We start from the raw sequence: 57671 nt of genomic DNA, 5'->3' as shown, positions 1-57671 counted from the left end.
TATTTAGATTCTTCAGCTTTTGGTTTTTCGCGTAAACGAATACCAAGGTCACGAAGTTGAGTTGACTCAACTGGCGCAGGCGCTTGAGTTAAAGGACATTCCGCAGTCTTAGTTTTCGGGAATGCAATCACGTCACGGATAGAAGATGCACCAGTCATCAACATCACTAAACGGTCAAGACCGAATGCTAAACCACCGTGAGGAGGCGCACCGAATTTCAAGGCGTTAAGCAAGAAGCTGAATTTCTCTTCTGCTTCTTCTTCAGAAATACCAAGCGCTTCAAAGATCGCTTTTTGCATTTCTAGGTTGAAGATACGTAATGAACCACCACCGATTTCAGTACCGTTCAATACCATATCGTAAGCAACAGAAAGTGCAGCACCTGGGTTGTTCTTCACTTCTTCAACGCTTGATTTTGGCAGCGTGAATGGGTGGTGAACAGACGTCCATTTACCGTCATCAGTTTCTTCGAACATTGGGAAGTCAACAACCCAAAGTGGCGCCCACTCGCAAGTTGCAAGTTTCATGTCGTGACCGACTTTAATACGTAAAGCACCCATCGCATCGTTTACGATTTTCGCTTTGTCCGCACCAAAGAATACGATATCGCCATTTTCAGCGCCAACACGTTTCAATAGATCAAGCACGATTGGCTCGATGAATTTAACGATTGGAGATTGAAGACCTTCAATACCTTTTTCAAGTTCGTTGACTTTGATGTAAGCCAAGCCTTTCGCGCCATAAATGCCAACGAATTTAGTGTATTCGTCAATTTGGCTACGTGGAAGCGCGCCAGCACCTGGTACGCGAAGCGCAACAATACGGCCTTTAGGATCTTTTGCAGGACCAGCGAATACTTTGAACTCAACGTCTTGCATCATGTCTGCAACGTCAACCAATTTCAAAGGAATACGCATATCAGGCTTGTCAGATGCATAGTCACGCATTGCATCTGCATACGTCATACGTGGGAATTTGTCGAATTCAACGTTTAGAAGTTCTTTGAACATCTTAACCGTTAAACGTTCCATTAAATCCATGATGTCATCGTCACTCATGAACGATGTTTCAACGTCGATTTGTGTGAATTCAGGCTGACGGTCAGCACGTAAGTCTTCATCACGGAAACATTTAGCAATTTGGTAGTAACGATCGATACCGCCAACCATTAACAACTGTTTGAATAGTTGTGGAGATTGTGGAAGTGCGTAGAAGCTACCGTTAGAAACACGACTTGGTACTAAATAGTCACGCGCACCTTCAGGAGTCGCACGAGTCAAAATCGGTGTTTCAACGTCTAGGAAACCATTTTCTTCGAAGTAGTTACGAATTAGGTTAGTCAATTTAGAACGGAAACGAAGACGATCTAACATTTCTGGACGACGGATATCCAAGAAACGATATTTCAAACGTACTTCTTCAGAAATATTTGTGTTGTCGTCATTCAATGGGAATGGCGGAGTTTCTGAACCAGCAAGCACTTCGATTTCTTTACCAAGAACTTCGATTTGACCGCTAGTCATATTCGCGTTTTCAGTACCTGCGTAACGACGACGTACACGGCCTGTAATTTTTAATACGAATTCTGAACGTGATTTATCAGCAGTCGCGAAAGCTTCAGGAGTATCAGGGTCAATCACTACTTGAACAAGGCCATCACGGTCGCGCATGTCAAGGAAGATTACACCACCGTGGTCACGGCGACGGTGAACCCAACCGCATAATGTAACGGTTTGGTCGATTTGGGCTTCAGTAAGTGAGCCGCAGTAATGAGTTCGCATCATAGCGTTAGAAATCCAACTATATGGGTTAAGGTCAGCGAATGCGTAAACAGCGCACCGCTTTTATTCGAATAGGGGATTATGCCTCTTTTTGGCTGTTTTGTCACAAGGACTTATTGCTAAAACTGCCAAATTTACAGCAAATTTTCGGTCAATGATGGGCTTAAGCCGATGACGTAGAAAAAATGTTAGTGCTCTTGCTTAAGATCAGAAATATCAGACTACCAAGGCTAAACGTGGCCAAAAATGCACGAAAAAAATAATTAATGGCTTTGCCGACATAGGCATACAGGTCATGCACAAAGGCATCTGAGTAAATACTGTCAGCAAAATAAAAATAACTTGCGATTCCCGCAGCTAGAGACAGGGCCGCTAAACCATATACATAGACTTTGATGGTTGTGGGGACGTTTACAGTACTTCGATAGTGAAGATGATGACGATAAATCATCCATGCCAAAACGGGGAGTGCCAAGCCAGATAATCCAATTTGCAACACGCGATGTAGGGGATATGAATGACCAAAAAATTGAATCGGTAGACTCAATAGATCCTTAAATGCAAAGGTACGAAAGTCAACATGGGTCAAGCCATCCCAAACAATATGCGTCGAAGTTCCAATGATGAGTGCGAGGATGAGGCTTAGGATAAACCCACAGCATTGATTGAAATTCTGTAGATGCAGCGGCTTATTTAAACCAAAAAAAGCAAATAACATCGGGCGATAAAGCACATACCACAGCACACAAAACAGCAGACCTAGGATTAAGTTTGGAACAATTAACCCCGACCATTGATGTGAACCTGCATAGTCAGCATTAGTAAATAAACGGAATAAATCCGGCACCATGCTACCAATTGCGAGTGCTGCAATAGACAGGCGGTTTCCGCTTAACTTGGAAATAGGCGGTGCGAGTACAGCATGGGATATGGTAAAAGGCATTGAACTAAAATAAATAAATGAATAAATACAATGTGGTATCAGTGAGTGTATATGATTTGGGTAGATTAGAATGTTTTTTATTGCAAAACAAATGAAATGTTATATTATAACATTATTCAAAAATAGCCTGATTTGAGTCTCTCCAACATGTCTTTTCATAAAAATTTAATAACTGTTTCGATTTTTGCAGTGATTGCACCCAACCTTTATGCCGATGACCCAGAACAACAGGTACAAAAGCTCGAAACCATTAATGTTCAGGTCCATCCCTTAAACCAAAGTGCGGCAGATTTTGCTGTTGCCGATAATGTCATTCAACATAAAGCCCTTGCACAAGGTGGCGTCACAATTGGTGATGCGCTAGCGGGACAGCCGGGTGTATATTCAAATCAGTTTGGTGCAGGTTCAAGTCGTCCTGTGCTGCGTGGTCAAGATGGCCCTCGTGTCAAAGTCTTAGAACATGCCTCAGAGACTGCAGATGTTTCGACCTTATCTCCTGACCATGCGGTTACGGTTGATCCGATTTTAGCAAAACAAATTGAAGTGATCCGTGGGCCATCAACGCTGTTATACGCGGCAGGCACAGTTGGCGGTTTGGTCAATGTGACGGATCAGAAAATTCCAACGGCGATTCCTGATAAAGGTTATGAAGGGCAAGTTGGGGTTCGTTATAACTCAGGCAGTGATGAAAAATTGGCGAGTGCCGGTGTGACGGCTGCTTTAGGTGAGCAATTTGCCATCCGTGTAGAAGGCTCGAAACGCAAAGCCAATGACTATATTGCACCCAATTATTTCCATGATCATGATGGTGAATTAGAAAAAGAACGCCGCGTTGGCAACACTTTTGCAGAAGGGCAAAATGTCAGTGTGGGCGCGTCATGGATTCATGATCGTGGTTTTGCTGGACTGTCTTATAGCAACCGTCAAGACCAATATGGCTTGCCGGGGCATAGTCATGAATATGAAAGCTGTCATCCACATGATGACCATTTACACTGTGATGGTCATGACAACCATGGGCATACCGATGAGCATGATCATTCAGCGCATGATGAACATGATCACGATCATGATGCCGCAGGCCCATGGGTTGATTTAAAGTCAGAACGTTATGATTTCCGTACCGAACTTGCGAATCCGTTTGCGGGCTTCCAAAAAATCCGTGCACATGCAAGTTATACCGATTATCAACATGATGAAATTGAAGGCGATACAGCGGCAACAACCTTTAAAAGTAAAGGTTACGATGGTCGTTTAGAGTTGGTGCATAACCCGATTGCGGATTGGGAAGGTGTGATAGGAGCACAATACAATCAGCAAAAGCTCAATATTAGTGGTGAAGAGTCACTGATGAATCCAAATAAAACCCAAAAATGGAGTGTGTTTGGTTTAGAGCATAAACAATTTGGTGATTTTCATGTCGAGCTGGGCGCCCGTGTAGATCAGCAGAAAATTCAAATCGATTCTGCACAAAAAGACTATGATGATTATGGCATCTCTTATTCAGGTGCTGTGAATTGGGCGTTTGCACCCAATTATAAATTGTCCTGGGTGGGTTCTCATCAAGAGCGGTTGCCATTGGCGCAAGAGCTGTATGCAGATGGCAAGCATTTTGCGACCAATACCTATGAACGTGGGAATGAAAATCTAGATGTTGAAAAATCCAATAATCTAGAATTAGGTTTCCATTATGAAAAAGATCAGTTGGATTATCACGTTCATGTGTACCACAACTGGTATGACAACTACATTTATGCCGCAACCAAAGATAATTTTGAAAACTTCCGCTTAGTTGATTACACCCAAGACAAAGCTAAGTTTTATGGCGCGGAAGCTCAAGTAGGCTATGCCATCAATGATATGTATAAACTCAGTGTCTTTGGTGATTATGTTCGCGGCAAAATTGATGGTGAAAATGCGCCACGTGTGCCTGCAGGGCGTTTAGGAACCAAGGTCGATGTTGACTTTGCCGATGGTTGGTCAGGTCTTGCAGAATATTCACATGTATTCAAACAAGACAAAATCACTGCATTTGAGCGTGAAACAGATGGCTACAATATGGTGAATTTGGGTGTGGCCTATAGTGGTCAATTGAAAGATCAAAATGATTATCGAGTCTATTTCAAAGCCAATAATTTATTGGATGAAGATGTTTACTCTCACACGTCATTCCTTGCCAATATTCCTCAAGTCGGTCGTAATTTTACGGTTGGTCTTGAATTTGGTTTCTAATTGAATTTGCACAGACTTTTCTAAGTAAGTCTAGGTAAAGTCACAGAAATCCTCTTGAAAAATCAATGAATAAAACCTAGTCTGAGCGCATTAGACTAGGTTTTTTCTTATGCGCATCATTCAACGAATACATCACAAGCTTAATTGGTCACGTCGTCGCTATGTGGGTGTGGTCATTGGTTTATTGGTTTTAGGTTATTTGGCATCGGCAACCTATCACACGCTAAAACCACTCCCTGAAGGGCTGAACTACACGGGAAAACTTCGCCATGCTGAAGTGAACTTTTTAGTAGATGAAACCTATATCGATGCGCAAGGAAAGCAGCAACAGGAACATCGCATTTTTAAAGAAATGCTGAAAATGATCGAAGAAGCACAGTCGACCATTGTGTTGGATATGTTTCTCTTTAATCCGCAAGTTGGCGACTCTCAATTAAAACATGAACAATTAACACAGGAGCTGACCGATGCGCTGATTTTGAAGCGTCGACTATCTCCTCAAGTGGAAATTTTTGTGATTACTGACCCTGTCAATTCGGTCTATGGCGGCATTCAACCCGAGCATTATCGTCAATTACGGCAAGGGGGGATTGAGTTGATGGAAACCAATTTGGCGCCGCTTCGTGCGTCCAATCCTGCATGGTCAGGTTTTTGGTATATCTGTTGTCAAGATATTGGCAATAATCCTGAAAAAGGCTGGTTACCGAACCCATTGGGAACCGAAAAGGTGACGATCCGCAGTTATATGGATCTTTTCAACTTTAAAGCCAATCATCGTAAAACCTTGGTGGTAGATACCGTTGAAGGTTGGAAAGGTTTGGTCACCTCTATGAATCCGCATGATGGTAGCTCACGACATTCTAATGTGGCCTTAACCGTCAAAGGCATGACCGCGATTGATCTGTTAAAAACCGAGCAAGCAGTCGGCATGATGTCGAATGGCAATATACCTTTTGTGGTGATTAAAGATGTTGAAGCTGCGAAAACTGAGCCTCAAGTACAGGTGCTGACTGAAAAAGCCATTTATGATGGCGTATTAGATATGATTAATACGGCACAAAAAGCGGGTACAGAAATTGATATTGCGATGTTCTACTTGTCAGAACGTAGAATTATCAAAGCACTCATAGCTGCGCATGAACGTGGCGTGAAAGTTCGTGTATTACTCGATCCGAATAAAGATGCTTTTGGTCGAACCAAAAATGGTATTCCAAACCGTCCTGTTGCTTCAGAACTACATAATGCCGGTATTGATGTACGTTGGTGTAATACCCAAGGTGAGCAGTGCCATAGCAAGATGATTTTAAAACGTACTGCTTATCAAGCCGATATGATTTTAGGTTCTGCCAATTTCACGGCGCGTAACTTGAAAAATTATAATTTAGAAACTGATTTACGCGTGATCGGTCTGAAAAATGCTCAAGTTTTTAAAGATGCATCACAGTACTTTAATACCGCTTGGTCAAATCTGGATGGTAAACAAATGAGTGTCGATTATAGTAAATATGCGGATGAATCGACCTTGAAATATGTGTTGTATCGCTTTATGGAATGGAGCGGAATATCTACTTTTTAGAATTGTCTTAATCTCCCAAATCCCTCTTTTGAAAAGAGGGACTTTCCTCCCTTTTTTAAAGGGAGGTTAGGAGGAATTTAATCAGTTTTAATTCTTCGGTACAGGATTTGGCGGAACGATTTGATCTAAATCTTTATCTGACATTTGATCCAATTCTTTAATATCTGTTTTGATTTTCCATTTATCGGCATCATCTACTGGTTGTGGCAAACGAGCTTCTAACCAGTCACAGATGACATCTGGTGGAAAATCGGCGTGGTTACATTGAATCACCCAAGACAAGAATTGTTTTGCTTCGCCATTCATATATGGTGGCGGAGAAACCGGTAAAAATTGAGTCGGTAAGCGTTCATTTTTAGAAATATAGTTCAATACATGGCCCAATTCTTGAACAGTTTGCCATGCTAAAGGGTGATCTACATTAATTTGAAATTTAAACCACCAAGCAGTTTTACCATCGGTGCCGTAGGAGTCGATTAAGGCTTCTTGGATACTTGGTACTTTCGAAAAAAATTGATGAAGTCGGTCAAAACTTAATTCAGACACAGCATTTGATCCACTACGAAATAAAATCAATCTTAGCATAATCCAATGAAAAACAGGCTAGCTTGAAGGTGCGATCAGCTTGGTCGGAAAATTAACAAATTCTTGCATTTGATGGATTTTTATTCATTTTTTCTCCTAAAATGGGTTTTATACTTAATCTATATACCGTGAAGGAGAGCTTGAGTGAAAGCAACATTATTCTATGCAATGGCAGGTGTGATGCTGATAATGACTTCAGCCAGTACTTTTGCGGAAAACAAATGGTCAAACTATCAAGGTGTGGATACCACTAAGCGTCCACCTACTATGAATCGGCCTGGTTATCCCCAACATGGTCAAAGCTATCCACAGCATGCTCCCAATTACCCGCAGCATTACCCGAACTATCCTCATCGCCCTCAATATCCCAATTATCCAAACCGTCCATATCCATCACAGGTGCAAAATGGCATAAGTATTCAATATCAAGCACCGACTACGATTATCCAAAATTCACAAAGTTATAGCTGGGTAAATGGTGATCCTGCCAGCGCGAGTATTTCCAGTTCAACCTATACTTTTATCAGTGATTGGCAGCGTTTAGGTTTACCAGCACCACCCAATGGAATGTACTGGATTTTTGAAAATGGTCGCTATGTATTGGTGCCTAATCGATAAGGTTTATAACCTCTCTCTTGCGTAGTAGTGCTACTCGTCTCCTAAAAGGAGAAGGAACGAATTAGTGTTTAAGCCAATTCATCATCTTGCGGACGTGGGGTTTTTCCTTCAGGTAATGGCTTCTCGGAATGCTTATCTCGAATAACCGAAGGGTAAGTCCAAGAGGCAAAGCGCACAATCAAAATGGCCACAGCTAAAATTAGAATCGAACCTGTAGTAATGACCAAGCCCATATCTGCTTTATGGTCGTGTTGAATGTCCGAAATCAGTAAACGGGTCAGGGCAGTAATAGCAATATAAATCAGGAAGCGAACAGGCATGTGGTTGGTTTTAAAATAAATACCAACCATGGCACCGAGTTCGAGGTAAATAAACAATAATAAAATATCGTCAATCGTGGCGAATTGTTTAACTGTAATAATTTCAAAAATGGTATGACCCGCAGACCATAAGATCATACAGCCGATGACAAACAGCGCAAGATAATGAAAACCTTCCACAGCAAGGTTGCCAAATCGGTCGAGGAGGGCTTCGATTTTTTCTACTTTAGGATCACGGTGTGTCATATATATTCCTCCTGTGTAAATTGCGTGAATATTCAATCAAGAACAAGTCATTAAATACCAAGCAAATTTCATGCACATGAAGCGCATATGACAAAAATATTTTTTAGGTTTAATAAAGTTTTTAATGTTAAGTTTGAGCTTAAATTTTGTCCTATAAGAATGAAGCGACGATGTATCAACCAACGCATTTTAAACAGAATGAACTCCTTGATCTGATTGATCTTATGCGTAAGCATGCTTTGGCGACAGTAATACTGACGGCACCCAATGGTGAGTTGGAAGTGAATCATTTACCACTAGAATATGACACTGAGTCAGGCGAATTGGGTATATTGCGCGGTCATATTGCCAAGACCAATCCAATGTTTGAATTGCTAAATCAGTCAGCGCACGCCTATGTGATTTTTCATGCCGATGATGCATATATTTCGCCTAGCTGGTATGAAGGAAAACAGGAGCATCATCGCGTTGTACCGACATGGAATTACCGTGTGGTGCATGTCAAAGGCACAATTCGTAAAGTTGACGATGAAAAATATTTACGAGGGGTTCTGGCTCGGTTGACTCGACAACATGAAGCTAGCCAACCCGTGCCGTGGAAAATGGGCGATGCGCCTAATGATTTTATTGCTGAACAGTTAGAGAAAATTGTGGCGATTGAAGTCGATATCCAGTCGATGATCGGGAAATTTAAAGTCAGTCAAAACCGAAGTGCTGTAGATGCGATGAATGTGGCAAAAGCTTTGGAAAATGCGAATTCTGAAATGGCTAGGTCAGTCAGGAAATATTATCACTACAATGAATAAAAAAATGCCCGATAAATCGGGCATTTTTGATTTTGTGCGACTAATTAAGCTTGGTTGGTAAAGTAATCTTCAGAGAAGTTCATGATCACTTCAGAACCTGCTTTCACTTTAGCAATGCGTAAAGCCAATTCAGGCAAAATACGCTGCGTGAAGTAAAGAGTTAGTGCAAGTTTGTTTTGGTAGAACTCGCCATCTTTGTCTTTTGCTGCATCTGCAATGCGGGCAAACATATAGGCAAAGCTGAGTAGGCCTACAGCATGTAAGTAATCAACTGCTGCTGAGTTCGGGAATTCAATGTTTTCACGAGCAGCTTCAAGTACATATTGAGTCACAGCTTCAACTTCAGCTGCTGCATCTAATGTTGCATCTTTGATGTAGTTCAAGCTGGCATCTAAATTATTGGCAAAATCACGGATTTCTTGGATATATTCAGCAATGAATTCACCATTGCACTTAATGGTTTTTCGACCAATTAAGTCTTGCGATTGAACACCGTTGGTCCCTTCGTAAATCTGTGCAATACGGAGGTCACGGATACATTGTTCCATACCCCATTCACGAATAAAGCCATGACCACCGAAGACCATTTGCGCATCGAGTGTTGCTTGGAAAGCTGTATCAGTTAAATACGCTTTCGCAATCGGTGTTAATAGCGCAACACGGTTATTGGCTGCTTTGACTGCTTCTGGGTCAGTAGAGAACTTAGTAATGTCCAGTTGTTGACCCACATAAACCGCAAATGCACGAGACGCTTCATTGTTGGCACGTGCATTCAACAACATACGACGTACATCACCATGAACTAAGATGCTGTCTGCAGGTTTTGCAGGCGATTGAACGCCAGAAGCGCTACGGCCTTGTAAACGATCAGTCGCATATTGCGCTGCATTTTGATAAGCAAATTCAGAAGCACCTAGGCCTTGAATACCCATAGACAGACGTTCGTAGTTCATCATGACGAACATCGCTGCAAGGCCTTCATTTTCTTTACCAACCAGGTAGCCTTTCGCGCCATCAAAGTTCATCACACATGTTGCAGACGCTTTGATCCCCATTTTATGTTCAATAGAACCAGGGCCTACAGCATTACGCTCTCCCAATGAACCATCTGCATTCACCAAGAATTTAGGTACGATGAATAGTGAAATTCCGCGTGAGCCCGCAGGCGCATCAGGCGTTTTCGCTAAAACTAAGTGGATGATATTTTCAGAAAGGTCGTGGTCACCGCCAGTGATGAAGATTTTCGTACCAGTAATGTTATAAGTACCGTCTTCATTACGTTCAGCTTTAGTTTTGATAATACCTAAATCTGTACCTGCATGCGGTTCAGTTAAGCACATCGTGCCTGACCATTCGCCTGTATACATTTTTGGCAAATAAGTTTCTTTTTGCTCTTGTGATGCATAGCTGTTTAATGCCATGCCTGCACCTACAGAAAGAAGCGGGTAGAGCATGAATGATGGGTTGGTTGCAAACAGCATTTCGTCAGACAGAACAGTCAGCATTTTTGGCATGCCTTGACCGCCCCATTCTTCGTCTGCGCCTAGACCAATCCAGCCGCCTTCTGCATATTGTTTAAATGCTTCTTTAAAACCAGCAGGAGTCGTGACATTGCCATTGCTATAGGTTGCGCCTTCTTCATCACCTGTGCGGTTTAAAGGGTGAGTGACGTTTTGCGCAAATTTTGCCATTTCTTCAAGAATGGCTTCTGCAGTTGCAGCATCAACGTGAGCAAGATTTTCGTTGTTTTGCCAGAATTGTTCTGCTTTAAAAACATCATTTAAGATGAATTTCATATCTGCAAGCGGCGCATTATAAATTGGCATGTTCGTTCACCTGTTTATTGTTTGAATCTGTGGACTTGGGGCAATTTGTATCGACACAAAACGTGGAGAAAATTGACCAAAGTAAAATTATGGGACTATTTATAAAGAAAAAGGACTGCCAATGCTATGACCGTCCTTTCTCTATTTCTGCACTCAAGAGTACAATTTTTTGAATATGTTTTAGATATTCACATTAGAATGCAAAGTGTTCTGCATCCAATGCCATAAGAGGATCTAGGCCACCTGCGATCACTTCTACATGAGAGCGAACGCGCGGTAAGATTTTCTTGAAGTAGAAGCGAGCAGTCGTTACTTTCGCATTGTAGAAATCAACATCTGTTGTTCCTGCAGCTAAAGTTTCTTGTGCAACTAACGCCATACGAGCCCATAGGTAAGCAAGCGTTACATAACCAGAGAAGTACAGGTAATCGACCGCAGCAGCACCCACTTCTTCTGGGTTTTGCATTGCTTTCATACCAATCTGCATAGTTAGGTCGCCCCATTCTTTGTTTAGCGCAGCAAGCGGCTCAACAAATTCTTTCATAGCAGCGTTGTCTTTGTTGGCTTCAACAAATTTATGGATGATCTTGGTGAAGTCTTTCAACATTGCACCTTGAGTACCCAATACTTTACGGCCTAACAAGTCAATCGCTTGAATTTCAGTCGTACCTTCGTATAAGCAAGAGATACGTGTATCACGTACGATTTGCTCCATACCGTGTTCTGAAATGAAACCATGACCGCCGAATACTTGAACACCGTGCTTCGCAGATTCAGAACCTGTTTCAGTTAAGAATGCTTTAGCAATTGGTGTTAATAGAGACAAGATGTTGTCAGAGAATTTACGTTCTTCTTCAGTTGCACCTTGTTCCACGATATCGGCATGGAAAGACAATAAGTAAACCAGAGCACGGCCAGCTTCAGCAAATGATTTTTGCGTCATGAGCATGTTGCGTACAGCAGGGTGAACGATAATTGGATCTGCTTCTTTTTCAGGTGCTTTAGGGCCTGAAAGTGAACGCATTGCCAAACGGTCTTTTGCGTAAGCAAGTGCACCTTGGAAAGCGCCTTCAGAAGCTGAAAGACCTTGTACAGCAGTACCGATACGTGCAGTGTTCATGAATGTGAACATGCAGTTTAGACCGCGGTTTTCAGGGCCAATCAAGAAGCCTTTTGCGTTATCAAAGTTGATGACACAAGTCGCGTTACCATGGATACCCATTTTGTGTTCAATCGAACCACAACGTACCGCATTGCGCTCACCAATTGAGCCATCAGCATTTACATTGAATTTAGGTACGATGAATAATGAAATACCTTTCGTGCCTTTTGGTGCACCTGGAAGACGAGCAAGTACGATATGGATGATGTTTTCAGCCATGTCGTGTTCACCAGCAGAGATAAAGATTTTCTCGCCAGAAATTGCATAGCTACCGTCTGCTTGTGGTTCAGCTTTAGAGCGGATAATACCTAAGTCAGAACCTGCATGAGATTCTGTTAAGCACATCGTACCAGTCCATTCACCTGAAACAAGTTTAGGAAGGTAAGTGTCTTTTTGTTCTTGTGAACCGTGGTGTTCTAAAGTACGTACAGCACCATGAGATAGACCAGGATACATACCCCAAGCCCAGTTCGACGTACCCACCATTTCTGAAATGATGTTACCTAGTGAAACAGGTAGACCTTGACCGCCATACTGTTCTTCAGCAGACAAAGACGGGAAACCAAGTTCGATATATTTTTGATACGCTTCTTTAAAACCAGTTGGTGTTGTTACAACGCCATCATTCCAAGTACAACCTTCACGGTCGCCCACTTGGTTAAGAGGAGAAAGTTCATTTTCACAGAAGTCAGCAGCAGCTTCTAGATATTGGTCAACCAACTCACGGCTTACGGTATCAGAAAATGCAGGCAATTGTGCATAGTGATCTTCTGCTTTTAAAAGTTCATGCAGAACAAATTGCATATCACGTAAGGGCGCTTTGTATTGTGGCATATCGTTTTCCTCAATACTGGTTTCTACCAGCGTTAGTAATCCTAAATAAACATTTGAACGTGTCTTCAATGACACGTATTGGAATGGTTCTAATCGTGCAACATCTTCTTATTGGGTACAAGCATTTCAGGGCTATTTGTTGGTGACTGTAAAGTCAAAGAAATATCCCTTGAAAATGCTAAGTGCATTGAGTGTAAACACTTTTGGCTGAAAATGAATGACACAAATAGTCAAAAAGCGTAAAAAGATATGTCCAATAAAAAGGCACTCATGGGAGTGCCTTTTTATACTCAATGATATTGCGAGCTAACTTTGACTTATTTTACTGGTGCTGGCGTCGGGGCAACAGGGGCTTTAGGTTGGAAGCGAACTTCACATTTACCATTGATTTGCTGTTCGCCAACTTTAATCGCAACCGCGCTACCATCAGTCTTGCCTTGGCATGCTTTCATAATCGCTTGTTGCTTCGCTTGGCGTTCTGCTAAACGCTGATCAAATTGTTTAGTCAGCTCTGCACGTTTTGCATCAGTCAGTGGCTCACCGCGTTGCATCTGACCACGCATGTCGCCATGCATTGGACGATGTTCACCGCGCATTGGTTTGTGTTCACCACGTGCTTTTTTCATGTCTTGACGGTCTGCGTTGAACACCATGGTACATGTACCATCAATGCTTTTATCGCCAGCTTTTACTTGAACTGTTGAACCTGTAGTCTTGCCATCACAGGCTTTTTGCATCTCTGCAAACACTTGACGTTGCTCTGCACGCATTTGTTTGAAATGTTCACGTTGCTCAGGTGACATACGACGATCTTGATCACTATGATGTTGTTTCATCATACGGCCATGATCGTTATCTTTTGGTGCGGTTGTTGATTGACAAGCCGTCAATGCACCCATGCTCAATACGCTTGCACCGATTAAAGCCATTTTGGTCATTTGTTTCATAGTCTATACCCCACCAGATTAGATATTTTTTTCGATGGTTAAAGATTAAATAATAAAGATGTAGAAACAATGGAGAGTTTTTTAGTTGCGTGTTCGCTACAATAATGAATATAGAAGAAAAATGAGAGTTCTCTTTTGAAAATACGTCGTATCCCGATTGCCCTACGCTTGTTTCTGACTGTGCTGTTGACGACGCTCGTCATCACAACGGTAAGTTTAGGCGTGTTGCATTGGAATATGCAGCGTAATTTCACTAAATATGTAGCCGATGTCGAGATGCAAAAGCTTGACCATGTCATTGAAAATTTAGCCGATGTGTATACGGTTTATCATGATTGGGGCAATGCGATTCAGGCGCAGATTTTGCAAATTGAAGGGCAGGCAGCACCCGATGACTATGATCGTCTCTCTCGGTGGTGGCTACGTCGTCAATATGACATTGCATTGCAGCAGCGCTATTTCCAAGATCATAGTTTGAATGCAACGTCGATGTTGGCGACACCGCAGCAAACGGCGGAACAAAAAACTGAAGAGCTGAAATGGCTGGAACAAAATTTACCGTCTGAGTTTCAACCCTTTGAAGGTTTAAAATTTCCTTTAAGCGCGAATCAAAATGTGTTCCGCCCCAAAGAAGCGAACGCGGATGAAAAAGATAAAGATACAGGTCAATCATCTCAAAACAATACCAACAATGGTGGTAAAAAACAGTTTATCCAAATGCCTGACCGCTTGGGCTTGAGTTCGCGTTTATCTTTATATGATGCACAGCGCCAATTTGTCGTGGGTGAACCGACAGATGAACAGATTTCTTATCGTCCGATTATGGTGAATAATCAAATCGTGGGGTATCTAGGACTCAAACCTGTACTCGAGCAAGATGATGCGATCAGTATTAACTTTTTTAGTAAGCAAAAACGTTATTTATTATTGGTTTATGTGCTTAGTTTTATTGCGAGTTTAATTGCAGCATTGTTATTGGCAACATACTTTAAAAAACCGATTCAGCGTTTGTTAATGGGAACACGTGAATTAACCAAGGGTAATTATCAACATCAAGTTGCAGTGAACCGTAATGATGAGCTTGGTGATTTATCGAATGAATTGAATCAGTTGGCCGTAATTCTCGATCAGCATGAAACGTCACGTCGTCAATGGGTGGCTGATACTTCACATGAATTAAAAACGCCATTGGCCGTGTTACAGGCACAGATTGAAGCGATGCAAGATGGCATCCGCAAACCAACGCCAGAGCATTTTACTTCGATGCTCAATCAAGTCAGTAGTTTGAAAAAATTGACCAAAGATTTGGCAGATTTGGCGCAAGCCGATGCACAGCAATTAAATTGTTATTTGACCACGCTCAATCCGTGGGATGTCGTTGTGCAGGAAGTTGAAAGCTTTAAGCCGAAGTTTGAGCAAGCAGATTTGAAAATTACCGCAATGGGCGAAGGGACTTCATTACAATTAGATATAGACCGTTTTAAACAGATTATGGTCAACTTATTGGGTAACAGTATTCGTTATACGGAAGCTGGTGGTGAAGTGCATGTTCATACTGAGCAAGATGAAACCCAGTGGACCGTGTATGTTGATGATAGCCCATTTGGTTTAACTGATGAACAGTTGGCACGTTTAGGTGAGCGTTTCTATCGTGTGGATGATTCACGTACGCGTGCAACTGGTGGTACAGGATTAGGATTGGCGTTATCCGTAAAAATAGCTAGAGCATTGGGTGGAGAGTTGAGTTTTGATCATTCTCCATTGGGCGGTTTGCGTTGCAAATTGACATTTCCCAAACAGATGAAATATTAAAAGGAAGCATGCATGAAACATATCATGTTGGTTGAAGATGAAGTGGAACTTGCACAGCTAGTGCGTGATTATCTAGAGGCTGCAGGCTTTGAAGTCAGCATGTTTCATGATGGTCAAGAAGCCTATGAAAGCTTCACACAACGTAAGCCGAGTCTAATGATTTTGGACCTAATGGTGCCCCGTATGGATGGCTTAACCATTTGCCGTAAAGTCCGTGAGCAGTCTGATTTGCCGATTATTATGGTGACTGCACGCACTGAAGAAATTGACCGTGTATTGGGGCTTAATATGGGTGCTGACGATTATGTCTGCAAACCGTTTAGTCCGAAAGAATTGGTGGCACGTGTGCAAGCAGTATTACGTCGTTTAGAACGTAAAGCAGAGCCAGAGGTGAATGATTTATTCCGTATGGACAAAGCACAGCAACGCATTTGGTATCAACAAAAAGCGTTGAGCTTAACGCCAACAGAGTTTCGTTTACTAGAGTTGTTTTTAGAGCATGTAGGGCAGGTGTATTCACGTGCGCAATTGCTTGATCATATTAACCCAGACAGTTTTGAAGTGGCTGACCGTGTCATTGATAGTCATATTAAAAATTTACGTCGTAAGATTTCAGATGCAGCGGAAACCGGCAACCGTCATGAGTGGATTCAAGCCGTGTATGGCGTTGGTTATCGTTTTGAATATCCAGAAGATTAAAATAGATTGTAAATACTATAAGGACAGGCTTCGGCCTGTTTTTTTGTACATACCTAGCTAAATTAATTTTAAAAACAAGAAAAACAAAGCAATAAAAACATAAAATGTGAAATTTGCGCATTTAGTGGAAATTGGGTATTATTTTGCTTGAATATTGACCAGTATGTTTGGGCTGGCAGAGTTCAATGTAGAGATAACAATTTTAAAAATGGAAAATTAGAGGGCAGAACAGATGAAAAATATAGCATTTGCAAAAATAATAATGGTCACGGGTGTCTTGGGTTTAACGGCATGTGGTGGTAGTGATCGTGATGAGACAGGAAGCGTACCGTCAGAGCCAGTTGCCGATGCCATGGTACAAAAAAGTGTAGAAGAGCTGACGCTGTTGGATGTAAATAATCTTGCATTAAATGCTGCGTCGATTCAGATTTTAAGTGATGAAGAGTGGCAGAAGGTACAAGCAGGTAGTTTGAAAGCGACAATAAATGAAATCACAGCAGATGATTCTGAACAGTTATTTCCACCGATTAATAGTTTACCGACAGCGACTCATTTTAAAGGTCAAAGTTACCTTGCGAATGCTCAAGGCATCGTTAAACTGCCTAAATTGGCTGCAGGCACATATTATGTTTTGGTCACTAAAAATGGACAGTCTGCAGTTTCGGCATTCTTGATCCATCCTAAAAATACCAATAAGAGCATTGTGTTGAATGTGGTTCTCAACTGCTTAGATCAAGACTGTCAGACACTAAGTGATGCACCAGTCAATGATGCAGTGGTCGGAACATTGTCTGGTCAAGTGATTTTTAAAGGGAAACCTTTGGCGAATGCGCAAGTGTCATTGTCTGGCGGTACAGCGACCAATGGCGCATTTGTTAGTGCTTTGACTGATGCCAATGGATATTTCACGCTTTCATTTAATGTGAGCAATGATCTGCTTGAAGCATTGAAAAATGCCACGCTCACCATTAACGGTGCAGGAATTAACACTATTACGAAAAAAGTTATGGTCATTGCTTCTTCTGCATCGGGCTATCAATTTGAAGTGCTGCCTGAAACAGCATCTGTAGATGCGGTATGGCGTGAAACTTTTGAAGCGGATTCTGCTACTCGCAATGCATGGACAAGGTCGCAGCCAAGTGTGGCTAATGTCGATTGGCAGTTGCTAAACAAAGGTCACAACATTCGTAATAATCAAGTAAATCAGCGTGTGCGCTTAGCGCCGAATGATCAGAGCCAAGGCAAGGTGCCTGAGCCACTGCAAGGTAATACGGCATATTGGTATGGTGACAAAGTAAATGGCAACTTTATTGGTGCTTTAAGTGATTCATCTACGGCTCCAGAGTTTGATGGCGGCACCTCGCAGTATGACAATAGGGGTGAATTGATTTCACCTTCCATTAATCTAAGCCAGTATCAGGCGCCTTTGAGTTTAAGCTTTAAAACATGGTGGGAAATTGAGTCGGTCAATCCAAATAATCAGGGATTCGATTTGATGAATATTTTAGTTTCTACCGACGGCGGTAACAGCTTCAAGACTTTGGCTCGATTAAACCCGCTGGCAGATCCATCCTCGGCATATGAGCGCGCGCCGATTCCATACAGTAATTTAGGCTTTAACCTCGCACCGGCTGCTGTTCAGCAAGAAGCAATTTCATTAGATGAATATGCAGGCAAGGCCAATGTTCAGCTGAAATTCCAATTCAGAACAGTCGATCAACTTTATAACGGTTTCCGCGGTTGGATGATTGATGATGTGGTGATTCAGAAAAAAGCCGGTACTTTCCCATTATTTGATGGTGCGAGTTTTGATGAAAATTCAGATAGTTTCTCTCAGGACTATAGTGGCGTCGCTGCAAAACAAGCGGACACTGTGCTGAAAAGCACGAAGAGTTATGCACGGTGGGCTGAAGTTCCACAGCGTAAATAACGATTTACATGGTGGTGCAGTATGAATGGTTAGAATAGGTTTAGACGTACTGTATTCACTATCAATCATCCATCAAGTGAAGTGAATGCTAAAAAGCAGCTCTCTATTGAGGGCTGTTTATATTTAAAGGGACAATATATTCAGCCACTTAAGTATGCTGGCAGCTAAATTTTCTGGCTGTTCTAATAGAACCATATGGCCTATATTGTCCATCCTATCAAGTTGACTATGTGCTATAGATTGATGCAGCTCACGCACTGTATTCCATAATGATTCATACAGAAATGATTTGCGAATATTTGGCTGCAAAGAGCTGCACAGGCTACAATCCACTTTTTTATAAGATGAGAACGTGTTGTGAGCAGCGAAATGCCTCAATTGCAGCGCCGATTAAAGAACCGTCATATTCAGCTGATTGCAATGGGTGGCGCAATCGGGACAGGGCTATTTTTAGGCTCTGCGCATATTATTGAGTCGGCTGGACCATCGATAATTCTGGGCTATTTGATTGGTGGTTTGATTGCTTTTCTGATTATGCGCCAGTTGGGCGAGATGATTGTACAAGAGCCAGTCACAGGTTCATTCAGTCATTTTGCTTTTAAGTATTGGGGCAAGTTTGCGGGCTTTTTAACGGGCTGGAACTACTGGATTCTGTATATTTTAGTAGTGATGACCGAGCTGACCGCGATAGGCAAATATGTCAATTACTGGTGGCCGCATGTGCCTGCTTGGGTTTCAGTTTTGGTGTTTTTTGCTGTGATTACGCTAGCCAATTTAGCCAATGTCAAACTGTATGCAGAATCTGAATTTTGGCTGTCGATGATTAAAGTTGTGGCGATTGTTGCCATGATTATTTTTGGTATATATCTGCTACTTACAGCAGGCGCAGACTCTACCGCTTCGATTAGTAATTTATGGGTACATGGCGGCTTCTTCCCGCACGGTTTTGAAGGCTTATTCTACATGCTAGCCTTTATGATGTTTGCTTTTGGCGGCATTGAATTAATCAGCATGGCGGCGGCTGAAACTGAAAATCCTGATCAAAATATCCCGAAAGCGGTGAATCAGACCGTGATCCGCGTGTTCTTATTTTATATCTGTTCCTTGGCGGTACTGCTGTCGCTGGTGCCGTGGAATCAGTTGAAACTTGGCGGTTTGGATCATAGTCCTTTTGTGATGATTTTTAATCAGATGGGGATTGATTGGGCGGCACATTTGCTGAACTTTATTATTTTGACTGCATCCGTTTCGGTCTGTAATAGCGGCATGTATGCCAATAGCCGCATGCTGCTCGGTTTGGCAGAACAGGGCAATGCGCCAAAAACGTTTAAACAGGTAAATAAACACGGCACGCCGATTGCCGCGGTTTTATTTTCTGCTTTGCTGATTTTTGGTTGCGTGCTGCTGAATTATTTCTTGCCTGAAAAAGCCTTAAGTTACCTGATTTATATCGTGGTGAGTGCTGCGGTGCTGAATTGGATGTTAATCAGCTTGATTCATTTGAAGTTTAGAAAAGCGATGCAGCAGCAGGGTATACAGACCAAGTTTCCTGCTTTATTTGCACCGTTTACCAACTACTTTGTCTTAGTGTTCATGCTGATGATTTTGTACATCATGTGGAATCAGGGCTTTATGCTATCGGTGTTGATGCAGCCGCTATGGATTTTACTGCTGTATGTGCTGTTTAAAGTGATGCAAGCAAAGAAGGTTTAATACCATGAAGGCTTAGGGAAGAGCCTTTTGAAGTTTTAAATTCTTGGTTTAAAGTTGTTTAACAACGATTTTGAAAGAGTTTTATTAAATTGCTTGAATTAATAATTTGGTTTATTTAAGTAATTAAAATGTAAGTTAAAATATGTGATTTGTGTTGATTTTAGAATCAATAAATTTCATTTATTTTCTTGAATGATAAGTAAAATGAATAATTTATCAATTAACTCTCCTAATTCTCGCTGGGTTAAATCTTAGTTTTACTTTGGTTGCTTTAAGTTTCTTTGGGCTATCAAAGGAGCTTGCTTTAGCAGGAGTTTCAAGTACTTTAGGATTCTTATGTTTTTGGTGTCTGTGGAGTCAAATGACGGGGGGAATCTATCAAGAATTTTTTAAAGTGGATGATCAAGTGGCGAGTAAGTCTTATACCTATTTAACACTCATTGCTACTCATGAATTTCATGATGATCGATTTATTACCTAATGGATGGTAATAAAAATGAAGCATACTACATTAAGTCTATTTATTTATTTGAATTATATTAAAATATTTAATAATGGAAGCAGAAAAGATTTTAAATTTTAGTTTTAAATTCACCTAAATGACTTCAAAAAATTAAAGTCATTTAGGCGTACTTTCACTTTTTATGGATTGAGGGCTTCTTTAAACATTGGAACTAAAAGCTTATTTCCATATTCACTTAAGTGATTACCATCACGATAAATCGGGCGTCCTTTATACTCAGAAATACATTCATTTCCTTTACATAGATGTAATGCAGGGTCTAAGACTTTGGCCTGACATTGCTCTGCACTTTCTTGAATAATTTTGCGAATCTCTCCTGATCTTTTTAAATATGTGTCGTGTGAAATAAATATTTTTTCATTACGCTTGTAGAATACATTCTTAATGATTCTTTGCGGTAAATTGAAACCAACTTCTGGAATGGGTTGCACGATATAAACAGGATTGGTCTTAGAGGTCTGACACAAAACTTCAGTTAGATTCTTTTGAAATGAAATCATTCGATTCTTTTGAGTGATGTTTGGATTATCATCAAAATAAACAATAGGTTTAGAACTCTTAGCATCCATGATATCAGGGTCATTTTCTCCAATTAAATAGCTTGGGTACCTTGCAATGAAAACCATTGGAATATTTTCATATTTTTTGGATGCAATTAAGTTTAAGCGTTTCTGATTAATTTCTGGGCAAGGACTTTTATCTTTGTAAAACTGTAGATTGGGAATAAATGGGCAGGCAGAAGTTGTAAATGAAATGATACCGTCAGCTTTCAAATTAAAAGTGGTTGCCACAGAGGTGGTCATTGCATCAGCATGGCTATCTCCAATAACAATGGCTTTAATTTTAGTTGGGTTTCCTATAATACATTCATGCAACTCTTGTTGGTCACAATCATAAGGATTGGTATTATTGATTTCTTCATTTGCGATTTTAGCTACTTCTGGAAGTCGAGAATCGACACCATCATTAGATTTGATGAAATGGCCGACGCCTAAAAGGAATAAAGCGAGATAAATTGCTTTCACTTTATAAAGCTTTTTCCAAGATGAATAGCGTGGGAAATGAATCTTTTCAATAGCGTGATAACTTAAGACGCCACATAAAATTGACAGAGGGATTCCGTATATCCACCAATTTTCGAGGCCAAGATAGAAACCCAAAACAACCAAGGGCCAATGCCAGACATAAATTGAATATGACCATTTTCCAACGTGGTTAAAAATTGGATTATTAATCAATATATTTTGCTGATGATTACTCACAATAATTAAATAAGCACCAAATACAGGAATAAGGGCCATATAACCCGGCCAAAGTGTTTCACTAGATATAAAGATATACGATGCTAGAATCAGAACGAGTCCTAAGCATTGTGTCATGAGCTGTGATTTTTTGTTTTTTAGTGACCAAGGATAGAGGAATGCTAAACCACCTATGAGCATTTCCCATGCGCGACTTGTTAGTAGAAAATAGGCAGTTTTGCTGTCTTTATAGGTTGCAAAAATACAATAAATAAAGCTGACTAAAAAGAGCAAAAACACCACGCGTTTTAAATTATGAAGGTTTAAATATTTTTTTAAAAACAAAATGATAAGTGGAAAAACAATATAAAATTGCCATTCAACAGACAAAGACCATGTGTGTAATAACCATTTTGTGTGTTCAGCAGTATCAAAATAGCCACTGCCTTTTGAAAAAAGAATATTGGAAATAAAGAAAGAGCTTTTTTCGACTTGTCGTCCTAAATCCTTGTAATCAACTGGTGCTAAATAGAACCAGCCAAATATGACTAAAATGATAGACATTGTGGCTAAAACAGGAATAATTCGGTTTGCACGCGCTGTATAAAATTTAAATAGATTAAATGTGTTTTTTTCTATGCCATTAAAAATAATGGCGGTCATCAAGAAGCCTGAGATGACAAAGAAAACATCGACGCCTGCGAAGCCGCCGGTTAGCCATTGTGGATTAAAGTGAAATAGTACAACGGCCAATACGGCTATGGCCCGTAATCCATTGATATCGTGTCTGAATTGCATAAATAAAATAGCTAATCATTTAATTTTGGATGATTCTAACTTTAATTGGAGAGTGATCGATTAAAATTTCCATTTTTTTAATTTTTTGTTCAAAACAGGCAGACTGTTTTCCAATTTGATTTGAAATGATTTTAGATCAGTGAGGTGCTGTTTTTATTTTGAGTTTTGAATTAGAAAATAATAGTTAAAAATTAAGCTATAGACGTTGGAGGAGCTCAATCCTCTGCCGCTGTCCTTTGTTTAACTTCGATACCACCAATTCATAAGAGTTCAGCACCAAATCTTGCAGAAGTTCTTCTTCTAATTCTTCATCTGTAAAAACAGAAATCCAATGCTGCTTATTCATATGCCAGCCCGCACGAATAAAGGGATAAATATCTCTGAGCATTGAGCCATTGTCTGGCAGCACCTTTAAGTTGATGGCCGCTTTGCCTTCCAAATGAAAACTCAGCATAAAGACCTTCTCCATCACTTTAAACACATCACAGCCTTCACCAAAAGGCTGGCTACAGGTGGTTTCAGGCAGGGCTAAGGCCGACTTAGCAGCTACAGTGTGTAATGCAATCATAGGGGATAACCTAAAAATAAGCCTGAGTTTTAAAGCCTAGGGACGAATATGTATAACGGTATCATTATTCACCAATTGCCAAATTTCATCCATATCAATATTACGCACAGCAATGCAGCCCCAAGTCCAATCTTTTTGTGGGAAATAAGTCATCAGTTGTGGTGCAGCTTTCATTTGTAAACTGGTTGCCGAACCATGAATCATAATGTCACCACCTGCAGAAACACCTAAATCTTTAGCCTTTTGTTTATCGGTCGCATTGGGGTAAGAGATATGCAAAGACTTATAAAATGAACTTTGCGGATTGCGCCAATCAATCATATAGCTGCCTTCAGGCGTTTTGCCATCACCTTCTTGAACTTTATGTCCAAGCGGTTGAAAACCCAGACGCATCGGGTAACGCCGAATGACTTGATCCTGATGTTTTAATTCCAAATAACGCTGAGCCTTATGTACCTGAATATTGTCGATCGGTGTTTCTGTGCGAATTTTTTGAATTTGCAAATCACTTAATTCAGGTGGAAAGGCTAGTGCATTGGCAGGTGTAGGTAAATATTTTTCAAATTTTTGATAGGCAAAGCAGGCAGCGACAATACAGACGAGGATAGCGAAACTAAAGATCGTGATATTTTTTCTTGTCATTATTTTTGAGAGGATGAAGTGCTTTCGCAGTCCATCGATTTCTGAATTGTGGATAATGTTTAAATTATCCACAATTATGACCCGAGTGAAATGTGGATTTGTGGATAAATGTTTAAGACGAGCAGCTGACCATCACTTCAGGCACATCACTTGGCAAGGGGCCTAAATCTTCTGTTGTTTCCAGTTCAGGCTGTTTACTAAAGGGCTGACTGAGCAATGTAAACAAACGCTGTACTTCTGAAAAATCATTACGTTCAGCAAGTTCAATCGCCTTTTGTGCCATATGGTTGCGCAAGATATATTGCGGATTGGCCTGTGCCATTTCAGCATCTAAAGCATCGGTGTCCTGATGCGCACGGATGCTTTCATATTGTGCCAAGAAACCTTCAAAGCCGCGGCGGTCAAGGCAGTCATCTTTAATGGCTTCATATTCATGATTTTGCAGACGGATAAAGCTTTGCGTGTAATCCAGTTGTTCACTTTGCAGAATGCGTAAAAAGGCCATGGCGCAGTCGAAGCTGTCTTTATGAAAACTCGGCAGCCCCATTTTTTGGCTTAAGCCCAATTTATAATGTTCCAAGAAGGTCAGTTCAAAATGCTCTAAGCATTTGGCTAGATCTTCTTTCCATTGCTCTTTGTCATAATCTGCAGGGCAGAGCGGCACTAAGTTATTCAGCCATTGCCATAGATTCCAATGTCCGATACTTGGCTGCTGCTGATAGGTATAGCGGCCTTGGTAATCCGAATGGTTGTTAATCCAATTTGGACGGAAACGTTCCATAAAGCCATAAGGGCCGAAGTCCAAAGTTGAACCTGTAATATTCAGGTTGTCGGTATTCATCACGCCATGCGCAAAACCAATCAGCTGCCATTTGGCAATCATCACTGCGGTACGCTGAATGACTTGAGTGGCAAAAGCTAAAATCGGTTGTACGGCATCCAAGCATTCAGGGTAGTGCCACTCAATACATTTTTGCGTGAATTCAGGTAGCAAATCACCCTGATATTGATTGATCCATTCAAAATGTCCCAATCGGATATGACAGTCAGATGTACGCAGCATCATCGCGCCGAGCTCGAGCTTTTCACGCTGCACGCCTTGCTCGGAACTGGTAAAACCCACTGCATTACTCGATGCAACACCTAAGCTGTTCAGCACATGTCCTGCCAAATATTCACGAATAGTCGAGCGCAATACTGCACGACCATCGCCCATGCGTGAATAAGGCGTAGAGCCTGCGCCTTTGAGATGCAGGTCAATGGTTTGCCCATGTTTATCGATGATTTGCCCAATCAATAAGCCGCGTCCATCGCCCAATTGGCCGGCCCATTGTCCAAACTGGTGACCTGCGTAGACCATGGCCAAAGGTTCAAATTCTGCAAAGGTTCTTTGACCGCTGCAAATGTCTACCCAAGCCTGTTTATCTGTCTCAGACCATTGCAGCTCATCTGCAAGAGCCGCATTAAAATGCCCAGCTTTTGTGCCTTTTAAGGGTACAGGCTGTTGATGGTGGTACAGGCGAGGCGGCAGGGTGTTATAGCGGGCATTGAACTGCATAATGATCTTTAAAAAATTCAAGTTATGTTGGAACTATAGCAAAGACCAGATAGAAAAACTGTAGCTTAAAATCAATAAAGCCTCCACAAGGGAGGCTTTACATTTGAGAGGCTTAAAAGAATTAAGCAGTTTTCTTTTTCAAATTACGCATCAATTGATTCAATGCTTCACGGTGCTGTGACAAACGCTGTTCAACTTGTAGGAATTCAAGTTTGAGTTTGTCATCCATCTGATGAATTTTTTCAGCAACTGCAGTTTTCTTCGCTTGAATTTCCTGTTCTTTTAATTTTGCCCAGTCATTCAAAGTTTGCGAAAACGCATCATATTCTTGAGAAATACGTTGCTTAGCGGTCGCAATATCATCGGTCATGTTGAGACCATAGATCGCAAGGTCTTGTTCCGCATACTTGAACTTCATAGCCAACTCAGCTTTTTTAATATTAAAGCTAGGAATACGGCGTAAATTTTTGGCAAGGCCTAATTTAGAGCAGCTCCAAATTAACCATTTTGTTGGATCGTATTGCCACCATTTCACACCATTACGGTAGTCGTATTGGAAAATGTGGTGATAGTTATGATAACCCTCACCCCAAGTAGCAATAGCGAGCCAGAAGTTATCACGAGCGGTATTTTCGTCAGTATACGGACGTTTACCCCACATGTGGCACAGTGAGTTAATAAAGAACGTCACATGATGGCTCAAGATTAGACGCATTAAACCGCCCAATAATAGAACGCCCCACATGTCGCCAACAGCCCAACCAATTGGCACTAAAATCGCTGCATGCACAGCAATCACCAGTGGAATGTAGTATTTATCTTGGAACAAAACGACTTTATCTTTTAAAAGATCTGGCGCGTTTTTGTAGTTCGGTTCTGCTGCTGGATAATCACGAAGCATCCAACCAATATGTGCATACCAAAAACCGCGGTTGATTGAGTATGGATCTTGGTCAATATCGTCTACATGACGGTGATGTGTACGGTGACCTGAAGCCCAGAACAAAATACTGTTCTGAACAGCAAAAGTACCCATGAGCATTAAAATGATTTTTAAAGGCAAGGTTGCTTCATAAGCACGGTGTGCCCATAAGCGGTGATAACCTGCGGTAATACCTAAACTGCTGACACCCAGTAAAACAAACATACTGATCCAAGCAGCGGCACTAAAATCATGATTAATGGCATATAACGGAATTGCAATAACTGCGACAATAGGTAAAAACACCAATGCAAAAATAGCAATCCAGTTCATTGGGGCTTTGGGTAGGGGAGCATTCATCTCCAACAGCACTCCTGAAACCTTGGGAGGTATAGATAGGACTAATCCCATTAATTTTTTAAGGGATTTTAAACGTACAGAATAGTAGCACGGGAAAACCCGTTTTCACCACTGTTATTGTACAGTTGTATTGTTCTAAACAGTAACATAATACGACTGAAGTTATTTGACTTTTTGTGGGGTAAAAAAGATGCTAAAAAAACAGCAAAATCGTCAAAATAATCCGCAATTTTTTGTCAAACACTGTATCTGTGGCGGCTTTCTGATCAGTTGTCTAGGACTCATGGCCTGTCAAAGTTCTCCAACGCAGAAGGTGACTACAAAGTCACAAGGGAAGTCACATGGCAACAGTGTTGAACAGCCATTAAAAGTCATTCGCATGAATGATGGGATACAAGATATTCCATGGACGATTGTGCAAATTGCAGGGCAAAAAGCCAAGTTCTTTCATCATCAACCTTATTTGCAGTTCAGTTCACAATTTCGACAAATACAGGGAAATACGGGATGTAACAATATCAGTGGCACTTATGTGATTGATACCTTAAAACACAGCATTGATTTGAATGCGCGAGCAGGCTATTTCAGTTGTGATTCGGCTTTGGCTCAAGAGGCTGAACTTTCAGATGCATTGCAAGCCGCAACACAGTTTCAAATTCAAGCGAAACAGATGACAATGCAAAACAGTCGGGGTCAAACCGTGTTGGTTTTAGAACGAAAATAGGCCAGTTGAAAAAGCCACGTGTTGATCGAAGACTGAATTACATAAAACTAGGGGAATAAAGCAGCATTAAAAATGCTGCATCATCATTTTAGGATAGTCGGTAATTAAGCCGTTAATGCCCCAATCTTTAAGCTGTTTAGCACGATCAACGTCGTTGACAGTCCACACGCTCACATTTAATTTTGCCTGCTGTGTGGCCTGAATAATGTCTGAATTGGCGAGTTGGTTCATCCAACCAATTTGGATACAATCCAATTCGAGTGCTTGTTCAATCGCTTTAAATTTTACGTCCGTTTCAACCAGTAGCCCGCGTTTGAAACCGGATTTTTTTTGTTGCAAAGCAAGATGAATTTTAGGGTCAAAACTGGTGATCACCGCGGAATGTTCGAAACCTTGGAGCTGTTGTTCCAAGGTTTCAGTCAGCGCTTCAGCTTCAGTCTGTGTCTTCACTGCTTTCACTTCGACTTCAATATGATCGAAGTTATGAATAATTTTGAGCGTTTGTTCGAGCAGTGGCGTCGGCTCAACTTTATTCCATTCTGACCATGTCACTGCATGGTTATACGGTTCTAGTTCAGAACTTTCGCATTCATAAAGATACTTATCTTGGCCGGTGGTACGGATGAATTGATCGTCATGCATCACAATTAAGGCGCGATCTTTTAGTTGTCGCACATCAAATTCAACTGAGCGTATGCCTAAATCTTGAATATATTGGAAACCACCTAGGGTATTTTCAGGTGCTTCACCACGAGCGCCACGGTGACCGATTATGCGCATAAAGGGCCTGCAAAATTGAAAGATAAAAACATAGTGTCCTGTAAGAATGACAGGGAGATGACACTGTTATTTTGATCCGATCATCCTGAAATACAAGAATGATCGGACGAAATGTTTCGATTTATTTCAATGTAAAATAGACTTTTAATTGGTCAAAGGATTTGAGCAATTTTTGAATCCAAAACTTATTGATCAATCGTGTCGTTAATATTTTTCTGCCACAGCACCTCAGAACCACCTTCAGCGCGTTGTAATGTACGCGATGCGACAAATAACCAGTCAGAGAGTCGGTTAAGTAGCTGCAATGACGGTGCTTGAATGTTCTGGTCACGGTTATGTACAGCCATTAAACGACGTTCTGCACGGCGGCAAACTGCACGCGCTTGATGGGCAAAGCTGCACACCAATGTTCCTGATGGCAGGATAAAGTCTTTGAGCATTGGCAGTGCTTCATTCATACGGTCAATGTCATTTTCCAAAAACTCAATTGACACAGGTTGTACCAAGTTGAAGTTTGGAATGCAAACTTCACCGCCAAGGTCGAATAACCAATGCTGAATCAGGCTGAGCGATTTATCCCAAGCCGCTTTGTCTTCAATACTGCTTAGTGCGATGTGCGAACGCAGAATACCAATGCTTGAATTGAGTTCATCGACATCTCCTAAGGCTTCAATACGTAAATCATCTTTGGCTACGCGTGATCCGTCGCCAAGACCTGTCGTACCTGAATCGCCTGTGCGGGTATAAATTTTACTTAAGCGGTGGCCCATTTTAATTGTCCATTTTTTGATTAAAAGTTGAATAAATCAGTGTGAAATTAATATCTAACTGTGATGCCAAAGGAAGCCAAACGGCCGCCATTTAAATAGAATTTGCCGTCGAAATTGCCAGCAGAAGCCGTTTTATATTGAACATCGCCGACATTTTGAATATTGGCAAAGAAGCGCAGTTGCTCGTTGGGTTGGTAATAACTATTGAAATCAATCTGAGCATGTCCAGGGATCACATCCTCATCATAATTACTGCTGTCTGAATGGCTGTTCGCACTCAGTGTTGTTGACAGCCCATAATGTTCATCAGCCCAACCAGCTGACAATGCCAGTTTTTGACGTGGGCGGCGGCTCAAATCCAAACCTGTTTTATCATTTTTTGCTTGATTGTAGCTATAACTGGCCTTTGTAAAAAATGCCTCATTGCTCCAATTCACATAGACTTCTGAACCTTGAATGGTCACTGCATCAATATTGGCAAACTTCCAGTTATTGTTGGGATCAGAATCAATAAGGTTATCAATTTCAGTTCTGTAGATAGACAAACCAGTTTTTAGTTGTGGTGTCATTTGTAGGTCTAGCCCAATTTCATAGGATTGACTTTCTTCGGGTTTTAAGTCAGGGTTTGCATAGTCGCCATAATATAAGTCGTTCATGGTTGGCGCTTTAAATGCTGTACCAATATTGGCATAGCTACTAAACAACGGCGTGAAAAAATAACGCGCAGCAACTTGTCCGACCGTGTGTTGACCATATTTTTCATGGTCTTCACGACGAATACCCGCTTGAGTTTTTAATTTATCAGTTTGATATTGGTGCTGTAGATAATAACCCGTACTGTTTAAGTCTTGATGAAAAGACTCTGCAGTTTTTAGCGTTGATGTTTCTAGCTGCCGATGGGTGATGCCTGCAATGATGTTCTGAGACGGCGTCATTTGCTGTTTTGCGGTCAGTTCATATTCAGTGGATTCATAATGGGTCTGTTCAAAGATTTTGAGCTGTTCCAACTCATCTTTAAAATAAGACACGCGAGCATTCAGGGTCAGCTGATCTGTGGGGTTGAAGTGTGACTTCAGGGTTGCAATTTGATTTTTAAAATCTTGCGACTTTTGCTCATATTGCAGTGAATTCCAGCTGTATTGCTCATATTGAGCATTACCTTGGTTTTCAGAATAATCCAATGAAGTGCCAAAGCGTGTTTCTTCATAGCCAAATTTGGTAGACACGCCTTTTTGATTAAAGCTAGAAGCTCTGGCATTTTCATGTTCATGAATCAATGTGCCGTCGGTTTCTAAACGCTGTCCACGAATTTGCGCATAAAAACCTTGCTTGGCTAGGTCTACCCCGACAGTACTTTTATAGGTTTGATTTCCACCTATTTCAGCGCTGATAAAAGCTGCATTTTTTTCAGGGGTTTTGCTAATGATTTGTACCACACCACCAATGGCATTGGTGCCATAAAGGACAGATGCTGGGCCTTTTAAAACCTCAATCTGCTTAATGTCTGTGGTATCTATAAAATTATTTGGCGCTAAACCGCTGGCATCATTATTTAAACGGACACCGTCACGCAATACCAAAGTGTGGTCTGACTCTGTGCCACGTAAAAAAAATGAAGCTTGTTGTCCATAGCCACCCAGCTGCACCATATTGATAGAAGCATCACTCATTAATAAATGTGGAAATGATGCAATTGGTGATTGATCTATGAGCGACTCATCAATAATGGAAATACGTGCTGGCACATTTTCTAATTTTTCTTGTGAGCGTGTTGCAGTCACCACAATGGTATCCATTGTTGGTTGAGCAATGCGCGATTCATTTGCAAAACAAGATGTAGAAAAAGCCCAAGCGGCAGCAATGCCTGTAGCGAGTGCTGTAGGGCGAGCTAAAGTTGACATGCGATGCTCCATACATTTACCCCACGTAAATGATTGAGTGATAGAACACAGTGAGCAGGTATCGGACTGGCAAATTTACTTTTGCGCACCGTTGCGGGGGCAGTGTTGTGGAAACTTCCCATGCCAACTGTTGTGAATGGCTTAAGTATAGTGAACTCCGATTATTCGAACAATCGAAACTATGGGGTATTTGAAGATAGGTACATATACAGCTTGACTTGCTGTGGAGCAGAAATTAATCTGCCTGCGCTTCAGGTGCTTTCTTAATTGAGAAGTGAAACTGGGAAGTCAGTCCAGCAGTATAGAGCTGTTGTTATCTGACACTGCCCCCGCAACGGTGAATCGTTATTCATAACGTAAGTCCGGAGACCGGCCTGATGCAGACCTATTCATAATGCGGCGGGCGTTATAGCGGGATTGCATGCTTTTGTCTGAAAAATGGCAAGCCTTGTCTTACCCCAAAACCGCCTCGCGTTATCCAACTTTTATTTCGCACGGGCGGTGCGATCGGGGAATACAGCATGCATTCTTTCTCTAAGACTCTTATCGGGTCGCTTTTTGTTTTATCTCCACTTTCTGCGGCCATGGCAGAAGACCAAGTTCATCAACTTCCAGTCATTACCAACACCGTTGCCAATATTGTTGAGCAAGACTCACAAAAAACTTTGGCAGCAGTGACCGTGATTAGCCGTGAAGAAATTGAACGTAAGCAATTTAATTCATTACAAGACTTATTACGTACTGTGCCGGGCGTCACGTATAGCAATACTGGCGGTTTAGGTAAAGTTACCAGTGTTTCAATTCGCGGTACGGGTAATCGCCATGCATTGGTCTTGGTGGATGGTCAAAAGGTAGGTTCAGCAACGCTTGGTGAAACGGCTTTTGAACACTTCCCAATTGATCAGATTGAGCGTGTCGAAGTTCTGCGTGGTCCGCGTTCTAGCTTGTATGGTTCAGAAGCGATTGGCGGTGTAATTCAAATCTTTACCCGTAAAGGCACGCAAAACGGCATAAAACCATTTGCATCTTTTACCTATGGTTCGCATGAAACGTATCAAGGGAATGTTGGTTTAAATATTCGCCAAAATGATACTTGGGCAACACTGAATGTTGCAGGAACAAAAACTCAAGGCATTGATGCGACAAATATTGCGGAGCCTTATGACCTTGATAAAGATGGCTATGAAAACAAGTCAGCATCTTTACGTATGGGGCATAAATTCAATGATCAGTTTGATATTGATGCAAGTGTTTTAGTTGTTGATGGTGAAAATGAATATGATAATAGGGATGACTGGGGTTCTCCTTATATTGATGCAAAAAATGTGCATAGTAAAATCGAGCAAAATGTTTACAGCATTGGTGCTACCTACAAGCCATTTGATGTGTGGACTACAGGATTAAAGTTAGGTCGCTCTGAAGACAAGTTAGATAGCCGAGATGGCTATCCATCAGTGATCAACACTCAGCGGGACAGCTTATCTTGGCTGAATACATTGAACTTTAATCAGCAAAATACATTGATGCTTGGCTTTGATTATCAGAATGATGAAGTCTCAGGTACTAAAGCTTATGCTGTTAAAGAGCGTGATAACAAAGCTTATTTTGCGCAATATCTAGGTTCATTTGGTAACTTCGATGTGCAAGGTGCAGTCCGTCAGGAAGATAACGAGCAGTTTGGTAATCATACGACTGGAAGCGCAACTTTAGGATATCGCTTCAATGATGCCATACAAACTTATGTCAGCTATGGCACCGCATTCAAAGCCCCAACATTCAACGATTTGTATTGGCCAGGAAGTGAAAGCCCGACATTGGTTCCAGAGGAATCTGAAAACTATGAAGTTGGTTTCAAGGGCGTGGTCAGCAATGTTCAATGGGAGCTAAACGCTTTCCATAATGAAATTGAAAACATGATCGCATGGGCACCAAATGCATCGGGGAACTATGTTCCAAGCAATATAGATAAAGCCAAAATTAAAGGCGCTGAACTATCACTTACTCAGCAGTTGAATAATTTTCTTTGGAATATCAATTATACCTATCAAGAGCCTGAAAACGAGACAGCAGGACTTCATGGCAAGCAGTTGTTTTTAAAACCAAAGCAAATCTTTAATGCTTCAGCAGATTATACAATGGATAAGTGGACTGTCGGTGCTTCAGTTCATGCCGAAGATAAGCGTTATACCAATGCTGCAAATACTGCTGAATTGGGCTCTTTTGCCACAGTGGATACGCGAGTAACTTATCAAGCCACGCCTGAATTCAGTGTTCAAGCCAAGCTTGCCAATATGTTTGATAAAGAATATTCGACAAACTACAGCAATAGCACTTTATATAACCAAGATGGCCGTACTGCTTGGGTAACTTTACGTTATGCGATGAAATAATCGATTCAATAATTCAAAAAGCCCTGAACATTCAGGGCTTTTTATTTTTGCGCAGTAATCATGCTGAAAATCCACGCAATGCATGAAAATTGCATTACAATGATTCGCCTTTATATTCATAGATAGGCTATGAATAGGGCGGAGTCAGAGCCAAAACAACATGCGAACCCGTGCCAAAATCTGCGGAATTACACGTACTCAAGATATTCAGTCTGTCGTCCAAGCTGGTGCAGATGCGATAGGATTTGTATTCTTTGCGCCCAGCCCGCGCAGTGTAACGGCAGTGCAGGCCGCTGAGCTGATTCAGCATGTGCCGCCGTATGTGCAGACCGTGGGTTTATTCGTGAATGCATCAGCTACAGACATACAGGATATTTTAAAAATTTCACCTGTAGATATCCTGCAATTTCATGGCGATGAAAGCCCTGAACAGTGCCAAACAATTGCGCATACCGTTGGACGCCGCTGGTACAAAGCCATTCAGGTCAAGCCTGATTTAGATGTGATTAGCGAGATTCAAGCCTTTCAAGAAGCAGGGGCAAGTGCCGTACTATTAGATGCATGGCATCCAGAGCTGAAAGGCGGTACAGGGCATAGCTTTGACTGGGCACAGTTCCCAAAACTCGATATTCCTTTAATTTTGGCGGGCGGTTTAAAGCCTGACAATATTGAAGATGCGATTCAAACCACAGGCGCTTATGCCGTAGATGTGAGCGGTGGTGTAGAATCAAGTAAAGGTATTAAAGACCAACAACTCATAGAACGCTTTATGCAAGGAGTCCTTCGTGGATCAGCAAAATAAAATCGACTATACCCAATTCCCAGACGCACAAGGGCATTTTGGTATTCATGGCGGGCGTTTTGTGTCAGAAACTCTTATGGCAGCACTTGAGGACTTAGAAAAACTCTATTTCCGCATGAAAGATGATGCACAGTTTTTGGCAGAATTCGACCGTGACTTGGCGTATTACGTCGGTCGTCCAAGTCCTTTGTATTATGCTGAGCGATGGTCGAAAGAGTTGGGTGGTGCGCAAATTTACTTAAAACGTGAAGACCTGAACCATACAGGTTCACATAAAGTGAATAACACCATTGGTCAGGCTTTACTGGCTAAGCTTTCAGGTAAAAAACGTATTATTGCCGAAACAGGCGCAGGTCAGCACGGTGTAGCAACTGCAACGATTGCAGCGCGTTTAGGCCTTGAATGCGTGGTGTTCATGGGCGCAGAAGATGTTAAACGTCAAGCCATGAACGTATACCGTATGCGTTTACTTGGCGCAACGGTTGTACCTGTGGAAAGCGGTTCAAAAACATTGAAAGATGCCATGAACGAAGCGATGCGTGATTGGGTCACCAATGTTGATTCAACTTATTACGTGATTGGTACAGTTGCAGGTCCACACCCATATCCACAATTGGTTCGTGATTTCCAATCAATCATTGGTCGTGAAGCGCGTAAACAAATTCAGGAACAAGCAGGCCGTTTACCAGATGCTTTAGTTGCATGTGTGGGCGGCGGCTCAAATGCGATGGGCTTGTTCTATCCATTCTTAAATGATGAAGACGTGAAAATGTACGGTGTCGAAGCTGCAGGCTATGGCATTGAAACAGGCAAGCACTCTGCACCACTCAACGCAGGTCATGTCGGTGTACTTCACGGCAACCGTACTTACTTGATGTCGGATGATCAAGGTCAGATCATTGAAACACATTCAATTTCTGCCGGTTTGGACTACCCAGGTGTAGGCCCAGAACACAGTTTCTTGAAAGATATGCACCGTGTGAACTATGTGCCAATCAATGACACTGAAGCGCTACAAGGCTTCCGCGACTTAACACATATTGAAGGTATTATCCCTGCGTTAGAAAGTTCACATGCGATGGCTTATGTCACGAAACTTGCACCGACGATGGACAAAGACCAAATCATCATTGCGACTGTATCAGGTCGTGGCGATAAAGACTTAATGACCGTTGCCCGTATTGATGGCGTGGAAATGGTTGAGATGTAAAATCTCCCCCAACCCCTCTTTAATAAAGAGGGGAAAAGCCCTCCTTTGTTAAAGGTGAGGATTTCAGAATGTATTCTGAATCCGCAAGGGGAGGATTAAAAAAATCGCGCAGAAGTAATTCCGCGCGATTTTTTCTTGCTGAAAATTTTATTGAGGCAAATCACTATAAAATAGATGCAGAATAAAAGTGTGAAATAAATCACAATACTGTGGAAATTTTATTGCTTTAGAAAGACTTTATAACAATGACATTTACCCAATTGGTTCGTGCAGAATCCTTTCCAACCCATATTTCTTGGCAATGGCGTGATACTTTTGCGCTGTGTATTCTTCCGCTGATCTTGCTCAACAGTTATGTCTTAGACCAATTTTTTGGTGTTTCAGCTCAGGTCGCTTTGGGTGATTCGATCTTTCGCGGTATTTTATTTATTGCCGTGTGTTGGCTCTATAAAACGATGCTATATACGCACTGGCAAAAGTATAAGCAGGCCTTTTGGCGCTCAAGTCTGTTGGTGGTTGTTGGTGCAGTCGCTTTACAAGTAGTGATTTCTTTTACACGCAGTCTGTTGCCCGTTGGTGAGAACATTGAAAAAGAATCGACCATTGATCCCAATACGATTGCGTTTTTTAGCTTGCTGATCATCAGCCTTGGGCCATTATTTACCGCATTGCTCGAAGATATTATTTTCCGCTATACCTTGCTACAAAAGCTATTTATACAGCCTTGGCTGTGGCGATTGATATTGGTATTACTGAACTCAATTTTATTTGGCTTGATTCATTATCATAATTTTGATGGCGATTTGATTGCGACCATCAGTTTTATGGCGGCAGGCCTATTTCTCAACCTCATCTATTTGTGGACGCGTAACATTTGGCATGTCTTACTCATTCATTTCGTCAACAATGCAGTACTCTCTTTAGGCGGCGTGATTTTGTTGAAATTACTTCAGCCCTATGTGGGCAGTTGAAGTCAAAAATAGGGGGAGATTGTGTCCAGTTTATTTATGGTGATGCTCGGCGGACGCCATCCAAGAGCAAATATCGAAGTGCATGATGTCATTCTTGCAGTGGGTAACGCATTAGAAGAGGTTTATCCACAACTGAGAACGGCATGGTTTGGTGAGCAAAAAGGCTTACATATTGATGCTTGGGCACAGGTACATACAGTCAGCACTGAAAATCGGCATTATCGTATCCAATTTTGTGATGCCGCGCCCCGAGCTGAAGATGAAAAATTATGGCTGATTAATCTCGGGGGATATGATGCCCGCGAATTTGGTGAATTACATCGTTATGTTTTGGTGACAGGACAAAATGCCAGCGTTGCAAAACAACGAGGCAAGGCTTTTTTTGAGTCACATTGGCAAAAACAGCATACCGACCGAACCCTAGATGTTGATGATTGTATTGCGATTGATCATGTGTATGGGCGCTATATCGAATTGGTTGAAACGCCGCATAGCCAGCAAAATTCATGGAAAAATGATTACATCTTAATAAATGAACATTTGTGATGATTAAGAGCTGAAATGTCAGCTTTTATATTTTTTTGTGATATTCGCCTGAAATCAGATGGATTGTCTTTTCAGGCGTTAAATAATAGGCATAATAACATTCAGGATTTAGACCTTAAACCTCAATGGAATGGCGTATATGGATTTAATACGGCCGAATGGACAGCCGCATTATGGGCGTTTTAGTGAACTTCCCAATCGCATCGATTTAAGTAAGTATGAATATAAGACACCGTATGGAAAACGACTTCAAGGTTGGCGTAAGCGTTTAAAATATAAAAAATTTAAATTTTGTTGTATTCAGCATGAACATTATACGATTGGTCTAGCGATCGCCGATATCGCGTGGGCGGGGCACGGTTTTGTCTATGTGTATGATCATATTACGAATGAAGTGTTGGAATGGAATTCGATTAATTTCCTGTCACGTAATACCGTTTTAGATGAACAACCTTTATTTAATCAAAGTCATTTTATTAAGTCAGGGATTCAACTGGACATTCAGCATGCCAATGGTGTGCGATACATTCAAATGTCAAAACATGGCGAACTCAAACTGAGCGCTCGAGTGTTTTGTGCGGGGACTGATCCGCTGAGTATGTGTAGCCCTACAGGAATTAATGGTTGGACCTATACTCAAAAATTGACGACGTTAGGCTGTGAAGGTTTTTTTATCAATAAGCAAGGCAAGACCATTCAATTCCATGACCGGACATTGGTGTCTTTAGATGATACCTGTGGTTTTCTTCGTCCTGAAACCGCATGGTTTTGGTTATCGTGTAACTTTTGGGACAGTCAAAATCGACGCGTTGGGATCAATCTTGCCTCTGGGGTAAATGAAAGCTTTGGTAATGAAAATTGTCTGTGGGTCAATGGACATCTGTATGCCATGTCTGATGTGCTGTTTCAGCAACAAGGCGATAATCAATGGAATATTAGCTCATTAGACAACAGCTTAAATTTGATCGTCAGCACAGGTTGGCGGCGCTATGAAAACCTGAATTTAAGATTGGTCGGTAGTCAGTTCAGTCAATGGCAGGCAAAAATTAGCGGTACAATTCAACGTGATGGCGAAGAAATAGTATTCTTAAATGAATATGGTTTACTTGAGCAGCACTATGCAAAATGGTAAGTCTAAGCCTATAAAAAAGCCGCAATCGATGCGGCTTTTTTTATTCAATTTTTATTTTGCAGCTTGCCAAAACACTTCTGCAGCTTGAATTGGATCATTGGTTTCTTCATAAGTTTTTAACCAAAGATCATAATTTTGCACAATGGGATGCTGACTCGGATGGAAGTCTTTTTTAAACCAATCTCGATATGGCTTGCTCATTCGGGTGAGGGTGCCATTTTTACCAAAGAACCACGGTAAGCCTTTCATATTTAATTTTAAACGTTCAGTGAAACTGAAGCCGTCATGTTTCAGCATCACATTGGCACGGTATAAGGTAAAGCCGAGCATCAATCCACTAGTCCAGACCAAAGTAAATTTCTTTAAATTTTCATCGACCTTAGCCACATCTTTCATCACATCAAAAGCTACATCGCGATGTTCCATTTCTTCTATCGCATGCCAAATAAATAATGCACGGACATAAGGATGCGCAGATTCTAGTACGGACTTTTGGCTACAAAAGGTTTCAGCCATCAGCGCAGTCAAGTGCTCGGCGGAAGCCGTCATGGCAATGTTGTATTCTGGTGAGCGCTTGCTCAGTTCAAATTTAAAAATTTTATTCAGACGTTTAATGAACGCATCGACAGGCATGCCTTGTTGTTTCATCAACATATTCATTTTGTCATGCGCCATACCGTGCTGCGCTTCTTGACGAATAAAGTCAGCGACACGTTGCTGTAAATCAGGGTCTTGAATTTGACTGCGGAACAGACGTACAGATTCAATAAAATAGCGCTCGCCATCAGGAAAGGTCAGGCTCAAGGCATCAAACATACGTGTTAAAAATGGGTCTCCGCCAAACCAATAGCGCGGAATTTCTTCCAACTTAAAATTTAGCTTTGTGCGAACAATGGGTTCGACTTGATATTTGACGATAGCATTCATGATATTTTTTCTGTGCGAGTCGTATTGATTGCAGTATGTCGGAGAAATTGCACTTTGTTTTGACAGATATTGCCAATTTTTATACATTTTACGCCATGATGAAAATATAAAATGTCAGAATTGGCAGGTCAGAAAGAGGGGCGAGATGGCTGAAATTCAGATCCCAAATGGTTATTTCCAACTGTGGAATATGGTCTTAATTGAGCGTGAATTAAACTATACACAGCTCGAATGGATTGCGCCGTATGCTGCGCAAATTCAGCATGTGCTGTCTTTGCCGATCGACTCTCAATCGCCGAATTCTTTTTTTAACAGCATCATGCAACTAACTCAGCAGCATCTGGATTGTCCGCAATTGGTCTTTGAAATGGCCAAGTATATTCGTGCGGAGCATTTTGGGGTGTTAGGTTATATGGCGACACTGAGTAATAGTGTTGCAGATGCTTTGCAATATGTGATGCGGTTTAGTCGTTTGGTGATTGATGGGGCGCAAATTGTGCCGATGAATATGAGCCATCAAGATCATCAAATTATACTTTCTTGGCCACAGCATGATGATGAATATGCTTTGGTGAATGAATTGACCATGGCCTGTATGGCACATTTGGCCAAGCAAATTTTTCCAGATTCTTTAAAGTTACTCCGCATTCATTTTGCCCATGCAGCGCGGATGGCTCGTTATCACTATGAAAAATTTTATGGCTGCCAAATGGAATTTTCGACCCTTAAATATTCATTTGTGATTCATGCAGACAGTTTGGATTTAAAGTCAGAACTTGCTGATCCGTCACTGATGCAATTGTTATTACGCCAAGCCGAAGAGGCGATCGCCGCTCGTCCGCAACATGCCGATCCAATTCAACAGATGCAACAATGCATCGCTGATCATCTCAAACGAAAACAGCAAGCCCCTAAAATAGAGTGGTTAGCAGAGGAGTTACATCTGTCAGTCAGAACCTTGCAACGACAGTTACAGGAGAAAGACACCTCGTTTAAACGGCTTTTGGAGCTTGAACGGATGAAACGCTGTGAATATCTACTTTCACAACAAACCCATTTGACAGATATCGCTTTACAGCTAGGTTATTCAGATCAGTCTGCTTTGGCACGTGCTTTTAAGGCATATAGCGGAGAGACATTATTAGCGCGAAAAAAAGCCTTGAGATTAGAATAAAACTTGCAGATTGCTCGTTAAGAAAAGCCTTTTAAACAACATTAAAAAAAGCGGTCAAACGACCGCTTTTCTTTAAAGCCAAGCTTATGCCGCAGCTTTTAATTTTGGATACCGAAGTAAAATGGCAAGGATGGCAAAGATTGCCAAGACCCAACAGTAATACACACTACCAATCAGTTCCACAGGCGAAAGTTTTGCGATCGAACAAGCCAGTAACAGCTGTGCACCATAAGGAATGAGACCTTGGACTACGCAAGAGAAAATATCCAAGAGCGCAGCAGCACGTTTAGGGTCTACACCATATTCTTTGGCGACTTCACGTGCCATGTCACCAGATAAAATAATTGCGACAGTGTTGTTTGCTACAAATAGGTTAGAGAAAATCACCAAGAAACTGATACCAATTTCACCTGCGCGTTCAGCACCAACTTTAAAGCAGCGTGTAATGCTGTAAATACGTTGAATCAGCCACTCTAAACCGCCTTCTTTTTGCATAATGGCAGAAATACCACCTAAGAAAATAGAAAGCAGGGCAACTTCAAACATGCCGGTAAAGCCCTCATAAATAGAATTATTTAAGCTTAAAAAATTAAATTCAGGTTGAATCACCAAACCAATCAAACCAGACAGTAAGACACCAATAGTCAGCACAGCAAGCACGTGCAAACGTGAAAAGGCCAAAATAAATACGGCTAAATACGGCAGGATTAGCCACGCATTATAAGCTTTGTGTTCAATCGCTTGTGAACCTTGACTCATAATTAAATAGATACAAATGCTAACGATCGATGCAGGAACAGCAATCCAAACATTGACTCTAAATTTATCGCGAAGCTGAACTTTTTGACTGTTCGTTGCAGCAATGGTGGTATCTGAAATCATCGACAGATTATCACCAAACATAGCACCGCCGACCACAGCACCAATGGCATACACCACTTCAATTTCGGTGACTTGAGTAAAACCAAAGGCAATTGGTGCACAGGCTGCAATAGTGCCCATGGAGGTTCCCATCGCTGTGGCAATAAAGGCCGCAATAATAAACAGCATGGGCAGCACGAACTCAGGCGCAATCATCGATAGTCCCAACTGCACTGTTGCATCGACACTACCGATGGCACTGCTGACACTGGCAAAAGCACCAGCGAGCATAAAGACCATGAACATTAAGATCAAATTCGGGTGGCTAGCACCTTTCATAAATGTATCAATCGCGTCATTTATCTTGCCGCGATAGAGCAAAATTGCCAATACAATTGCAGGAAGAGCAGCGACTGGGGCTTTCACTTGATAGAACGCAAACTCAGTTCCAATGATGGAATGGTAAATACCACTGCCCAAAAAAATGGTCAGAAAAACAATAAGCGGGAGCAGTGCAAATGCCCGAGCAGGCACTTTCACTTGTGAATCGGAGGACATAGGAGATAAAAAAATAAAAGTATGCGGCTAGTATAAAGCAGGTTTTGCAATTTAAGGAAAATTAAAATGTAAATGCTAAGCCTTTTATTTTTAACATTTTTTTGATGATAAAATTAAGTTAATCTAAAACCTTATAATTTTGCCAGATCCTAAAATTAGGCATCTTTGATCATTGTGAAAAAAACTGAAATATCGGTAAATGATGCTTTCGGGTTGTTCTGGAAAATTATGTTTGCATGAGAAATGCCGACTGAGGATTGTATACCCTGTTCAATGGGTAAAAAATAGCGTTACAATGCGATGTCTTGTATTTCGACAAAACCCACATCATAGTTTTGATTCATTCAAGGAAAGTATAACCCTATGTCACGTTTAGCCACTCGATTTGGAACGCTTAAATCTCAACAGCGTAAGGCCTTGGTTTCTTATGTTATGGCTGGTGACCCTCATCCACAAGTAACGGTACCTTTGTTACATCAAATGGTTGAGGCAGGTGTAGATGTGATCGAATTGGGTCTTCCATTTTCAGACCCAATGGCGGATGGTCCTGTTATTGCACTTGCTGCTGAGCGTGCGCTTGCTGGGGGAACCAATACTCTAGATGCCTTGAACATGGTGAAAGAGTTCCGTAAAAACGATTCACAAACACCCGTGGTACTGATGGGCTATTTAAACCCCGTTGAAGTAATCGGCTATGAAAAGTTTGTTGCCTATGCACATGAATGCGGTGTAGATGGCGTGCTCTTGGTGGACCTTCCACCAGAAGAAGCAAAAGATCTAGATGCAGTATTGAAAAAATACGACATGGATCAAATCTTCTTACTTGCGCCAACATCCACTGACGAACGTATTCAGCATGTAGTGAAACAAGCCAGTGGATTTATCTACTATGTTTCTTTGAAAGGTGTGACAGGTGCAGCGACTTTAGACGTTGCTGAAGCTGCGGCACGTATTCAAAAAATCAAATCGTATACTCAGGTACCTGTCGGCGTTGGCTTTGGTATTAGTGATGCAGCATCGGCGAAAGCCATGGGTGTGGCTGCAGATGCGGTGATTGTAGGTAGTGCTTTTGTTAAACAATTTGCAAACTTAGCGCCAGAACAAGCTGTAATCGAAACAGTGAATAAAGTGAAGGAGCTTCGAGCTGCGCTCGATGAGTTAGTATGAGTCAAGACGCAAAAACAGGCAAAATTCTGAGCGCATCTACGCCATGGACAGAGCGTGCGGTACCAGGTATTCATGTACCTGATGAACAGCAAGCATTAAAGGCGACATTTACTGAGCCGACGATTGAATGTCCTGAGTGTCATGCACTTGTGACTCGTACTGCAATGTCATTTAATGCCTACGTTTGTCCGCAGTGTGATGAACACTTGCGAATGAAAGCGCGTGATCGTTTGAACTGGTTCTTTGACCAAGTACAAAAAGAATTGGGTCAAGAATTTAAAGCCAAAGATCCACTTAAATTTGTAGATAGCAAAGCGTATCCAGACCGTATGTCTGAAGCGCAGAAGAAAACCGGTGAAACAGAAGCTTTAGTGGTGATGCAAGGAACGCTGAAAGGCATTCCAATGATTGCAACCGCATTTGAATTTGATTTCATGGGCGGTTCAATGGGCACTGTGGTTGGTGACCGTTTTGTTCAAGCGGCTGAACTTGCGATTAAAGCAAAACAACCGCTTATTTGCTTCGCTGCCTCTGGCGGTGCACGTATGCAAGAAGGCATGTTGTCACTCATGCAAATGGCGCGTACTTCTGCTGCCATCCAAAAAATGAAAGATGCTGGCTTGCCTTATCTAGTGGTGCTGACACATCCAGTCTATGGTGGTGTGACTGCATCATTGGCAATGCTCGGTGATGTTCACTTGGCTGAACCGAAAGCCATGATTGGTTTTGCTGGTAAGCGTGTGATTGAGCAAACTGTACGTGAAAAATTGGAAGAACCGTTCCAACGTGCAGAATACTTGCTTGATCATGGTGTAGTCGATCAAATTGTCCACCGTCATGCATTACGTGATACAGTTTATCGTATTGTAGCGAAATTGATGAACTTGCCTTGAACACAGCACCACTTGCAACTGATTCTTTAAACACATGGCTCGATTATTGGAGCCATGTTCATGTTACGGGTATTGATTTAGGACTGGAGCGGGTAATTCCTGTTGCGGAACGACTAGGTGTAACCCAGCCTGATGCGAAAGTGCTGACGGTCGCGGGAACAAACGGTAAAGGTTCAACCACGACCACTTTGGCTGCAATTTTAAATGCCCAAGGGTATAACGTGGGGCTCTACCAATCACCGCATATCTATCGATTCAATGAACGTGTAAAGCTTCAAGGTGTTGAAGTGGCTGACAAAACCCTGATTGATGCTTTTGTAGCTGTTGATCAGGCGCGTCGTGAATGTGAATTAAGTTTATCTTTTTTTGAAGCGACCACTTTGGCCGCTTTTGTTATTTTTAAACAGCAACATTGCGATGTATGGGTACTTGAAGTAGGTCTCGGTGGTCGACTTGATGTGGTCAATGTCGTCGATCCAGATGTTGCAGTGATTACCAATATTGGTTTAGACCATACCGATTGGTTGGGCGACACCATTGAAAAAATTGCTTTTGAGAAAGCAGGAATTATTCGTCCAAATATTCCCGTAATTTTTGGTGGGCAGCAAGTTTTGCCTGAAGCCATTCGTCAAAAAGCAGAAGATTGCCAAGCCGCTTTACATGTACTCAATCGTGATTATTTTTATCAGTACAGTGATGACGGACAATCTTGGATGTTTGCTTCATCAGGTACAACTTTAAAACTACCCGTGGGTTCTTTGGCGCTCGAAAATATCTCTACGGCTGTAGCGGCAATCTTGGCCAGTGGTTTGGTGGTCTCTCAGCAGTCGATCGCTCAGGGGATTATCAATGCCAAGTTACAAGGTCGTTTTGAAGTTAGAGAAATTGCAGGAAAAACGGTGATTTTCGATGCGGGACATAACCCGCATGGTGTTGAATTTTTGTTAAAGCAATTGCGAAATTTCCTCCAGTACAATAAACAATACACAGAAGTGATCAGCGTTTTCTCCATGCTGACTGATAAAGACATAAATTCTGTCGTTAACTTATTGAAAGATACGGTAAGAATGTGGAAAATTGCACAATTAAATGTGCCACGTGCGGCATCTATCACACAATTGGATAGCGCACTGCAGCATCAAGTCGTAGAACATTATGACAATGTGCAATTAGCTTTTAAGTCCGCGCTGGAAGAAACAAAGAATAATCAGCTGATTCTGGTATGTGGTTCATTTCATACCTTAGAAGCGGTATGGGAGTATCTGGAAGAATGTCAATGAATAACAAACAACGCTGGATGGGTGGTGTTGTTTTATTAGGTGGTGGTGTACTGCTGGCCGCACTTTTACTTAAAGGCAAAGAAGAAATACATCAAAATCAAAGCCAAACCCCTGAAATGGCTCAAGTTGAGCAACAAGGTCAGGGTGCGGGTAAAATGTCATCATTGACTGTTGATGTTGAAACTGAAAAGCGTTTGCTCGAAGAACAACGACGTACCCGTGAAAAATCGGTTGCGGAGCAAGAAGCACGTGCAGCAGAATTTTTAGCGATGCAACAACAAGCGGAGGCTGATGCAGCACGTAAAGCAGCAGAAGAATATGCGGCTTTAAACGCACATCGTTCAGCTCAACAAAGTTCGGATAATATTCCTCCCGAATTGGTTGAAGATGAAAAAGCAAAGCAAAAGCGTTTAGCTGAGGATAAGTTGGCGGCTCAAAAAAAGTTAGAGACTCAGTCGGCGCAGCAAAAGGCTGATCAGGCACGTATCGCAGCAGATAAACAAAAAGCCGAAGCAAAACGTAAAGCGGATGCTCAAAAAGAAGCTGAACGTAAAGCACATGCTGAAGCTGAGAAAAAAGCAGCAGATAAGAAAGCAGCCGAAGCGAAGCAACAAGCTGAAGAAAAGCGTAAAGCCGAAGAAAAACATAAGGCAGAAGAAAAGCGTAAAGCAGAAGCCAAGAAAAAAGCTGAAGCTGAAAAAGCACGTGATCTGTTGGAAAATGGCGATAAGCAATGGATGGTGCAAGTTGCACTGGCTGCTAATGAAGCCAATGCAGATGCTGTTGCTGCAAAATTACGTGCAAAAGGCTATAAAGTGACGAAGAGTCCTACATCTAAAGGCATTCGTATTATGGTCGGCCCTTCGAAGGACCGTGATGCTGCGGACGCAACACGTAAAAAGATCAATTCAGATGCAAGTTTGAATATGAAATCGGCGTGGGTGATTGATTGGGTACCACTCGATAAACGCTAAGTTTATTTGAGGAATGACCTTTAATAAGATGGATTCAGTAGTTGCTGCTGAATCCATTTTACATTTTCAGGGCTGAATAATCGGTCGATATTTTTCCAAATAGGGTGGAAGCCATAACCACCTTGTTTCATTTCACGTTTTGCTTCCTCAATGGACCAATGCTGAAAAATAATACGGTACATGGCCACACTCGCTCCTGTACGGTCTGAGCCGTGGTAGCAATGGATTAATACTTTTTGCTGCTGTTGTTCAGCTTCTTTTATGGTTTTCATCACCGCCAGTAAATCTTCACGATCGATTTGCCACGTGTGTATCGGAATATGTGCAAATTTAATCTTTTGTGTATCAATAGTATTTTTTAAGCGTTCTGGGTTATGGTGCCGTGAACGTAAATTTATGATCACATCGATGTGCTGTTCTCGTAGAACAGGGGCGAGATCTGCATCAGGTTGTTCACTGCGAAATACTGTTGGGCTGATTTGATAAAAATTATGCTGTTGATGAACGACTTTGCCCCAATGCTGAGGACGTTCATTTAACGGTAATGGATTTGATGTCATGCAACCCGTGAAGCTGAAGCTAACACTGAGTAGGATCATTGGTAGGATTTTAGCGGTCATAGCTTGTATTCTGATAGCGAGCGAATTCGAATGGGTCATGTGCACAGATGAGATCGATGTCCGGATGCTGCGCTAACTGCTGAATCTTATGAAGTGTGTGCAGTCGCTGTGTATTGTCGGTGGCAAATAAACGTTCAAGCTGATTTAAGGCCCGCGAATGAAAATTTGGATTTAATTGATGATGTGAGTAATAAGCATCGCCACAATATAACAACCAGCGATGGTTATTTTTTATTGCAATACCGGCATGACCCGCGGTATGTCCCAAAAGCGGGAGCATTAAAATGTCATCTTGAAAAATAGATAGACCGGCAGTGTGCTCTAAGTTAAACCATGCTTGCGTCCCGATGCTTTCGATAAAATTCCAATAACGATGCAGTTGGAATTGCTGTGGTCGATAGCGCAGTCGTGATTTTAAGCTATGAAGGTTTTGAGTGGCATTATATTCACTGGCTAAGACATGCACGGTCGCCTGCGGAAAATCAGAGATCCCGCCAGCATGATCAAAATCTAAGTGTGACAACAAAATGTGTTGAACATCTTGAGCCTTAAAGCCTAATTTTTGAATTTGATGAGTCGCACTCAGTTGCGGATTAAATTTGATCTGCGCTGTGCGTGAAATAAACCGACCTAAACGATTTTGTGGATGTAAATAATCTTGTAAGCCCAGTCCTGTATCGACTAAGACGAGCCCTTTATCGGTTTCAATGAGCAGGCAATGACAGACCAAATGTGCGCGAAAGCCTTTCTGTCCAAATAAAGGGGCACACGTTGGACAAAAACTACCACAATGTAAATGATGAATTTGATGAATCACGGTTTGTTATTTTCAAGTTTTTATTAGTTATAACGGAATTGTGATGTTTAACCAATCTAATCCCTGAGAGGAATTTGTAATCAAAAAAAGCTCATCCGGAGATGAGCAGGTTGGAGAATGCCAGAACGGGCTCGTCATTCGTTCTGAAGGGGGAAAACTATATTAACTATGGTTATGATACTTAGTTTGCTTAGGTGCTGCGCTTAAAAATAGTTAAATTTGTACCTTCGCTTTGGTCACTCACAGCAGAGCTTCTTATCTTGCGCTCGGACAACGTAATGCTCCGTTTTATCCTCACTTAGGTTGAGGCGTTAAACGAAGGTAAGGCGTAACTGCGTTATATCCTTGAGGAAAGCGTTGTTTGATTTCCTCTTCATCTTTTAATGACGGCACAATCACAACATCTTCACCTTGTTGCCAGTTGGCCGGTGTTGCAACTTTATGGTTGTCTGTCAGTTGCAAAGAGTCAATGACACGTAAAATTTCATGGAAGTTACGCCCTGTAGATGCAGGATAAGTAATGATTAAACGGACTTTTTTATTTGGATCGATGATCACCAAAGAGCGAACAGTTAATGTTTCGCTGGCATTGGGGTGAATGAAATCATAAAGGGTGGACACTTTACTGTCTTTGTCTGCAATGATCGGGAAGTTGACCGTGGTATTTTGAGTATTATTAATGTCGTTAATCCAACCATGATGCGACTCAACATCATCAACAGACAGGGCAATGGCCTTGACACCACGTTTGCTAAATTCATCTTTTAGTTTTGCGGTAAATCCAAGTTCTGTGGTGCAGACTGGGGTGTAATCGGCAGGATGCGAAAATAAAATGCCCCAACTGTCACCTAAAAAGTCATAAAAATGAATGCTGCCTTCGCTTGAGTCTTGAGTAAAGTCTGGTGCAGTATCACCTAAACGAATCGTCATGGAATATCCCCGTATTTATTGAATTTGTTTAACTTGAAAATAAATATGAAGGATTTTTTTTATGATTAAAAATAGTGTTTTTTCATTTCTTTATGAATATATTTCATATAAAACAGTTTTATTGGGGGATAAATGCGAAATATCTCACGACAGAGTCACTATGTTGTCTGCAGAAAATTTGTTACATTAGCTTGCCTTAAGTCTCCGGGGCTAGAACCCGAGCGCAGAATATTTAAGGGGATTTTTGTGCAAAACCCTTGTACTTCGAATTTCTAGCACCATAATAACGACTAAGAAAATATATTCATTTGACAAGCAAGATTTAGAGAGTCTATTCATGTTGGCAAGTCTGATCGGAGGAATCTTCGGTACCAAAAATGAGCGCGAACTCAAACGCATGCGTAAAATCGTAGAGAAGATTAATGCGCTCGAGCCGACGATATCTGTTCTAAGCGATGCAGACTTATCTGCAAAAACTGAAGAATTCAAAGAACGTTATAAAAAAGGCGACAGCCTTGATAAATTATTACCTGAAGCGTTTGCTGTTTGTCGTGAAGCTGCAAAGCGTGTCATGGGCATGCGTCATTATGATGTACAGCTGATTGGTGGTATTACTTTACATGAAGGTAAGATCGCAGAGATGCGTACCGGTGAAGGTAAAACCCTCATGGGAACGCTTGCTTGTTACCTCAATGCGATCAGTGGTGAAGGTGTTCACGTGATTACGGTGAACGACTATCTCGCACAGCGTGATGCTGAGTTAAACCGTCCATTATTCGAATTTTTAGGTTTAAGCATTGGGATTATTTACTCAATGCAAGACCCAACTGAAAAAGCTCAAGCGTATCGTGCTGACATTACTTACGGTACCAACAACGAATTCGGTTTCGATTACTTGCGTGACAACATGGTGTTTTCTGCTGCTGAGAAAAAACAGCGCAGCTTAGCCTATGCCATTATCGATGAGGTCGATTCGATCCTGATTGATGAAGCGCGTACACCTTTGATCATTTCTGGTCAATCAGAAGACTCATCTCAGTTGTATGCTGCAATTAACAGCATTCCACCAAAACTTCATGCACAAAAAGAAGAGAAGGTACCAGATGGTGGTCACTTCTGGATTGACGAAAAACAGCGCTCTGTAGAAATGACCGAAGTCGGTTATGAAACTGTTGAAGCTGAATTGATTCAAATGGGCTTGCTTGCTGAAGGTGAAAGTTTATATTCATCTGCTAATTTAAACTTGGTACACCATGTTTCTGCGGCCATTCGTGCGCATTACCTATATCAACGCAACGTGCATTACATCATCCACGAAGGTGAAGTGATCATTGTGGATGAAAACACTGGTCGTACTATGCCGGGTCGCCGTTGGTCAGAAGGTTTGCATCAAGCAGTGGAAGCAAAAGAAGGTTTGGAAATTCAACCTGAAAACCAAACTTTAGCAACGACTACATTCCAGAACTATTTCCGTCTATACAAAAAATTATCAGGGATGACGGGTACTGCAGATACTGAAGCTGCAGAGATGAAAGAAATTTATGGCTTGGATGTTGTACTGATTCCAACCCATCGCCCGATGATTCGTAATGACCAAAACGATTTAATTTATTTAAATCGTGAAGGTAAATACAACGCCATCATTCAAGAAATTCAACGTGTTCATGAAGCGGGTGTTGCACCGATCCTGATTGGTACAGCAACCATTGAAGCCTCTGAAATTTTATCAGATAAGCTGAAAGAAGCTGGTATTCAACATGAAGTACTCAATGCGAAACAACATGAGCGTGAAGCAGATATTATTGCGCAAGCGGGTTCACCTCGTGCAGTAACCATTGCGACTAACATGGCTGGTCGTGGTACTGATATTCTGTTAGGTGGTAACTGGAAAGCGTTGCTGGCGAAGATTGAAGAGCCGACTGAAGCAGATGAAGCACGTTTGAAAGCAGAGTGGGAACAAAATCATGAAATGGTGCTGAACTCTGGTGGTTTACACATCATTGGTTCAGAACGTCATGAATCTCGTCGTATCGATAACCAGTTACGTGGTCGTGCGGGCCGTCAAGGTGACCCAGGTGTATCACGTTTCTACTTGTCGCTTGAAGATGACTTGATGCGTATCTTCGCGGGTGATCGCGTAGTTGCAATGATGCGTGCCATGGGTCTGAAAGAAGATGAAGCCATTGAGCATAAAATGGTGTCACGCTCGATTGAAAATGCACAACGTAAAGTTGAAGCACGTAACTTCGATATTCGTAAAAATTTATTGAAATACGATGACGTAAACAACGAACAACGTAAGATTATTTACTCGCAACGTGATGAAATTCTTGTTGAACCGTCTTTACAAGATTACATCGAAACGATGATTCAGGATGTGACTAAAGGCATGATCGAAATATATATTCCACCTGAGTCTATTCACGATCAGTGGGATATAGAAGGTCTTGAAAAGGCGCTACGTGAAGATCTATCGATTGAACTACCAATTTCGCAGTGGTTAGAGCAAGATCGTCGTTTGGATGAAGAAGCTTTGGTTGAACGTATTACTGATGAAGTTCTTCAGCACTACCGTTCACGTCGTACGCAAATGGGTGACGAAACGGCTGCAATGCTCGAACGTCACTTTATGTTGAATTCATTGGACCGCCATTGGAAAGAGCATTTGGCAGCAATGGATTACTTACGTCAGGGGATTCATTTACGTGGTTATGCGCAGAAAAATCCTGAGCAAGAATACAAAAAAGAAGCCTTTAACTTATTTGTAAACATGCTTGCTGTGATTAAGTCAGATGTCGTGACAGATTTATCTCGTATTCATGTGCCTACAGCTGAAGAACTTGCAGAAATGGAAGCTCAAAAACAGGCTCAAGCTGAATCAATGAATCTTCAATTGTCACACAACGACTTTGATAATTTGTTGGCTGAAGCCAATGGTAATGATGTTATCGATGCGCAATACACACCTGCAGAGCAAGTGATTGTTCCGCCAGAAAGTCGTAACTCACCTTGCCCATGTGGTTCAGGTCTAAAATATAAACAATGTCACGGTAAAATCTAAACAGCATTATTTAATTTCAAATAAATCAGAGCCTTCGCGCTCTGATTTTTTATTTACACTACTGATCTGACCTGAATAGTATTTGCAGTTCAGTAGATTAAATGTTATTTAGTTTCTATCAATAACCGTAAGACGGAAAAGACAATGAAAAAAGTACTAAAACCGTTCATGATTGCTGCTTTGGCTTTGCCAACTTTTGCCTTTGCAAACGCTCCTCAGACGACTTCTTTAGAGAAAGTTCAACAAGCAGTTGGTCCAACAACAACTCAAGTACAGATTGGTACTGACGGTCAAGTGACTGTAGCAAGCCCGCGTACGGGTATTCGTTATACCTTTGCCAATCCAAATCGTCCAATCGTATTGCAAACTGCAAAAATTGCAGCAGCCAATGCGGCGAATGCTGACCGTATTGTGGCTGAAAACCCAGCCCTTTCTGCTGCGAGTCAACAAAAAGCGAAACAAGTGCTTCTTGATGAAGCAACTCAGCTTGCGCGGAACTAATTTACGACGAACATCGATAAAGACCAGTCGAAAGACTGGTTTTTTTATGTGCAAAAGAAATCCACAATAAAATTACAGCAAAACCGTGCTTCTGCTCGATTTTTTATAGATTTTGCACTAAGCTGTATTTTTTATAACTCATATAGTTGGACGTTGAAAAATGGCAGTTGGTGACGTATCTATGCCACAGATGCATGTGGTGAAAGGTGTAAAAATCGGTTCGGCTGAAGCGTATGTGCGCTATCAGAACCGACGTGACCTTGTCATTTTTGAATTTGCTGAAGGTTCTAATGTCGCAGGCGTTTTTACTCAAAATGCATTTTGTGCAGCGCCGGTTCATATTTCGAAAGCGCACTTATTAGCAGGTAATCCACGTTATTTGGTGATTAACACCGGAAATGCCAATGCAGGTACTGGCAAAATCGGCATGGCAAATGCTGAAGCGACATGTGTGAAACTGGCAGAACTGGCTGGTGTTCAAAATACAGAAGTCCTTCCTTTTTCAACGGGTGTAATTGGCGAGCAATTACCTATTGATCGTTTGGTTCAAGGCTTGCAACCGGCATTAGACAGTTTGCAAGAAGACGCTTGGTTGGAAGCGGCAACGGGCATTATGACCACAGATACCACACCTAAAGGTGCATCTGAACAATTTGAGTTAGATGGCGTCCTGTATACCATGACAGGTATTTCTAAAGGCGCAGGCATGATTCGTCCAAATATGGCGACCATGTTGAGTTATGTGGCGACTGATGCACCCATTAGCCGTGAGCTGGTGCAACAGCTTTTGAAAACTACAGTTAACCTGTCGTTTAACCGTATTACGGTGGATGGTGATACCTCAACGAATGACTCATGTATTTTGATTGCAACGGGCCAAGCTGGTGGCGTAGAAATTACTTCAGAATCAGATTCACGTTATGCTGCTGTTTTAGACGTGTTAACACGTGTAATGAAACGTCTTGCACAGCTCATTGTCCGTGATGGTGAAGGTGCGACGAAGTTTATTACTGTGGCGGTAGAAGGCGGCGCAGATACTCAAGAATGTTGTGATATTGCTTATAGCATTGCACATTCACCGTTGGTTAAAACTGCAATCTTCGCATCAGATCCAAACTGGGGCCGTATTTTGGCAGCGATTGGTTATGCAGGTGTGCCAAACTTAGATGTTGAAAAAATTCAGGTCTGGTTAGGTGATGTTCAAATCTGTAAAGACGGTGGTGCCGCAGCAGATTATACCGAAGCAGCAGGGGCTGCAGAGATGGAGAAATCTGAGATCACGATCCGTGTAGATTTAGGACGTGGCAGTGCGCGAGATACTGTGTATACCTGTGATCTGTCGTATGACTATGTCAAGATTAACGCAGATTACCGTTCATAAGATATTTGATGTTTTTGAAAAGCCTCCGTTGTGAGGCTTTTTTATAAGTGGAACTTTTTAATGACCGGTAAAAAATAGCCAAGTGCCATATTTATGGGTCAGTTGTGAAGCACCTGTGTAGTAGCAGGCATTAAGGATAGAGAAGACGTTGTGATGAATAATGCAAACAACTTAATTGCAAATGAAGCAAAATCAATTGTACAAGCGCATTTGGATCGTTTGGGTGATGTTAAAGAGCATCACTTAACGGAAGCTGCAAAGCTTGAAAAGTTTGAATTAATTAAAGCGGAACTCAAAAAGCGTAACGCTGTCCTTGTTGCACACTATTACTGCGATCCTGAAGTGCAGGAACTAGCAGAACTGACCGGTGGATGCGTTTCGGATTCACTTGAAATGGCACGTTTTGGTCGGGATCATGAAGCAACGACGTTGGTAGTTGCAGGGGTGAAATTCATGGGGGAGACCTCGAAGATTTTATCTCCTGAAAAAACCGTACTGATGCCAACCCTAGAAGCAACATGCTCACTTGATTTGGGCTGTCCGGTCGATGAATTTACCAAATTTTGCGATGCACATCCGGACCATACGGTTGTGGTATATGCCAATACCTCGGCGGCAGTGAAAGCGCGTGCAGATTGGGTGGTAACCTCGAGCTGTGCTGTTGAAATTGTTGAGCATTTAGATAGTTTAGGTGAAAAAATTATTTGGGCACCCGATCAGCATCTCGGTCGTTATATTCAAAAGAAAACTGGTGCAGACATGTTGCTATGGGATGGGGCATGTATTGTTCATGAAGAATTCCGTGCGCGTGGTATTGCCAATATGAAAGCGCTGTATCCAGATGCAGCAGTTTTGGTACATCCGGAATCACCTGAATCTGTAGTGGATATTGCAGATGCCGTCGGTAGCACTTCACAATTGATCAAGGCTGCACAAAGCTTGCCACACGAACGTTTAATCGTGGCAACAGATCGCGGTATTTTTTATAAAATGCAGCAAGCTGTACCGAATAAAATTCTCATCGAAGCGCCGACGGCAGGTGAGGGAGCGACATGTCGTTCATGTGCGCATTGCCCTTGGATGGCGATGAATGAATTGGATGGCATTCTGGAAGTTTTACAAAAAGGTGATCAGGAAATTTTTGTAGATCCGGCATTGGCTGAGCGTGCTAAATTGCCTTTAGATCGGATGTTGAATTTCAGTGCCAGTTTAAAACGTTAATTTTTGCTTGAAAAATGATTAAAGTGCTTGATAAATAATCGCTTGAAATGATTTTTTATGTTTTTTTGAAGATAGGTGTTGACGTTAATCAACGTCACGCCTAGAATGCACACCGTACCGCATGATATGCGATACAGCGAAAGCTGAGATGAAACGGAGCATAGCACAGCCTGGTAGTGCACCTGGTTTGGGACCAGGGGGTCGTAGGTTCGAATCCTACTGCTCCGACCAATTTCTCAAGGCAAAAATCGCGTGATAGTCTATGTCATCGGTAATGCGCCTGTAGCTCAGTTGGATAGAGCATCCGCCTTCTAAGCGGATGGTCACAGGTTCGAATCCTGTCAGGCGCGCCATTTTAATGGTGTTCTGATACTAGAATCTGAAACTTGTTGTGATGGTGGATGTAGCTCAGTTGGTAGAGCCCCGGATTGTGATTCCGGTTGTCGTGGGTTCGAATCCCATCATTCACCCCAATTCGGAGCATAGCACAGCCTGGTAGTGCACCTGGTTTGGGACCAGGGGGTCGTAGGTTCGAATCCTACTGCTCCGACCATTTTCTTAAAGAAAACGGTCGATAAAAGATACCGCATACAGCGGTTTTTTTATGCCTGTAATTTAAAATGCGTTATATTGGTTATTCACAAGCAAGAACATGATGGTGGATGTAGCTCAGTTGGTAGAGCCCCGGATTGTGATTCCGGTTGTCGTGGGTTCGAATCCCATCATTCACCCCAATTTTTAAAGTTGAAAGCGGAGCATAGCACAGCCTGGTAGTGCACCTGGTTTGGGACCAGGGGGTCGTAGGTTCGAATCCTACTGCTCCGACCATTTATCTCAAAAGCAATACTGTAAAAAAAGATGCCGCATTTAGCGGTTTTTTTATGCCTAAAATTTATAAACACAATAAAAAAGCCACCTTATGGTGGCTTTTTTATATTTCACTATTTAGGGAATGATCGTGACATTTACACGACGGTTTATGGCACGATTTGTTTCGGTGTCATTAGAGACCATCGGCTGTTCAGCCCCACGGCCAATAATTTGAATATTTGAACTGTTATAACCTTGCTTTAAAAAGACGTTTGCGACGCTTTGCGCACGTTTTTCTGACAGTTGTTGGTTGTAATTGGCTTGTCCAACATTATCCGTATGACCAATAAACTTAATTTTGTTTAGGTCATATTTAATCAGTTGAGTGGCAAGTGTATTTAACTTGCCTTGTTGGTGGGGTTGAATTTGATAATCATCAAAGCCAAATAAAAGTCGTTCTGGTAGGGCAAGTGTCCAACCATCATTGGTCAAGACAAAACCTTCTTTTTTAAGCATGCGTGCTTGTTTGTAGCTTAAGTTACCTAAACTCATGCAGGCTGTCATAGTGGCCGTGAATGCAAGTATAAATAAAACTTTAAATGCGTTCTTTAACATAACAAATCCTATGAGTTGGGGCGTTGTGGTGCAATGCACCAATGATTATTCGAAAGTTTAGCATCATACATAGCGCGATCCGCATCTGCGATTAGATCTTCTGGCGATTTCGCATTTTGGATCAGTGCCACACCAATATTAGCTTGTAATGCAATATTATGTTGCTCATAAACAAATGTGGAACCATAGCATTCATGTATTTTGTGACAAAAGACTTCGAGTTCTGTCAGGAAATTTAAACGATTGATAATAATTGCAAATTCATCACCACCGAGTCGCGCAACGAAAGCATCATCTGGCAGTGCTTGTTTTAAACAATGTGATGAGGCGCGCAGTACTGCATCCCCAGCTAAGTGACCATATTGGTCATTCACATGTTTAAAGTTTTCAATATCGACAAAGAACACGGCAGCGTTCGCTTGTAAGTCAAATAGCTCAAACAGCTTTTCATAAAAATAATTGCGATTTGGTAATTGGGTTAATGCATCATGACGTGCTAGATGAATTAGCTTGTCATTTTCTGAAATTAAGTTTTTATTTGACTGATCAATTTCACTAAGTAAACCATTAAAGGCGGTGCTGAGTGCGTGTAATTCTTGAATATCAGAGTTTGAAACCCGCATTTTATAATCTTTCTTAATACTAATGGTTTGAGCTGATTCAACAATAGAGCGAACGGATTGCATTAAGTATTGATAAACAGAGTTCACCGACCAAAACACAGTAGCCAATAAAAGAATAAAACCTAAAAATAAACCCAGCAAAATTTTATGGAAGAAACTAACTAAATCTGACGAGTTTCCATATACGACCAGTTCGCCATAACTTTTCTGATCATGATGAATATCTAAACGAATCGGTTGGCTAAAAAAGAAATAATCTAAAATCGCTTGGCTAGAAAATGTTGAAATTTCTTGTTGCTCAGCATGAGCAAGCGACGCATTTTGAAGGTTGGTAATTTCTATCGATCGAATGGGATACAGTTGAGTGTATTCATTTAAAATTTGACGCATCGTTGTTTGGTCATTAAACACCACAGCCGGTTGAACACGTTCGTTAATCGCATTTGATAAAATCGTTAAGCTGTTTTTTGCATAGGTATGCATGGTATAGGTGGAAATCACCAAAAAAATCGCAGAACAAATCGTAAATGTTAAAGCAAAGATGGTGAGCTGCGAACGCGTAAATAATTGGTGTAATGTAATTGGGTTATAGAGTTGTTTCATTCAGCTGACTCCGATGACTTCGCCAGTAATAAAACGCGTGGATCAATATGTATTTGTGACTGCGTTAGACTTTCCATATTAATTTTAAACGAATAACTCTGATTTTTTTATACAAACAGAATGCACTGCCGGACTCACACTCACTATTGTTACTGCTTAGAGAGAGGGCGGGGAAATTGACATGGCTGTTTAAAATGTTTTGTTCTTCTTTTGCTGTTAGGTTGGAAAAAAATAAAACTTGGCAATGACTGGATTTGATGTCATTCACATTGATGGCTGTAATTTTATAAGTGCTGTGGGTTGGCGCAAGTTTTTTAAAATCATTGACTAAACTTGAATTATTAATCACGCAAAATTTGGGTGAAGTGGTTTCCCACTTGGCATAACTCAAAATAGAGAAAGTGGTTGTGAAAATATTTGCTGTGGGAGCTGCATATAATAAGGGTGAAATGGAGCACGCCATTATTAAATAGGCAGTTTTTTTTAAAACAACCATACGAAATCAAAAATGTCTTAAATTAAATGGAATGAAAATTGGGTGCATATACGTTTTATTATGTGAAATAGGGCGTATATAGCCCAATAATAATACAAAAGAATGTTTATGTGTTTAAAAAAGCGACATGCGTAAAATAAATCATAAAAAGGGTGTTGCAACGAATGTGAAATGCTGTAGAATGCACATCCATCGGCGGTGATGAAGATTAAAACTTCTGATAAAACAATGACTTGGTTGAATTGATTAAGTTAGGTTTTAGAAAGAAAGTTTAAAAATAATTTGAATTAC

General features: G+C 41.5%; 47 protein-coding genes, 6 tRNA genes and 1 riboswitch (1 of these 54 running past the window's edge). Of the genes, 30 read left to right on the top strand and 23 right to left on the bottom strand.

Translation table 11 applies throughout. From position 1 onward, the window contains the following. Together aspS and FTT77_RS11080 are read right to left on the bottom strand one after the other, a co-directional pair. Positions 1 to 1784 carry the 5' portion of an aspartate--tRNA ligase gene (gene aspS / locus FTT77_RS11085; RefSeq protein WP_180109256.1) on the bottom strand. The gene continues 1 nt to the left of window position 1, outside the view, so 1784 of the gene's 1785 nt are visible here — the first part of the coding sequence; the start codon lies at positions 1782 to 1784; only part of the stop codon is in view: it crosses the left edge, with 2 bases visible at positions 1 to 2. Between the two features lie 160 nt (positions 1785 to 1944). Next, positions 1945 to 2724, bottom strand: a complete 780-nt coding sequence (locus FTT77_RS11080) for a DUF4184 family protein (protein ID WP_180109257.1) — start codon at positions 2722 to 2724, stop codon at positions 1945 to 1947. A 147-nt stretch (positions 2725 to 2871) separates the two neighbouring features. Between FTT77_RS11080 and znuD the strand changes: the two genes are divergently transcribed. Next, positions 2872 to 4956, top strand: coding sequence for a zinc piracy TonB-dependent receptor ZnuD (gene znuD / locus FTT77_RS11075; protein ID WP_180109258.1), 2085 nt, complete (start codon positions 2872 to 2874; stop codon positions 4954 to 4956). A 109-nt stretch (positions 4957 to 5065) separates the two neighbouring features. After that, a complete protein-coding gene (locus tag FTT77_RS11070) occupies positions 5066 to 6532 on the top strand; it encodes a phospholipase D family protein (RefSeq protein ID WP_180109259.1) in 1467 nt (488 codons plus the stop codon). Positions 6533 to 6619: 87 nt separating this feature from the next. Here FTT77_RS11070 and FTT77_RS11065 read toward each other — a convergent pair whose 3' ends face one another. After that, entirely contained in the window at positions 6620 to 7078 is a 459-nt protein-coding gene (locus tag FTT77_RS11065) for a hypothetical protein (RefSeq protein WP_180022420.1), read from the bottom strand. Positions 7079 to 7261: 183 nt separating this feature from the next. Between FTT77_RS11065 and FTT77_RS11060 the strand changes: the two genes are divergently transcribed. Beyond that, positions 7262 to 7735, top strand: a complete 474-nt coding sequence (locus FTT77_RS11060; RefSeq protein ID WP_373686709.1) for an RcnB family protein — start codon at positions 7262 to 7264, stop codon at positions 7733 to 7735. Between the two features lie 68 nt (positions 7736 to 7803). Here FTT77_RS11060 and FTT77_RS11055 read toward each other — a convergent pair whose 3' ends face one another. Continuing rightward, positions 7804 to 8301, bottom strand: a complete 498-nt coding sequence (locus FTT77_RS11055; RefSeq protein ID WP_168378754.1) for a phosphate-starvation-inducible protein PsiE — start codon at positions 8299 to 8301, stop codon at positions 7804 to 7806. A 170-nt stretch (positions 8302 to 8471) separates the two neighbouring features. Between FTT77_RS11055 and FTT77_RS11050 the strand changes: the two genes are divergently transcribed. After that, positions 8472 to 9107 (top strand): FMN-binding negative transcriptional regulator, encoded by a 636-nt coding sequence (locus FTT77_RS11050; protein WP_180022436.1) that lies wholly within the window; start codon positions 8472 to 8474, stop codon positions 9105 to 9107. A gap of 44 nt (positions 9108 to 9151) precedes the next feature. On the opposite strand, the gene FTT77_RS11045 is transcribed toward FTT77_RS11050, so the two are convergent. The 3 genes from FTT77_RS11045 to FTT77_RS11035 all read right to left on the bottom strand — a co-directional run bounded on the left by FTT77_RS11045 (position 9152) and on the right by FTT77_RS11035 (position 13876). Next, complete coding sequence (locus tag FTT77_RS11045) at positions 9152 to 10933, bottom strand: acyl-CoA dehydrogenase C-terminal domain-containing protein (RefSeq protein WP_078194153.1); 1782 nt, start codon at positions 10931 to 10933, stop codon at positions 9152 to 9154. A 193-nt stretch (positions 10934 to 11126) separates the two neighbouring features. Next, the gene (locus FTT77_RS11040; protein ID WP_180022419.1) at positions 11127 to 12929 is read right to left on the bottom strand and encodes an acyl-CoA dehydrogenase C-terminal domain-containing protein; all 1803 of its coding nucleotides are present in this window, start codon (positions 12927 to 12929) and stop codon (positions 11127 to 11129) included. Between the two features lie 317 nt (positions 12930 to 13246). Continuing rightward, positions 13247 to 13876 (bottom strand): hypothetical protein, encoded by a 630-nt coding sequence (locus tag FTT77_RS11035; protein ID WP_168378758.1) that lies wholly within the window; start codon positions 13874 to 13876, stop codon positions 13247 to 13249. A 135-nt stretch (positions 13877 to 14011) separates the two neighbouring features. Here FTT77_RS11035 and baeS point away from each other — a divergent pair, with 135 nt between their 5' ends. The 4 genes from baeS (at position 14012) to FTT77_RS11015 (ending at position 20030) form a co-directional block, all read left to right on the top strand. Beyond that, complete coding sequence (baeS, locus tag FTT77_RS11030) at positions 14012 to 15688, top strand: sensor histidine kinase efflux regulator BaeS (protein WP_180109260.1); 1677 nt, start codon at positions 14012 to 14014, stop codon at positions 15686 to 15688. Positions 15689 to 15700: 12 nt separating this feature from the next. Then, positions 15701 to 16387: a response regulator gene (locus tag FTT77_RS11025; protein WP_111885370.1), complete on the top strand. Its 687-nt coding sequence runs from the start codon at positions 15701 to 15703 to the stop codon at positions 16385 to 16387. A gap of 232 nt (positions 16388 to 16619) precedes the next feature. Next, complete coding sequence (locus FTT77_RS11020; protein WP_180109261.1) at positions 16620 to 18317, top strand: carboxypeptidase regulatory-like domain-containing protein; 1698 nt, start codon at positions 16620 to 16622, stop codon at positions 18315 to 18317. A gap of 357 nt (positions 18318 to 18674) precedes the next feature. After that, positions 18675 to 20030: an amino acid permease gene (locus tag FTT77_RS11015; protein WP_180022415.1), complete on the top strand. Its 1356-nt coding sequence runs from the start codon at positions 18675 to 18677 to the stop codon at positions 20028 to 20030. 642 nt (positions 20031 to 20672) lie between these two features. Here the strand turns inward: FTT77_RS11015 and FTT77_RS11005 are convergent. The 5 genes from FTT77_RS11005 to FTT77_RS10985 all read right to left on the bottom strand — a co-directional run bounded on the left by FTT77_RS11005 (position 20673) and on the right by FTT77_RS10985 (position 26642). Beyond that, entirely contained in the window at positions 20673 to 22592 is a 1920-nt protein-coding gene (locus FTT77_RS11005; RefSeq protein WP_168378762.1) for an acyltransferase family protein, read from the bottom strand. 196 nt (positions 22593 to 22788) lie between these two features. Further along, positions 22789 to 23160 carry an MmcQ/YjbR family DNA-binding protein gene (locus FTT77_RS11000; RefSeq protein ID WP_168378763.1) on the bottom strand — a complete coding sequence of 124 codons (372 nt, stop codon included), beginning with the start codon at positions 23158 to 23160 and terminating at the stop codon, positions 22789 to 22791. Positions 23161 to 23196: 36 nt separating this feature from the next. Then, positions 23197 to 23802 carry a murein L,D-transpeptidase family protein gene (locus FTT77_RS10995; RefSeq protein ID WP_180109262.1) on the bottom strand — a complete coding sequence of 202 codons (606 nt, stop codon included), beginning with the start codon at positions 23800 to 23802 and terminating at the stop codon, positions 23197 to 23199. A 112-nt stretch (positions 23803 to 23914) separates the two neighbouring features. Next, positions 23915 to 25360, bottom strand: coding sequence for a YdiU family protein (locus FTT77_RS10990; RefSeq protein ID WP_180109263.1), 1446 nt, complete (start codon positions 25358 to 25360; stop codon positions 23915 to 23917). A 121-nt stretch (positions 25361 to 25481) separates the two neighbouring features. Further along, positions 25482 to 26642, bottom strand: a complete 1161-nt coding sequence (locus FTT77_RS10985; protein WP_180055849.1) for an acyl-CoA desaturase — start codon at positions 26640 to 26642, stop codon at positions 25482 to 25484. A 190-nt stretch (positions 26643 to 26832) separates the two neighbouring features. On the opposite strand from FTT77_RS10985, the gene FTT77_RS10980 reads away from it, so the two are divergent. Continuing rightward, a complete protein-coding gene (locus FTT77_RS10980) occupies positions 26833 to 27366 on the top strand; it encodes an META domain-containing protein (protein WP_180063996.1) in 534 nt (177 codons plus the stop codon). A 66-nt stretch (positions 27367 to 27432) separates the two neighbouring features. On the opposite strand, the gene FTT77_RS10975 is transcribed toward FTT77_RS10980, so the two are convergent. From FTT77_RS10975 to FTT77_RS10965, 3 genes are all read right to left on the bottom strand, one after another. After that, positions 27433 to 28146: a glycerophosphodiester phosphodiesterase gene (locus tag FTT77_RS10975; protein WP_180109264.1), complete on the bottom strand. Its 714-nt coding sequence runs from the start codon at positions 28144 to 28146 to the stop codon at positions 27433 to 27435. Positions 28147 to 28331: 185 nt separating this feature from the next. Further along, positions 28332 to 28916, bottom strand: coding sequence for a cob(I)yrinic acid a,c-diamide adenosyltransferase (locus FTT77_RS10970; protein ID WP_111885379.1), 585 nt, complete (start codon positions 28914 to 28916; stop codon positions 28332 to 28334). A 47-nt stretch (positions 28917 to 28963) separates the two neighbouring features. Then, complete coding sequence (locus FTT77_RS10965) at positions 28964 to 30817, bottom strand: TonB-dependent siderophore receptor (protein ID WP_180074272.1); 1854 nt, start codon at positions 30815 to 30817, stop codon at positions 28964 to 28966. A gap of 236 nt (positions 30818 to 31053) precedes the next feature. Continuing rightward, positions 31054 to 31210: riboswitch (cobalamin riboswitch) on the top strand. 128 nt (positions 31211 to 31338) lie between these two features. Here FTT77_RS10965 and FTT77_RS10960 point away from each other — a divergent pair. The 6 genes from FTT77_RS10960 to FTT77_RS10935 all read left to right on the top strand — a co-directional run bounded on the left by FTT77_RS10960 (position 31339) and on the right by FTT77_RS10935 (position 37868). Then, positions 31339 to 33207 carry a TonB-dependent receptor domain-containing protein gene (locus FTT77_RS10960; protein ID WP_180109265.1) on the top strand — a complete coding sequence of 623 codons (1869 nt, stop codon included), beginning with the start codon at positions 31339 to 31341 and terminating at the stop codon, positions 33205 to 33207. Between the two features lie 160 nt (positions 33208 to 33367). Then, a complete protein-coding gene (locus FTT77_RS10955; RefSeq protein ID WP_180109266.1) occupies positions 33368 to 34009 on the top strand; it encodes a phosphoribosylanthranilate isomerase in 642 nt (213 codons plus the stop codon). Next, a complete protein-coding gene (gene trpB / locus FTT77_RS10950; protein WP_117007224.1) occupies positions 33993 to 35219 on the top strand; it encodes a tryptophan synthase subunit beta in 1227 nt (408 codons plus the stop codon). The genes FTT77_RS10955 and trpB overlap by 17 nt, the downstream gene beginning before the upstream one ends. Positions 35220 to 35464: 245 nt before the next feature. Further along, positions 35465 to 36190, top strand: coding sequence for a CPBP family intramembrane glutamic endopeptidase (locus FTT77_RS10945; RefSeq protein WP_180089806.1), 726 nt, complete (start codon positions 35465 to 35467; stop codon positions 36188 to 36190). A gap of 21 nt (positions 36191 to 36211) precedes the next feature. After that, positions 36212 to 36736, top strand: a complete 525-nt coding sequence (locus tag FTT77_RS10940) for a DUF1543 domain-containing protein (protein ID WP_180055840.1) — start codon at positions 36212 to 36214, stop codon at positions 36734 to 36736. 139 nt (positions 36737 to 36875) lie between these two features. Continuing rightward, positions 36876 to 37868 (top strand): DUF2804 domain-containing protein, encoded by a 993-nt coding sequence (locus FTT77_RS10935; RefSeq protein WP_180109267.1) that lies wholly within the window; start codon positions 36876 to 36878, stop codon positions 37866 to 37868. A gap of 51 nt (positions 37869 to 37919) precedes the next feature. Here FTT77_RS10935 and FTT77_RS10930 read toward each other — a convergent pair whose 3' ends face one another. Next, positions 37920 to 38795: a metal-dependent hydrolase gene (locus FTT77_RS10930; RefSeq protein ID WP_078191325.1), complete on the bottom strand. Its 876-nt coding sequence runs from the start codon at positions 38793 to 38795 to the stop codon at positions 37920 to 37922. A gap of 145 nt (positions 38796 to 38940) precedes the next feature. Between FTT77_RS10930 and FTT77_RS10925 the strand changes: the two genes are divergently transcribed. Next, positions 38941 to 39969, top strand: a complete 1029-nt coding sequence (locus tag FTT77_RS10925; protein ID WP_180109268.1) for an AraC family transcriptional regulator — start codon at positions 38941 to 38943, stop codon at positions 39967 to 39969. A gap of 84 nt (positions 39970 to 40053) precedes the next feature. Here FTT77_RS10925 and FTT77_RS10920 read toward each other — a convergent pair whose 3' ends face one another. Continuing rightward, on the bottom strand, positions 40054 to 41388 hold the full coding sequence (locus tag FTT77_RS10920) for a Na+/H+ antiporter NhaC family protein (protein ID WP_180109269.1): 1335 nt from the start codon (positions 41386 to 41388) through the stop codon (positions 40054 to 40056). Positions 41389 to 41751: 363 nt separating this feature from the next. Here FTT77_RS10920 and trpA point away from each other — a divergent pair, with 363 nt between their 5' ends. The 4 genes from trpA to FTT77_RS10900 are packed head-to-tail and all read left to right on the top strand — an operon-like array spanning position 41752 to position 45702. Then, positions 41752 to 42555 (top strand): tryptophan synthase subunit alpha, encoded by an 804-nt coding sequence (gene trpA / locus FTT77_RS10915; RefSeq protein ID WP_180109270.1) that lies wholly within the window; start codon positions 41752 to 41754, stop codon positions 42553 to 42555. Continuing rightward, entirely contained in the window at positions 42552 to 43448 is an 897-nt protein-coding gene (gene accD, locus FTT77_RS10910; protein ID WP_180005414.1) for an acetyl-CoA carboxylase, carboxyltransferase subunit beta, read from the top strand. The genes trpA and accD overlap by 4 nt, the downstream gene beginning before the upstream one ends. Further along, the gene (gene folC, locus FTT77_RS10905) at positions 43445 to 44728 is read left to right on the top strand and encodes a bifunctional tetrahydrofolate synthase/dihydrofolate synthase (RefSeq protein WP_180074283.1); all 1284 of its coding nucleotides are present in this window, start codon (positions 43445 to 43447) and stop codon (positions 44726 to 44728) included. The genes accD and folC overlap by 4 nt, the downstream gene beginning before the upstream one ends. After that, complete coding sequence (locus FTT77_RS10900; protein ID WP_078191218.1) at positions 44725 to 45702, top strand: SPOR domain-containing protein; 978 nt, start codon at positions 44725 to 44727, stop codon at positions 45700 to 45702. The genes folC and FTT77_RS10900 overlap by 4 nt, the downstream gene beginning before the upstream one ends. Positions 45703 to 45722: 20 nt before the next feature. Here FTT77_RS10900 and FTT77_RS10895 read toward each other — a convergent pair whose 3' ends face one another. The 3 genes from FTT77_RS10895 to FTT77_RS10885 form a co-directional block, all read right to left on the bottom strand. Next, positions 45723 to 46322 (bottom strand): dual specificity protein phosphatase family protein, encoded by a 600-nt coding sequence (locus tag FTT77_RS10895; RefSeq protein ID WP_180074286.1) that lies wholly within the window; start codon positions 46320 to 46322, stop codon positions 45723 to 45725. Then, positions 46312 to 47139, bottom strand: a complete 828-nt coding sequence (locus FTT77_RS10890; RefSeq protein WP_180074288.1) for an MBL fold metallo-hydrolase — start codon at positions 47137 to 47139, stop codon at positions 46312 to 46314. The genes FTT77_RS10895 and FTT77_RS10890 overlap by 11 nt, the downstream gene beginning before the upstream one ends. 294 nt (positions 47140 to 47433) lie before the next feature. Beyond that, a complete protein-coding gene (locus FTT77_RS10885; protein ID WP_180109271.1) occupies positions 47434 to 48069 on the bottom strand; it encodes a peroxiredoxin in 636 nt (211 codons plus the stop codon). A 337-nt stretch (positions 48070 to 48406) separates the two neighbouring features. On the opposite strand from FTT77_RS10885, the gene secA reads away from it, so the two are divergent. From secA to FTT77_RS10835, 10 genes are all read left to right on the top strand, one after another. Then, on the top strand, positions 48407 to 51130 hold the full coding sequence (secA, locus tag FTT77_RS10880; protein ID WP_180109272.1) for a preprotein translocase subunit SecA: 2724 nt from the start codon (positions 48407 to 48409) through the stop codon (positions 51128 to 51130). A 144-nt stretch (positions 51131 to 51274) separates the two neighbouring features. Further along, positions 51275 to 51631, top strand: a complete 357-nt coding sequence (locus FTT77_RS10875) for a hypothetical protein (protein ID WP_180035848.1) — start codon at positions 51275 to 51277, stop codon at positions 51629 to 51631. A gap of 160 nt (positions 51632 to 51791) precedes the next feature. Beyond that, positions 51792 to 53012 (top strand): bifunctional glutamate N-acetyltransferase/amino-acid acetyltransferase ArgJ, encoded by a 1221-nt coding sequence (gene argJ, locus FTT77_RS10870; RefSeq protein ID WP_180049931.1) that lies wholly within the window; start codon positions 51792 to 51794, stop codon positions 53010 to 53012. Between the two features lie 153 nt (positions 53013 to 53165). Beyond that, positions 53166 to 54233, top strand: a complete 1068-nt coding sequence (gene nadA, locus FTT77_RS10865) for a quinolinate synthase NadA (protein WP_180049929.1) — start codon at positions 53166 to 53168, stop codon at positions 54231 to 54233. 154 nt (positions 54234 to 54387) lie between these two features. Further along, a tRNA-Pro gene (locus FTT77_RS10860) sits at positions 54388 to 54464 on the top strand. 45 nt (positions 54465 to 54509) lie between these two features. Next, positions 54510 to 54586 (top strand) — tRNA-Arg (locus FTT77_RS10855). A gap of 44 nt (positions 54587 to 54630) precedes the next feature. Beyond that, positions 54631 to 54706: transfer RNA gene (locus FTT77_RS10850), tRNA-His, on the top strand. Positions 54707 to 54709: 3 nt separating this feature from the next. Continuing rightward, positions 54710 to 54786, top strand: a tRNA-Pro gene (locus FTT77_RS10845). A gap of 105 nt (positions 54787 to 54891) precedes the next feature. Further along, positions 54892 to 54967: transfer RNA gene (locus FTT77_RS10840), tRNA-His, on the top strand. Positions 54968 to 54984: 17 nt separating this feature from the next. After that, a tRNA-Pro gene (locus FTT77_RS10835) sits at positions 54985 to 55061 on the top strand. A 117-nt stretch (positions 55062 to 55178) separates the two neighbouring features. Here FTT77_RS10835 and FTT77_RS10830 read toward each other — a convergent pair. The 3 genes from FTT77_RS10830 to FTT77_RS10820 form a co-directional block, all read right to left on the bottom strand. Continuing rightward, on the bottom strand, positions 55179 to 55658 hold the full coding sequence (locus tag FTT77_RS10830) for an OmpA family protein (RefSeq protein WP_078191210.1): 480 nt from the start codon (positions 55656 to 55658) through the stop codon (positions 55179 to 55181). Between the two features lie 8 nt (positions 55659 to 55666). Next, positions 55667 to 56884, bottom strand: coding sequence for a diguanylate cyclase domain-containing protein (locus tag FTT77_RS10825; protein ID WP_180049927.1), 1218 nt, complete (start codon positions 56882 to 56884; stop codon positions 55667 to 55669). Positions 56885 to 56948: 64 nt separating this feature from the next. Further along, positions 56949 to 57380, bottom strand: coding sequence for a YfiR family protein (locus FTT77_RS10820; protein WP_257224715.1), 432 nt, complete (start codon positions 57378 to 57380; stop codon positions 56949 to 56951). Positions 57381 to 57671: the final 291 nt, after the last annotated feature.

Origin of the sequence: Acinetobacter sp. YH01010, assembly GCF_013420775.1 — a bacterium.
Classification (GTDB): domain Bacteria; phylum Pseudomonadota; class Gammaproteobacteria; order Pseudomonadales; family Moraxellaceae; genus Acinetobacter; species Acinetobacter amyesii.
The sequence above is the reverse complement of the archived record's forward strand: the minus strand, read 5'-3'. Positions and strand labels throughout refer to the sequence as shown.

Coding starts and splice junctions, on each gene's coding strand:
- FTT77_RS11080 (WP_180109257.1), bottom strand. CDS start 2,724: ATGCCTTTTACCATATCCCATGCTGTACTCGCACCGCCTATTTCCAAG.
- znuD (WP_180109258.1), top strand. CDS start 2,872: ATGTCTTTTCATAAAAATTTAATAACTGTTTCGATTTTTGCAGTGATT.
- FTT77_RS11070 (WP_180109259.1), top strand. CDS start 5,066: ATGCGCATCATTCAACGAATACATCACAAGCTTAATTGGTCACGTCGT.
- FTT77_RS11055 (WP_168378754.1), bottom strand. CDS start 8,301: ATGACACACCGTGATCCTAAAGTAGAAAAAATCGAAGCCCTCCTCGAC.
- FTT77_RS11050 (WP_180022436.1), top strand. CDS start 8,472: ATGTATCAACCAACGCATTTTAAACAGAATGAACTCCTTGATCTGATT.
- FTT77_RS11045 (WP_078194153.1), bottom strand. CDS start 10,933: ATGCCAATTTATAATGCGCCGCTTGCAGATATGAAATTCATCTTAAAT.
- FTT77_RS11040 (WP_180022419.1), bottom strand. CDS start 12,929: ATGCCACAATACAAAGCGCCCTTACGTGATATGCAATTTGTTCTGCAT.
- FTT77_RS11035 (WP_168378758.1), bottom strand. CDS start 13,876: ATGAAACAAATGACCAAAATGGCTTTAATCGGTGCAAGCGTATTGAGC.
- FTT77_RS11025 (WP_111885370.1), top strand. CDS start 15,701: ATGAAACATATCATGTTGGTTGAAGATGAAGTGGAACTTGCACAGCTA.
- FTT77_RS11020 (WP_180109261.1), top strand. CDS start 16,620: ATGAAAAATATAGCATTTGCAAAAATAATAATGGTCACGGGTGTCTTG.
- FTT77_RS11005 (WP_168378762.1), bottom strand. CDS start 22,592: ATGCAATTCAGACACGATATCAATGGATTACGGGCCATAGCCGTATTG.
- FTT77_RS11000 (WP_168378763.1), bottom strand. CDS start 23,160: ATGATTGCATTACACACTGTAGCTGCTAAGTCGGCCTTAGCCCTGCCT.
- FTT77_RS10995 (WP_180109262.1), bottom strand. CDS start 23,802: ATGACAAGAAAAAATATCACGATCTTTAGTTTCGCTATCCTCGTCTGT.
- FTT77_RS10990 (WP_180109263.1), bottom strand. CDS start 25,360: ATGCAGTTCAATGCCCGCTATAACACCCTGCCGCCTCGCCTGTACCAC.
- FTT77_RS10985 (WP_180055849.1), bottom strand. CDS start 26,642: ATGAATGCTCCCCTACCCAAAGCCCCAATGAACTGGATTGCTATTTTT.
- FTT77_RS10980 (WP_180063996.1), top strand. CDS start 26,833: ATGCTAAAAAAACAGCAAAATCGTCAAAATAATCCGCAATTTTTTGTC.
- FTT77_RS10975 (WP_180109264.1), bottom strand. CDS start 28,146: ATGCGCATAATCGGTCACCGTGGCGCTCGTGGTGAAGCACCTGAAAAT.
- FTT77_RS10970 (WP_111885379.1), bottom strand. CDS start 28,916: ATGGGCCACCGCTTAAGTAAAATTTATACCCGCACAGGCGATTCAGGT.
- FTT77_RS10965 (WP_180074272.1), bottom strand. CDS start 30,817: ATGTCAACTTTAGCTCGCCCTACAGCACTCGCTACAGGCATTGCTGCC.
- FTT77_RS10960 (WP_180109265.1), top strand. CDS start 31,339: ATGCATTCTTTCTCTAAGACTCTTATCGGGTCGCTTTTTGTTTTATCT.
- FTT77_RS10955 (WP_180109266.1), top strand. CDS start 33,368: ATGCGAACCCGTGCCAAAATCTGCGGAATTACACGTACTCAAGATATT.
- FTT77_RS10945 (WP_180089806.1), top strand. CDS start 35,465: ATGACATTTACCCAATTGGTTCGTGCAGAATCCTTTCCAACCCATATT.
- FTT77_RS10935 (WP_180109267.1), top strand. CDS start 36,876: ATGGATTTAATACGGCCGAATGGACAGCCGCATTATGGGCGTTTTAGT.
- FTT77_RS10930 (WP_078191325.1), bottom strand. CDS start 38,795: ATGAATGCTATCGTCAAATATCAAGTCGAACCCATTGTTCGCACAAAG.
- FTT77_RS10925 (WP_180109268.1), top strand. CDS start 38,941: ATGGCTGAAATTCAGATCCCAAATGGTTATTTCCAACTGTGGAATATG.
- FTT77_RS10920 (WP_180109269.1), bottom strand. CDS start 41,388: ATGTCCTCCGATTCACAAGTGAAAGTGCCTGCTCGGGCATTTGCACTG.
- trpA (WP_180109270.1), top strand. CDS start 41,752: ATGTCACGTTTAGCCACTCGATTTGGAACGCTTAAATCTCAACAGCGT.
- accD (WP_180005414.1), top strand. CDS start 42,552: ATGAGTCAAGACGCAAAAACAGGCAAAATTCTGAGCGCATCTACGCCA.
- FTT77_RS10900 (WP_078191218.1), top strand. CDS start 44,725: ATGAATAACAAACAACGCTGGATGGGTGGTGTTGTTTTATTAGGTGGT.
- FTT77_RS10895 (WP_180074286.1), bottom strand. CDS start 46,322: ATGACCGCTAAAATCCTACCAATGATCCTACTCAGTGTTAGCTTCAGC.
- FTT77_RS10885 (WP_180109271.1), bottom strand. CDS start 48,069: ATGACGATTCGTTTAGGTGATACTGCACCAGACTTTACTCAAGACTCA.
- secA (WP_180109272.1), top strand. CDS start 48,407: ATGTTGGCAAGTCTGATCGGAGGAATCTTCGGTACCAAAAATGAGCGC.
- FTT77_RS10875 (WP_180035848.1), top strand. CDS start 51,275: ATGAAAAAAGTACTAAAACCGTTCATGATTGCTGCTTTGGCTTTGCCA.
- argJ (WP_180049931.1), top strand. CDS start 51,792: ATGGCAGTTGGTGACGTATCTATGCCACAGATGCATGTGGTGAAAGGT.
- nadA (WP_180049929.1), top strand. CDS start 53,166: ATGAATAATGCAAACAACTTAATTGCAAATGAAGCAAAATCAATTGTA.
- FTT77_RS10830 (WP_078191210.1), bottom strand. CDS start 55,658: ATGTTAAAGAACGCATTTAAAGTTTTATTTATACTTGCATTCACGGCC.
- FTT77_RS10825 (WP_180049927.1), bottom strand. CDS start 56,884: ATGAAACAACTCTATAACCCAATTACATTACACCAATTATTTACGCGT.
- FTT77_RS10820 (WP_257224715.1), bottom strand. CDS start 57,380: ATGGTTGTTTTAAAAAAAACTGCCTATTTAATAATGGCGTGCTCCATT.